A 56,756-nucleotide genomic window follows, 5' to 3' on the forward strand; every position below is an offset into this window, starting at 1 on the left:
CACCGCACAGAACCCTGGTTATGCGGTCATCGTGGCGAGGAGGGCCGGCCGCGATCAACGCCGCGAACGCACTCGTCCGGATCGCGGCCGGCCCAGTTCAGGGGAGGCCCGCGCGGGGCCCGCCGGTCAGTAGATGTTCGACGGCCGCACCATCCCTTCGGCCAGGTCGCCGAAGCCGGGCGCATCGATCGCGCCGGGATGGGTGAGCACCTCCTCCACCACTGCGGTCTCGGTGGTGATCAACAGCGCCGCGATGGATGCGGCGCTCTCCAGTGCTGCCCGCGTCACCTTGCACGGGTCGATCACACCTTCGTCGAACATGTCGCCGTACCCACCGGTCAGCGCGTTGAAGCCGTGCCCGATGGGCAGTCCGGTCACTACACGCACCACCTCGTCCCCGTCGAATCCGGCGTTCATGGCGATCCAGCGCAGCGGTTCGGCGAGTGAGCGCCGCACCACGTCGATGCCGACCGCTTCGTCGGCGACCGCTTCGGCACCCACCGGGTCGCCATCGGTGGTCAATGCCTCCAGCGCGCGATGGGCTTGGGCGAGGGCCGTGCCGCCGCCGGACACGATGCCTGCCTCCACGGCTGCTCGCGTCGCGGCCAGTGCGTCCTCGACGCGGAGCATGCGTTCCTTGAGTTCGACGCTGGTGACGCCGCCGACCCGGATGACGGCCACCCGGCCGGTCAGCCGCGCGATCCGCAGTTCGAGGGCGTCGCGGTCGGCATCGATACGGGCCCGACCGAACTGTGCCTCGAGCTGCCCGACTCGTGCGTCGACCATCGACTGGTCGCCATGCGCGCCGACGATCGTGGTCTCGTTCTCGGTGACCGTGACCCGGTCGCAGGTGCCCAGAAGCTCGAGCGAAACCTCCGAGAGCTCGAGTCCGGTGTCCTTGGCGATCACCTGCCCGCCGAGCGCTATCGCGAGGTCCTCGAGTTCGGCGACCCGCCGGTGTCCGAAACCGGGGGCTCGCACCACCACCGATTGCATCGTCTTGTGCATGTTGCCGCCGACCAGCAGTTGCAGGGCAGGACCGTCGACCTCCTCGGCCAGGACCAGCAGCGGCCGGTCGGCACGCTTGGCCGACTCGACGGCGGGCATGATCTCCTGCACCGAGGTGATCTTCTTGTTCGTCAGCAGCACGACCGGGTTGTCGAGGACGGCCTCCATGCGTTCGTGGTCGGTGACCATGTAGCCGGAGATGTAGCCGTGGTCGAACTCGATCCCGTCGACCACGTCGACGGACAGTCCGAGGGCGTCGCTCTCCTCGGTGGTGATCACACCGGTGCGGCCGACATGCTCGACAGCCGACGCGATCACTGCCCCGATGACCTCGTCGTCGCTGGCGGCCAGACTGGCGATCCGTTCGAGATCGGCCCGGCCGCCGATCTGCACGGCCTGATCGGTCAGCGCGTCGATCACGGCGGCGACCGCTCGTTCGATACCGCGGCGGACGCGCATCGGGTTGGCGCCCTGATCGACGGCACGTAGGCCTTCGCGGACCATGGCCTGCGCCAGCACCGTGGCGGTGGTGGTGCCGTCGCCGACCACCCCGTTGGTCTTCATGGCGACTTCTTTGACCAACTGGGCGCCCATGTTGGCGAAGGGATCTCGCAGTTGGATCTCCCGGGCGATGGTGACCCCGTCGTTGGTGATGGTGGGTGGGCCGGTGAGCTTCTCGAGGACCGCGTTGCGGCCCTTGGGTCCGAGGGTCACCTTGACTGCGTCTGCCAGGGCGTTGACGCCCCGTTCCAGCCGTAGCCGCGCTTCGGCGTTGTAGCGCAACTCTTTGGCCATGGTGTCACTGCCTTTCGTGATTTGTTTTGGGAATCAGGGGATGAGAATGGCGCGACCACGTACTCGGCCGGCGTCGAGGTCGTCGATCGCCTGCTGATAGTCGTCGAGGGCATATTTGGTCGTGTGTAGCGTGACCTTGCCCTGGGCGGCCAGGGTCATCAGCTCGGTCAGGTCGTTGTAGGACCCCACGAGATTGCCGATGAAGTTGATCTCCGTGGAGATGACGTCGATGGTGGGGACGTCGATGTTCTCGCCGTATCCGACGACGAAATAGTTGCCGGCGCGACGCAACATCGCGATACCTTCCGCGGTGGCGCCGCCCTCGCCGACGAAGTCCAGCACTGCTTCGGCACCGTGACCGCCGGTCATCTCGAGGATCTGCTGCACATGTGTGCCGTCGGCGACAATGCCGTGATGCGCCCCGACCTCGACCGCCAATTCCACTGCGGCCGGGTTGCGGTCGACGACGACGATGGTGACTCCCGAGATGGCGTCGAGCACCTGGATGCCGATGTGGCCCAGACCACCCGCACCGATCACCACACAGGTGTCGCCGGGCCGGGTCATGCGCGCGACCTTCGCCGCGGCGTGGTAGGCGGTGAGGCCGGCATCGGCCAGTGCCGCCACATCCGACGGCTGCAGTGAGTCGTTGATGCGGACGACACTGCGTGCGGTTGTCTTCAGATACTCGGCGTAGCCACCGTCGGTGTCGATTCCAGGGAAATCGCTGTTCTCACAATGGACGTCGTCGCCATCGCGGCAGGCCCGACACAATCCGCAGGTGATGAGCGGGTGCAGGATGACGGTGTCGCCGACGGCCACATTGGTGACGGCATCACCGACCGCATGCACCCAACCGGCGTTCTCGTGGCCGATCGTGTACGGCAACGTCACTTGGCTCTTCTCGGCCCACTGGCCTTCCAGGATGTGCAGATCGGTGCGGCACACCCCGGCCCCGCCGATCTTCACGATCACATCGAGGGGGCCGGTGATCTCCGGATCGGGGATGTCGGTGAGCTGTAGCTTGTCGTGGTATCCGACCACCTGGACGGCTTTCATGATGTTCTCCTCGGCGATCGCAGGTCGGTGATGACCGGGCCGCTGCGGCCATCGCAGTCGGTGTCGTCGGCGTATCGTGTGGCCAACAGGCCTCGGCAGAAATGCCCGTTGCCCTCGATGGAGATCCGGACCGATCGGGCGAAGCGCAGGGCCATGGCGATGTCGTCGCGTGCGACGGGATGGCCGTCGTCATCGACGAGGACAAGACTGTTGGGGCACAGGCTCAGCCCAGCGTTCACCCGACGGCGTAGCAGCGCGGCTTTCGCCGGCCCCGGCGGCAGATCCCGCACCGTGAGATGCCCTAGGTCGGCGATGGTGACCTCGCCGGACGCCAGCAGCGCGGATACGCAGCGCTCCATGGCGGCGGTGTGTGCCTTGCGGACGAAGATTTCCCGTAGCTCGTCGAGGCTGTCGTCGGCCTCCGCTCCGAAAGTCCCCACATAGCCCGCCTCCGCGGCCAGACCTGCGTTGATCTTGTCGCTGTCGTGGTGGTCGTCGAGTAGCACACGGACCAGTCCGATGTCGTCGATCTGATGCAATGCGTCCTGTGCGTCGGAGGCCATCAGATAGGCGAAATTGGGTGAGCAGAACGACGTGGGAAGCCGTAGGTGCACGGTGACGCCGTCGTCGTCGATCAGGATGGAGCGGACGAAGTTGAGGTCGGTGATCGGTTCGTCGAGCTCGGGATCGACCACCGTGCCCAGCGCGGCGAGGACGGCGTCGGTGACCGTGGTGGTCACCGGCCCGTCGGCCACCGCGGTCATGCGCTCACCGCGTCTTTGGCGCCGGCTGCGACTTCCACACCGGGGTCTGCGGCATCGGTGGGAATTCGCAACTCCTCTGGCACTTCGATGTTGGGATACAACGCGGCCGCGTTGAGGCCCAGGATCTTCTTCTTCTGTTCGACGGTGATGGGCGCGTATTCCGTCATGTCCTCAGGGATCTGGAAGTCGACGAATCGCTCGACCAGCCACTGCGGGGTCCACAGCGCGTAGTCGGAGGCGAACAGGATCTTGTCTTCGCCGATCCAGTAGAGGAGTTCGCCGATGATCTGGGCGAAGTAGCGCGGTCGGGTGTGGATGAACGGGATGGCAACGGCCAGGCCGCCGTACACGTTCGACTCCTGGGTGGCGATCCAGCAGAAGTCCTCCAACCGGGGCAGACCGACGTGTTCGATGATGAAGTTCAGGTCGAGATAGTCGGTGGCCACCTTGTCGACGTCGGCGACGTCGAAGGCATCGCGATCCAGCGGCCGGATGGTTGGCCCCTTGTGCACGTGGACGTTCTTGATGCCCAGCTCGATACATTCTTCGAGGTACCGTCGCGACCACGGGTCGTCGAGTTTGTATCCGCGTGAGTCGCCGTGCCATTCGGCGGTGTAGAGCTTGACGCCCTGCAGCTGCATGGTCTCGGCGTCGCGCCGGAGTTGGACCAGGCCCTGCTCGCCGTCCCGCGGATCGTAGGCGTGGTTGTAGGTCAGTTTGTCCGGATTGTCTTGTGCCAGCTTGAGTGAGTCGTCGACCTGGGCGAACCCGTTGACGTAGAACTCGCGCAGAATGGTGGCTTGGAAGATGGCGTGGTCGACCGGCCCGTTGACGAACAGATCGTTCCACAGCCGATCTGCGCCGTAGTAGCAATAGGTGTCGTAGTCCCAGACCTGTTCCTCGGGGCTGAGGTTCTTGTGATAGTCGTAGAAGCAGTCGATGAACTGCTTGCCGTGGATGTTGCGCTGATTGGATTCGCGGCCATCCCACAGGTGGACATGGCCGTCGACGATGAAGTACTTGTCGCCGTTCTTCTCGTACATGCTTCTCACTCGTTCTCTCTGTTGGGCTGGAACAGGTCGGGGTGGAGATCACCGCCCGGGTGTGGGGAGCCACCCCCGGGCGGTGAGGTTCACGAGGACGCGGTCAGGTCGAAACCGATGAAGTCCGCGGCGTCCTCGGGGCTGGCGAACAACATCGTGCGGTCGTCGAGGTGGACCATGCGTCCGTAATGCGTAGAGCTGATCTCCTCGAAGACCGATCCGTCGAAGTCCTGGCCGAGGGCGTCGGTCAGTTCGTCGTAGTCGAAATCGAGACGGTTGACGCCGTCGACGCGGATCATCGACGGGTATTCGGTGAGTTCCACGCCTTCCTTTGCGCCCATGACGTCGGCGACCACCCGGCCGATCGGCGTGTTCATGAGCGTCACACCGCACATGTTGGAGAACTCGGTCTCGGCTCCGAATTGCATACTGGTGCTCACTGGTTCAACTCCTCGGGGATGTCGGCGTCGATGGATTCGAGGACGCTTCGGAACTTGGCGATCGCGGCGTCGAGGCTGGCGGCGAAGGTCACCGGCTTGTCGGCAGGCTGCGACCAGATCGGTTGCAGTGCCCGGGCCGCATCCAGACAACGCGGCACCCAGACGGCCATCCACTCGTTCAGCAAGGCCTTGTTGGACTCGCCGTAGGTCTCGTCGCGGGTGAGGATGCGGAAGAGGTTGCGGGTGTAGGCGAGATCGCGGTCGTAGTCGTACTCGCCGGTGCCCACGATGGTGGGGGTGATGTAGTCGCCGTTGCCCGCGGCCACCTGCATGACGAGTTCGGAACGGAACAGCGAACCCACCAGCTGCTCGAAGACGATGTTGGTCGCGAACAGCAGCTGGCACCAATCACCGACCGCCGTCAGTCGCTCCACCGTCTCCCGTACGGGTTGCCACTCGGGTGCGTTCATCCACACATCACGATGTGCGCTGCCGTCGAAATCGTCCTCCGCCTCGGCGAGGTCGAGGTTGAACAGGGCCAGATCCTGTGCGAACCGCATCTTGTGGGCCGCGTTGACCGCGACGGCGGTGTTGATCATGTTGGTCGGGCCGGACCGCTGGATGGAGGTGAACACATGGAGCGCGAGGCCGTTCTCCGCGTGCATCCAGGCACCGAGGTTGCGTTCGATGAACTTCAGCCACGGCTTGTTCCACACGTCGTAGGCGCGGGCGCGTTTGGCGTTCTGCAGGCACAGGTCCACCTGGTGTACGACTGCCGAGTTGTTCCGGTAGATGGTCTGATCCCATTCCTCGTTGGGATCGAGAAAGGCATGCCAGTTGCTGGATTTCGTGGCCGTCCATTCCTGCGGGTAGCCGCCCGGTCCGTCGCCGAACCCGTAGATCCACCCTTGTGTCAGGTGACGTTCCGGGTCTGGCTGGACGTCGACGGTGACGTCCTCGTAGGTGGTCGCACGCTTCTTGGCCGGCTGATAGTAGTTGTACTTGCGGCTCTTACTGCTCGGGAATTCCTTGGCGCCGGCTTCGGCGTCGGTGAATTCGATGGAGGGGAAGCTGCGTTCCCGCGGTTCGGTTGGTGCGGACATACCTTTCGTTCCTGTCGTTCGGGCTTCTAGTCGAAAGCCGGGCTGGTGAACTTGTCGTAGAAGATCTGGTCCCTGGGCACTCCGGCCGTCTCGGCGAGGGCCAAGGCGGCGTCGACCATCGGGGGCGGCCCGCAGAAATACACCTCCGTTCGCGCTAGGTCGGGTTCGCATCCCTTGACGATGTCGGTGACGTTGCCTTCGACCACGTGCACGCCGTCACCGACGTCGGCCATGGATTCCGACAGGCATGCGGTGAACGAGAAGTCGGCGATCTTTGCACCGAGAGAGGCGATCTCGTCGAGATAGAAGAGGTCGGCGGCCGTCCGCGCGCCGTAGTAGAAGCGCACCGGACGGTTGATCTCGTTCTCGCTGATGTGGCGCAGAAGCGATAGCAGGGGGGCCATGCCGGCGCCGCCGCCGATGGCCACGATCGGGAGCACATGGCCGCTGCGCAGCGTGCACGACCCGTACGGACCGTTGACCATGATCTCGTCGCCGACGGAGAGTCCCTCCTCCAACATCCCGGCGAAGAGGCCTCCGGCGTACTTCTTGATGACGAACTCGAGTTTGTCCGGCGTCTGCTGAGTGGTCGCGATGGAGAACGACCGCTTCTCGTCGGTGCCCGGGATGAAGAGGTCGACGTACTGACCGGACTTGAACTCGAATGCCGCGGGCTCCACGACGTCGAGGCGCAAGGACACGATGTCGCGGGTCAGCGGTTCGATCGCGGTGACCCGGGTGCGGACATCCTGGATCGGTGCGCCGCCGAGCAACTCGTCCTCGTCGAAGTTGAGCAGTTCGATGTCGCAGTCGCTGTATGCGTATGTCCGGCAGAGGAGTACGTACCCCTCGGCCTCTTCGGCGTCGTTGCACGCGAACGTCGAGTAGTCGTCCATCTGGACGTCACCGTCGAGCATGTATGACTTGCATGCCGAGCACCGACCTTCGCGACATCCGTGCATGAGGTGGATGCCCTGTCGGAACGCGGCGTCGAGGATGGTCTCGTCCTCGGTGACCTCCATCTCGATGTCGACGGGTTCGAAGTTGATGCGGTGGGTGTCGGCCACGGGTTCTCCTGTGTGAGTGGTGGTGTGGCGTGGTCTCGATACGTTCCTCGCCTAGCGGCTCGGAACTACTCGACCACCGGTTGGGCTGGTGGACCCCCGGTTCGCTGGTCGAGTAGCCGGCGAGCCGCTAGGCGAGGCGGCGTATCGAGACCACCTGGCAACCCGCGGCCTCAGGCGGGGACTGCCCCGTTGCGGTTGGCCTTGTATGCCGCGACATGCGCGTCACGCTCGGCGTCCGACATCTCGTTCAGCAACACATTCGGACTCTGGAAGGTGTTGCCGCGGACATCGTCCAGCGTCCACATCTTCTTCGGATCGAGATCGAGGTGCGGTTGCGGGATCAGCGTCTTGCCGTCGTCGCGGACATAGCCGAGGTCCTTGATGATGTCGGCGAGGTCCTTGCCGTGGTGCAGGGTCTCCCATTCGCGGAAACCGGTGAGGCGACCCATGTTCGGTGTCTCACGGCCCTCGTACTCGCCGCGGAAGGCGGTGGTGTCGGTCCACGCACAGGTTTCCGAGCAGTAGGTGCGCCACTGGCCGTCGACCTTGTCGGTGACCATGTCCTCACGGATCACGCACGGCACCATGCAGGTCCAGCAGCGGTGCGGGTACTCGTAGTCGACATCCTCGAAGGCGATCGGCTTGTTGCGACCCGGGTAGGCGAGACGGTTGTAGTTCTCCCACCACTTGCCGAACTTGTTGTACCACCCGGGGTACTTCTCTTCGAACCACTCGAAGTCCTTGTCGGTCATGGCGTCGATGCGCCAGTAGTTGACCGGCCAGCCGGTGGCGAAGAAGCGGGCCACCTCGTGCACGTAGTGCTTGTCGACGATGCGCTTCCACGCCTCCTCCACCAGATCGTGCGGAATCGTCAGACCGTACTTCTCCAGCGGCAGAAGATAACTGCGGTAGTAGTCGTCGTAGATCCAGCGACGCCACATCTCCGCGTAGCTCTCCCGGTCCTTGCGCCGGTCCTTGGTGCCGTACTCGATGAAGGTGCCGATGGCGGCGTCGACGACGCAGTGGTTGTTCCACCACGCGTAGCGCAGGTCGCGCTCGAGCAGCGGGCGGTTGCGCTCGTCGGCCAACGCCATCAACAGGATGGAGTAGCCGTTGGAGATGTGGCGCGACTCGTCGGACTGCACCGAGTGGAAGACGGTGGGCAGCAGGTAATCACCGTTGGCGGCCGCCTCATCCGGCATCGCGACGAACAGGGTGTTGGTGAAGGCGGTCTCCGCGACAACCGTCAGGTAGATGTTGGCTGCGGTGATCGCGTCACCGGTGATGAACCCCTCGCCGAACTGGCGGCCGATGGTGCCGGCGTAGTTGTTGGCGAACGCCTTCTCGGTGATGTCGAAGCCGGCGGGATCGATGTAGTTGTTCATGTACAGCTTCTTGAGGTTCATCTGGATCGTCGAATGACGAACCTCGTCGATCATCTGTACGGCGAGACCGTTGTGGATCTCCGGGTTGGGGACCGCATCGATGGCCATTGGCATCGCACGCGCTGCGGAGATCTCCGGGAACGGGATGATCGACAGGAACAGCTTCTGCCATTCCAGCCACCGTTCCTGGACCTGCCGGAACATGTTGCCGCGGATGGCGCCGTCCATGGCGCCGTAGACGCGATTGTCCTTCTCCTCCTCCATCGGGAAGTAGGACCGCATGATCTGCTTGAGAGGGTCCTTCTTCGGAGCCTTCTCGAAGGTGTAGTCGGTGCCGAACCGGGTCGCCGGTGTCGCGAAGGTGGGCTCCCACGACAACTCGGTGATCTTCGCATGTGCTTTGGTCAAGCTCTGCCTGCTCAATGTGCGCCTCCTCGTGAGAAGGCCGACGAGGTGCCGGCCTGCTGGGCTGGAGCGCCTCCGATGTAACCCTGTGATTCAGGTCATATGCGTCTCAGTGTGAGACGGCGAGCACATTGATCTGGCGTGGTCGGGCATACCTGCAGGTCAGCGCATTCCTACCCGGGCGTGATCATCAAGGCGAGGTGCACTTCAGGGCGTCGTACACGGCGGTCTCGAATCCGAGATACGCATTCAGCGCCGTCGGATCGAAGAACGGGAACAGCTGCGTTGCCCAGAAGCCACCGATCCTGCTGCGCCGGTCGATCCAGAAGTAGAGATTGGCCAACCCGGCCCAGCTGAGGGCGCCGGCCGGCCGGCCGGTGGGCACGGGCTCTTCGTTGATCATCGCCGTCAGCCCCCACGTCTTCGGCACGCCGGGGAAGAACTCTGCGTCGTGGGACAGCGCTGGGATCGCGCCGTGCAGCCGGTCCACCCGCCGGTCGCCGAGCTGATCGCGTTCGGCCATCTCGATCGTCTCGGGCCGCAGGATCTGATCCCCGCCGTCCGACAGACCGTCGTTGAGCCACATCCGGATGAAGGCGAGGTAGTCGCGGACCGTCGAATACAGTCCATGGCCGCCCATGTGCAGTTCCGGTTCGTCGGGCAGTGCCCATTTCCGGTTGGTCTTGAGACCACCGTCGGGCGTGCGGTGATGCATCAGCGCACGCCGGCCGGACATCTCGCCGGTGAGTGTGAACGCCGTGTCGGCCATGCCGAGCGGGGAGAACACGCGCTCGCTCATCACCTCGCCGAGCCGCCGGCCGGTGATGCCCTCCACAACCTGCCCGGCCCAGTCGACGTTGCTGCCGTAGCACCACGACGTGCCCGGATCGAACAGCAGCGGTGTGGTCAGCGACTCGCGGGTGGCACTGATGGTGCCGGGCACACCGTGCTCCTGGGCCAGACGGCGATAGGACTCGTCGAAGAAGTCGTACCCGAATCCAGCCGTATGCGTGAGTAACTGGCGAGTCGTGACAGCCGATCGCGGCGCGCGCAACCGTGGATTCCCGTTGCCGTCGAAGCCCTCGAGGACGGCCACGTCGCCCAACCGCGGTGCATAGTCGGCGGCCGGTGCGTCGAGGTCGAGGCTGCCGTCCTCCACGAGCTGCAGCGCAACCGTCGCCGTGATCGTCTTGGTGGTCGAGAAGAGTGCGAAGACACTGTCTGTGGTCACTGCCTCGGTAGTCTTTGCCTCGGTGGCCACTGGGTCGGTGACGATCGGGTCGGACGTCGAGGCGAGGGCGCCGTCGACCGCGCGCACTCCGCCGGCGGTCAGTGAGAGGAGCTTCTCGGCGGAGGTGGTGCCGGCGACGACGCCCGGTAACCGGGGGGCGCCGGCGGTCGCTGCGGCGACAGCCGTCTCGGTAGCCGCGACGATGGCTGCCGTGTCGACCTCGTACGGACTGCTCACCTTGTCATCCTCCTCGAACCCGGCCCCCGACAGATCCCCTCCATACGATCGGCAGTGTATGTGTGCGGCGCACGACAGCCGACGGCCACGCCCCGGTCAGGGATGCAGCGAGCCCACGAAGTCGCCGAGCCGCCGCAGCCCCTCGGTCAGATCGTCCGTCGAGGCGGCATAGGACAGGCGGACGTGGTCGTCGGCGGTGTGATGTCCGAAGTCCTTGCCCGGTGTCAGGGAGACGTGTGCCTGCGCCAACGCCCGGTCGCAGAACTCAGCCGAGGTCAGGCCGGTGGGGGCGACGTCGATGTAGACGTAGAACGCGCCGTCGGGCGCGACCGGCACCGACAACCCGATCCGACGCAGACCATCGATCACCAGTTCGCGGCGGATGCGGAACTCGGCGCGGCGCGCCTCGGTGAGTGCGAGCGATTCGTCGGTGAAGCACTCCAGGGCGGCGTATTGGGCGGGTGTCGGCGGGCAGATGTAAAAGTTCTGCGCCAAGCGTTCGAGTACCGGCACCATCTGCTCGGGCACGATGCACCACCCGAGCCGCCACCCGGTCATGCCGAAGTACTTGGAGAAACTGTTGATCACGATCGCGTCAGGATCTGCGGCGAGGATGCTGCGTGGCGGGTGGCCGTCCGAGTCGTCGGCCAATCCGAGGTAGATCTCGTCGACGATACGCCATCCGCCGCGGGTGCCCACTTCGCCACAGAGGCCGGCCAACTCGTCGAACGGCACCGACGTGCCGGTCGGGTTCGACGGGGAGGCCACCATCACGCCCCGCGTCCGCTCTCCCCAGGCGTCGGCGACCAACTCGGTCGTGAGTTGGAAGCGGGTCGACGGTGTCGTCGGTATCAGTCGGACTCGCGCACCGTAGCTCTCGGCGAAGCGGCGATTACATGGATAGGACGGATCGGCGACCAGCACCTCGTCACCCGGATCGATCAACGCCGCACAGCTCAGCAACAGTGCGGCCGACGCCCCCGAGGTCACCACCACCCGGTCGGGGTCGACCTCGCATCCGAAGTGTCGTGAATAGAACCCGGCGATCGCCGACCGCAGCTCGGGTAGGCCGAGCGCTGCGGTGTAGGCCAGCTGACGGCCGTCGGTGAGGTCGCGTACCGCCGACAGGAACGCCGGTGGCGCACCGAAATCGGGCTCGCCGATGCTGAGTTTCACGACGTGGTGGCCCGCCGCCTCCAACTGCGCGGCACGCTTACCGAACTCCATCGCGTAAAAGGGCGCGACCGCCTCGGCCCGCTGCGAGAACCTCATGGCGCCATTGTGCTCTGGCGCCGAGGTCGAGCGGGTCCAGGGGTCGCGCCCTGCGTACGGCAGATGGTGTCCGGACCGACCTCCTGTCACGGACGGTCCGACCTCATCACGGGATGTAGTTGAACTCGTCCGGGTTCGGTCCGCGACGACGGTCCTTGTTCATCCCGTCGATGGCGGCCATGTCCTCAGGTGAGAGGTCGAAGTCGAACAACGCGAAGTTCTCCTCGACGCGTGAACGGGTCACCGACTTCGGGAACACGATGTCGCCGCGCTGGATGTGCCACCGCAAGGTGACCTGTGCCGGGGTGCGGTTCTTCTCGCCGGCGATCTTGGTGAGGACCGGGTCGTCGAGGACGTCGCCCTGCGCGATCGGCGACCACGCCTCGGTGGCGATTCCATGCTCGGAATTGAACGCGCGCAATGAATTCTGAATCAGATAGGGGTGCACCTCGATCTGATTCACCGCGGGCACCACGTCGGTCTCGGCGAACAGTCGCTCGAGGTGGGCCTGCTGGAAGTTCGACACGCCGATGGCGCGGGCCTTGCCCTCGGAATGGATCTTCTCCAGTGCGCGCCACGTCTCGACATAGTCGACATCGATGCCGGGCAACGGCCAATGGATGAGGAAAAGGTCCACGGCCTCGACACCGAGGTCGGCCAGCGTCTGTTCGGTGGCGCGCAGCGCGTCGTCGTGGGCGTGGTAGCCGTTGTTGAGCTTGCTGGTGACGAAGATCTGGTCACGAGGGATGCCGGATTCGGCGACCGCCTGACCGACCTCCTTCTCGTTGCCGTACATCTCGGCGGTATCGATGTGGCGGTAACCCACTTCGAGCGCGGCAAGGGTGGCGGCCTTGGTGTCCTCCGGCGGTATCTGGAATACGCCGAAGCCCAGCTGTGGGATCTCGACGCCGTTGTTGAGGGTGATGGTGGGTACTGACATGGGTGATGTCACCTTCCTCGTCAAATCGAAAATTGCACCGTTCTGTGTGGTCGTACCCGGTGGTCTCAGGGCACGAGGATGAATTTGCCTCGCGGATGGCCGATCTCGAGCTCGGTGAGCGCGACCGCGGCGTCGGCGAGCGGGAACGTCTTGGCCACTTCGGTGACCAGCGAACCGTCGGCGGCGCTCGCGATCAACGGTTCCACCGCTTCGGCACGATGGCGGCGACTACTCGGTGTGCTGCCGTTGACCAGGACGATGCCGTCGGACGCGCGGCCGAATGCGGCGATGCTGACGATCTTGCCGGGGTTGTCGACGAGTTCGAGCGATGTGTCGATCGCCTCGTCGGTACCGGTGGTGTCGATCACCGATGTGATCGGACCCGGAGCGGCATCGCGGACGCGGTCGAGCAACCCGTCGCCATAGGTCACCGGGATCGCCCCGAGGGACCGAAGATGATCGTGGTTGCGCGCAGACGCAGTCGCGAGCACAGTCGCACCTGATGCCCGGGCCAATTGGATCGCGATGACGCCGACCGCCCCCGATCCGCCGTGGACCAGGACGACGTCCCCACTCTCGACGTGTGCGGTGCGTACGGCGTCGGCTGCGGTGACCCCCACCAACAGGAGGCCGGCCGCATGCTCGAAATCGAGCTCGTCGGGGATGCGGTGCACGGAGGTCAGGTCGGCCGCCAGCCGGTCGGTGTAAGCGCCCTGGGCTCGATAGACGATCACCCGGTCCCCGACGGACAACATGCCGTCTGGGGTCACGGCGCCGTCGCCGACCGCCGAGATCACCCCGGCTGCCTCGAAACCGATCGGCAGCGGCAGTCGGGAATGGTCTCCGCCCATCTCACCTCGGACTGTCTTGGCGTCGGCAGGGTTCACCCCGATCGCCTTGGTCTCGACGATCGCATGGCCCGGGCCGGGCAACGGTGGCTCCGTCTGCACCAGCTCCAAGGCCTCGGCGGGGGGACCGTAACGGGTCGCGACGATTCTGTGGGCCATGCCCCGTTCAAGGTCGCGACGCCCCCGGAGTATTCCAGCAGTCTCGGACTCACTGGTGACGGGCGCGATAGGGGACAATCGGCCGAAGCCTCGAGGTGCTCGCGGCAGGCCTGGTGCAGGTGGGCTCGGTGGGCACATATTGAGTGGGCAAGTACTTGGTGGGCACGTGATGACCAGGAGGAAACAGCATGACGCTCATCCCCAGCGGACGCCGCCGACTGCGCCCGGAGGGCGACGCGGTGGAGTTCACCCGCACCTATCGCACACCGATTTCAGACGTCTGGGCGGCAGTGACGGAATCGGACAGACTGGCCCGGTGGATCGGGTTCTACACCGGTGACCCGACGCAGGGTTACGTCCAGTTCACCATGAATGCGGAGGGCGAGGACAACATGATCCCCGTGCGCTACGACATCCGTCGGTGCGAACCGCCGCGAGTCCTCCAGATCCGCGCCACCGACGACTTCGGCACCTGGGATCTGGTCGTGGAGATGGTCGAGGCCGACGGCATCACCACCGTGACTCTCGCTGAGATGGTCAACGACCCGACGGCGATCGAGAACACCGGACCGGGCTGGGAGTACTACCTGGACAGGCTGACTGCCGTGATGCTAGAAACCGACCCGGCCGCAGCCGATTTCGACGACTACTATCCGGCGCAGCGCGAGTACTACCGGCTCATCCAGCAAGCGATCGTCGACGACGCGACGTCGGCGAACTGATCAGAAGAACCCGATCAGCGACGAAACCAGGCTGCCTGATCGTCGCGCAGCGCCTTGTCGATGCGCAGCCGAGAAGTGGTGGCCAGGTCAGCGGGCAAGGCGTCCGGAGAGAACCACTCGACGGCGATGTTCTCGTCGTCGGCGGGCTGTGGCTCCCCGTCACGGTGGCGGGCGAGGAAGCAGACATCGAGATACTGCGTCTGATCCCCGTTCGGATAGGTGATCATCGGGGTGACGTCGACACTGGTCAGCCGCTGCACTTCGGCGCGTACCCCGGTCTCCTCGGAGATCTCGCGCAGGATCGCACGTGCGGGCTCCTCCCCGGGTTCCAACACCCCCGACACCACCGCCCACTGACGGGTGTCGGCGCGGTGGGTCAGCAGTATTCGTCCATCGGAGTCGAGTACGACGGCACTGACGCCGGAGAGCCACAGTGGGCGGTGGCCGACGTGATGGCGCAGATCGCGGATGAATTCGGGAATCGGCACCCGTTCATCCTGCCGGTGCCGACGGAACCCGGCAAAAGGCGAGGTCGGGCGCGCGCGACGGAATTGTCGGTGCCAAGTGATTCACTGACCGCGATTCACTCACAGGAGGTGCGCACATGGACGAGTACCAGCCCGACCACACCGACGATCATGCCGATCGACGTCGACCGGACCGGCACCCGGCACACGCCGGACATCGCGCCCGGCGGCGGGCCGTGGACTGGCCGGCGATGGAGCGGTGGCTGGTGGAGTCGATGGCCGACATGGGGCGCGCTGCGATCCTCGACATCGGTCCGGCCGTTGCGCACCCCGACGACGAACATGACGTCGACTGCGCGCAGATCCAGGTGCTGGCCTCGCAGACCTATCTGGTCCGGTTGTCGACGACGCTGATGTCCGTACCGCTGCTCGCCTCGCAGACCGTCGGTCGCGACGCCCTCGACAGGTGGTTCTACGACGACACCTTCGCCGACTGCACCCACGGATTCCTGATGAGCCGTTCACGGCGGCGGGTCGCCGAGATCGTGGTCACCTGGTTCCGGGATCGGTGCGGATTCGCGGCGCCGGATGAGTTGGGATGCTCCTATCAGGCCTCGACCATCCTGCCGAGATCAGCGCCGACCGACCCCTCGGCGCAGCGTCAGGGATACCCCTGAGCTTTCCCCGATTTCGCCTGCAGACAGGTGATTTTTCGCGCCAACCGGATCACAGTGGAGACATGACATCAACGAATCCCAACGGAACCACCAACAGCGGCATGACCTTCTGGAAGGTCCTCGGCGTCATCGCAGTGGTGCTACTCGCGCTCGCGATGGTGGGCCCACTGCTCAAGGGCCTGTTCTGGATCGCACTGCTCGGACTGGCGATCTACGGCGCATTCGCGTTGTACAAGGCGCGCTCGCGAAAGAACACCAACGGACCTGCGTCCTTCTGACCGATCGATAGCCTGGACGCATGACCACCATCGAGGTCACCATCGGCGATATCACCACCCAACGCGTCGACGCGATCGTCAACGCGGCGAACTCGTCGCTGCTCGGTGGCGGAGGTGTCGATGGAGCGATCCACCGCGCGGGCGGCCCGGCGATCCTGGCCGAATGCCGATTGCTGCGGGAGACGTCGCTGCCGTCCGGGCTCGAATCCGGCGCGGCCGTCGCGACCACCGGGGGCGACCTTCCGGCGCAATGGGTCATCCATACCGTCGGTCCGGTCTACGCCCCCGGCGAAGACCGGTCGTCTGTCCTCCGTTCCTGCTACACCCGAAGCCTTCGGTTGGCGCACGCCCTCGGCGCGGCATCGGTGGCATTTCCGCTGATCTCGGGCGGTGCCTATGGCTGGCCGGTCGACGATGCCGTCCAGCAGCAGGTTCGCGCTGTCAAAGGTGCGGATTCGACTGTCGAATCCGTTACGCTCGTGGCGTTTTCAAGCCGGATCGCCGACATCACACGCCGCATCCTCGCCTGAACCCCACATCGGGCGTCGCCCGACTATCCTCTGTGCGTGGCCGACTCAACGGGACCTGACTCAGCCGAATGCGGCGCGACCGTTCGCTGCGCGCACGGTGCATGCCTGAGGTGCGGATCGGCCGATGACCACTGACACCGGCAATGCCCCCGGTGCGGTCGGGGACGGCGCCGTGTTCGGGTCAGGTGAATGCCCCGCTCATGTCGAGTCACTTTCCGCACGTGCTCGTGATGACGCGGACACGCCGCCGGTGGAGCCGACCGTCCTGCGACCCCCTCGATTCGCCTACAGCTCGGCCGAGTGGCATCGCGCGGGTCGTCGGCAGTCGCAGTCGACCGACATCCCGATTCTGGATCGACTCGCACAGATGTCGGTGAGCGCAAGTCGCGTCACCGACGCCGACACCATTCCCGGCGAAATCCTGGTAGACGTCGACGACGACACCTGGAGCAGCGTGCTGGCGCCCGGCTATCTGCGGTTGTACCTCGGCCATGGCCACGACGGCACCATCGCGATCGTGTTGACCCGCTTCGTCATCGATCACGCCGTAGCTGTGTCCGAGCTCATGGATCACGCGTTTGTCGAGGCTCGTTCATTGCCCGAGTGGGACGAGAGCGAAGCCACGCGTACTCAGCCGGGTTTCCGCACCGAGGGATCGTCGGTCCAGTCGGGAACCTACGTCGGTGATGACGAGACCTGGTTCTGTGCCATCCGGTATGCCGCCTACCGTCGCGGAAACGTCGCATATCTGCTGCACGCCACCGGAACCGCCCCGGCGCGCGAGGGTGCTGCGTTCCGCCGATCGATTACCGCCGCCGTCAGTTCGGTCCGATTCGACGACTGATCGGGACAGCCGCCCGATTCGCCGATGGTCGGCACACCAGCAGTTCAACACCGACAGGGGAGGACATGGTCCGACGCAGCGACCGAGTGGACGATCTCGAGCAGGTCTTGGCCGCCGACGCGGTCTTCGCCGACGACCCGGACGATCAGGGCTGGCTGACCGCTCGCGCCGCCGATCAGCAGATCTATGTGCGGATGGGCGATTTCCCCGATGAGGATCTCTGGTCACTCTGGCTCGGAGATGGGCGATGGATGGACTTCACGGTCGCACCGGCGCGTTGGACGCTCCGGATACCGGGACGTCGGCGCCCGACCGGAACGCGCCCACGACTCCCGAAAAACGAGTTCCACGAATGACCCTGGGCTCGCAGCTGCCCGGTGTACCGCCGATCCGGGATACGCTGTCCACCGAAACTGCCAGCACACGGGGTGGGCCATGCCGACGGCGATCGCGACCATCAGCCTCAAGGGAGGTGTCGGCAAGACGACGCTGACTGCCGGTGTGGCCGAATTCCTGGCCGGCGAGTTCGGGCAGCGTGTTCTGCTGGTGGATCTCGACGCGCAGACGAACCTCACCACCATGATGATCGGACAGGACCGGTGGCTGCAATGCAACAAGCGGGGACACACACTGGCGACGCTGTTCGCGGACGCACTCGACGACACCAGGCGTTTCGATCTCGACACGACGCTTCAGCGCGATGTGTCACCCGTCGAGTCGGTGCGGGGTGTGGACCTGTTGCCGGCCTCCCTCGACTTCATCGAGTTGCAGGAGGAACTGAGTGCACGCCGTGTGGCCGCCGACGACCACGCCGCGCTGATCGACGTGCTGCGTCGCGCGGTTGCCGCGATCGCCGACAATTACGACTTCATCCTCATCGACTGCCCGCCGAATGTCGGTCCGTTCAGTCTCAACGGTCTCTCGCTGGCCGATGCCTATGTGATTCCGACGATCCCGGACGTGTTGTCGACGTACGCGATCGGTCATGTTCAGCGTCAGGTCGCCGACTTCGGAAGGGAAATCGGCCGTGAGATCACCGAATTGGGTGTGGTGGTGACCAAGTTCCGCGCTGCGGCGACACTTCACCAGGACACGGTCTTACGGCTCCGTCGGGACCCGTCGATACAGAACGTACTGCCCGCGTACCTCCACGAGGCCAACGTGATCGGTGCCGCAGCGGAGTACCGGCCGTACGTGAACCTGCGCGCCAAGTACGGCCATCACGGGCACTTCGAGCAGTTCCGGGGCGTGACACAGGCACTGATGATCGAAGCGGCCGCGAAGGTCTCGTCCACCGCGTAGCGTCGAGTCGGGTGTGCGACCGAACGCGGTCTGGTCCAGCTGCCGCCGCGTACCGACCAGGTGGAGGAATGATGCTCGGACTCGGAATCATCGGATGGATCATCGTGGGCGGCCTTGCCGGGTGGATCGCCAGCATGATCATGAAGACCAACGCTCAGATGGGCATTCTGCTCAACATCGTGGTGGGCATCGTCGGTGGCCTGCTCGGAGGGTTCATCCTCGCCCTGTTCGGCGTCGATGTGGAGGGCGGCGGACTGATCTTCAGTTTCGTGACCTGTCTCGCCGGGGCCTGCCTGCTGCTGTGGATTGTCGGCCTCGTGCGTGGTCGATCGAAGGTGTGACCACCCTGCGGCCAGTGACCGCCCCGCGGCCGGTGGCCGCTGGTGTACAGGCGGTGCGCGAGGCAGGCCTCCATGACCGAGATGGGTTGGGGGATCATCTCGGTGAGTTCGAATGAGTTGAGACGCTGCGGCGGCGCCTGTGCTGGTGGTGGGTGGATGCGGGCGCGTGCTTGTTCGAGGGTCGGGTTCGCTGTTGCGTCGCCACCACACGCGGCCGGCGTCGGGGCCGTCGGTGTAGACCCCGGCGGTGAACTGGCCCGGGTTTTTGCCGACCATCCGGTTGTGGGGGCCACAGGCGGGGGCGAGGTCGACGATGTCGGTGTTGCCGCCGTCGGCGAAGTCACGCACGGCGTGATGCATCTCCGCGTGGGCGGCGGGCTGATCGCAGTCGGGTGCTGAGCACACGTGCCCGTCGGGGCGGGCGAAAGACACCAACCGTTGCGCGCGGGTGGCGAGTCGGGGTCGTCGGGATTGTTGAGGCCGGGTGTGGCCCATACCGCCCACAGCGTTTCGATCAGGGCGCGGGTTTCCGGGTCGAGGTGACCGGTTAGTTTCGACATCTGCTGGGCGTCTTGCCGGTTGACCCACACGTTACGACGTCGTTTACGGTCACTGCCGTCGGACAACTCGCCGTCGGGGTCGAGGTTGTCGAGTAGCCGCTGCCCGAGTTCACCGATCTCGGCGGGCGTGTGCTCACAGGCCAACCCGGCCAGGGTGGCCTCGGCGGCCACCTTCTTGTCATGCGGCAACCGATCCACCACCGCATCCAGCTCGGCGAGCAGACCCGGCACCTCCGACAACGACCCCGCCGACACCGACCCAGAAGGTACCGAATCAGGGGGTACCGAATCATGGGGCACCGAATCAGGCGGCGCAGAGTCGGTGGGCGCAGACTTGGTGGGCGCGGCATCGGTTGCATCACACTCATGAAACTCGGCCATACTCACCCCCGACTGACCGTTCCGAACGTATGTTCGAGAATGCCGCAACCAGTCGAACCCGCAACCCTTCGTCGCGTCCGGTCGGTACGTTGGTGGGGTAGGGACCGCAACGAGAGGAGTGTTCATGACACGCGTCGCGATCATCGGGGGTCACGGCAAGATCGCTCTGCGCTTGGCGAAGATCCTGTCCGACCGGGGCGATGAAGTGACCTCGCTGATCCGCAACCCGGCCCATCGCGACGATGTGGAGGCCGCCGGTGCCACGCCGGTCGTTGCCGATGTGGAGAATCTCGATGTCGCCGGGATCGCTTCGGTACTCACCGACCAGGACGCGGTGGTCTTCTCCGCCGGCGCGGGCGGTGGCGACCCGAACCGGACCTACGCCGTCGACCGCGATGCCGCGATCCGCTCGATGGACGCCGCTGCCACCGCGGGCGCGAACCGCTATGTAATGGTGTCCTATTTCGGAGCCGGGCCCGACCATGGTGTGCCGGAGGACAATTCGTTCTATCCCTACGCGGAGGCGAAAGCTGCCGCCGACGAACATCTGACGGCATCCGATCTGCAGTGGACCGTTCTCGGACCCAGCCGGCTCACCGACCAACCCGGTACCGGCCGGATCACGGTCGGCGGGGACCGGGTGGCCGGCGACGAGGTGAGCCGTGACAACGTCGCGCAGGTCGCCGCGGCCGTACTCGCCGTCCCCGCGACGGTGGGTAAGCGCATCGAGTTCAACGACGGCGACACCCCCATCGCAGACGCGGTGTCGTGAGATCTCACCGGTCATCGCCGACAATCGGACCATGACCGATACACACGCCACGTCGTTCCTGTCCGATGTCGTGGCGATCGTCGGGGACGCGCATGTGTTGACCGACACCGATGCGATGGCCGGCCATCTGACCGATTGGACCGGACGTTGGACCGGGACGGCGGACGCGGTGATCCGCCCGCGTACCACCGATGAGGTGGCTGCGGTGGTCTCTGCGTGTGCCGCCCACGGCGTGGCCATCTGCGTGCAGGGTGGCAACACCGGGCTGGTCGGCGGGTCGGTGCCGCCTACCGAGCCCGCGTCCCGGGGCCTGCTGGTGGTGATGAGCACTGCCCGTATGACCGACATTGATGAGGTCGACACCCGCGGTCGCTGCGTCGGTGTCCAGGCGGGTGCGACGATCGATCAGATCGACTCCCGCGCCGCAGAGCACGGCCTACGCTTCCCGGTGGATCTGGCGTCGCGAGAGTCGGCCACCGCGGGTGGGGTGGTCGGGACCAACGCCGGCGGGGTGCGGATGATCCGGCACGGCAACACCCGTCGCCAGGTACTCGGCATCGAGGCCGTACGCGCCGACGGTCAGGTGTTGCGCAGGTGGACATCGCTCGTCAAGGACAACGTCGGCTACGACATCCCCGGATTGCTAGCCGGGAGCGAGGGCACCCTCGCCATCGTGACCCGGGTCCTTTTCCGGCTGGTGGCCCCGCCTGCCTCGACGATCGTGACGGTGGCCGCGGTGCGCCACGTAGAGGATTCGTTCGCCCTCATCGACACCATGACCGAGCGAGGACTGACCGTCGAGGCGGCCGAGATCATGACCGATGCGGGGATTGAACTGGTGCATCAGCACGGCGTGCGCCGGCCGGTGGCCGCGCACGCGCCCTTCTACACCCTGGTGGAAGTGTCGGGCACCGGTGATGTGGAGGCCGCGGTGATCGACGTTCTCGACGATGCTGACGTCGTCGACGCCGTGCTCGAACCCGGCCCGGCCCGCGATCTCTGGGCGGCGCGTGAGCGGCACACCGAGACGATCTCGCGGTCGTCCACCACGCCGGTGGTGAAACTCGATGTGTCCGTGCCGATTCGGGCGCTTCCGGAGGCGCTTGCCGAACTGGCCGCCGTGGCCGACCTCGTCGAGCACCCGTGCCGGTCGATCCTGTTCGGGCATGTCGGGGACGGCAACATCCACGTCAACCTGCTCGATGTGCCCGAACACAACGCCGAGGAACTGACGGGGCGAGTCTTCGGGATCGTCGCCGCCAACGGCGGCAGCATCAGCGCCGAGCACGGTATCGGCCGGGCAAAGGTGGCGTGGACGCACCTGGGGCGTAGTGACGTCGATCTCGCCACGATGCGTGCGATCAAGGGTGCCTGGGACCCCGACGGCCGGTTGAACCCGGGCGTGCTGTTCGGCTGACGCGCGCGAACGACCGAATCCTGAGACGATTCATCTCGTGACGACCGACGATGGGGCGCGCGAGGACCTGGTGGAGCTGGCCCGACGCTGTGGCGTCGCCGATCGGTATGTGGGCTGGGATCAACTCGACCATCACGTGAGTTCGGATACGATCGTGGCGGTGCTCGCCTCGCTGGGCGTGGCCGCCGATGGCTCCGAGGAGATCGCCGCGGCCCACGCGCACCTCGACGATGCGCCGTGGCGAGAGATGTTGCCGCCGGTGACGGTGGCCGTCGAAGGCGCCCGGACCCGGTTCATCGCCCATGTGCCGCACTGGGATCCGCTTCATGTCTGGATCGTCACCGAGGACGGACGCACCGAGCAGCCCGCACAGGTCGACGAGTGGGTCGAACCGCGCGAGGTCGACGGGGTACTCATCGGTCGGGCGACCTTCGAGGTCCCCGCGAATATCGAACCGGGCTATCACCGGGTGCATGCCCTCGATCCGGCCACCGAACAGACCGTGGATCGGCCGCTGATCGTGACGCCTCGGCGGCTGTCGACCGCTGATGGCCTGCTAGACGGTCGGCGTTGGGGCGTGGCCGTCCAGCTGTATTCGGTCCGCTCGTCGAGGTCGTGGGGAGTCGGCGATTTCGCCGACCTCGCGGGCATCTGCGAGGCCGCGGCCAGTAGTCATGGGGCAGATTTCGTCCAGGTCAACCCGCTGCACGCGGCGCAACCGACCGCACCCATCGAACAGTCCCCGTACCTGCCGGTGACCCGGCGGTTCGTCAATCCCCTCTACATCCGGGTCGGCGACATCCCCGAGGTCGCGAGACTGGACAAACGGGCACGTAAACACCTCAAGACGCTGGAGCGAGCCTTTTTCGACGAGAACCTCGCCACCGACAAGATCAAGCGCAACAAATCGTTCCGGGCCAAGATGAGCGCGTTGGAGATGATCCACGACCAGCCGCGATCAGACGAGCGGGACTTTGCCTACCGATCGTTTCGGCGGCGTGAGGGCAAGGGGCTGCGCCGCTTCGCCACCTGGTGTGCGCTGGCCGAGCATTTCGGCTCCGACAGCCCCAAGTGGACGACGCGCTTGCGGGACAAGGACTTCGTCAAGCGTAAGCGCCGAGAGCTGGCCGACCGCGTCGACTTCTACATGTGGCTGCAATGGATCTGCGATCAGCAACTCGCCGATGCACAGCATGCCGCTCTGTCGGCGGGCATGCGGATCGGGATCATCGCCGACCTCGCGGTCGGGGTGGCTCGGCACAGTGCCGATGTGTGGATGCTCGGCGATGTGCTCGCCCGTGGCGCGACTGTCGGGGCGCCGCCCGACGGTTTCAATCAGCAGGGACAGAACTGGGACCAGCCTCCGTGGGACCCGCGCCGCCTGGCCGAGGCCGGATACGAGCCGTATCGCGACATGCTGCGTACGGTCCTGCGGCATGCGGGCGGTCTGCGGGTCGACCACATCCTGGGGTTGTTCCGGCTCTGGTGGATTCCCGACGGCAAGAGCCCGGCAGCGGGCACCTATGTCCATTACGACCACGACGCGCTGATCGGCATACTGGCGTTGGAGGCCGAACGGGCTGGTGCCGTGGTGATCGGTGAAGACCTCGGAGTCTTCGAACCGTATGTGCAGCAGGCGCTCACCGAGCGCGGAATACTGGGTACCTCGATCTTGTGGTTCGAACACGGTGCCGATGCGCCGGTGCCGCCGGAGGAGTACCGGCAATTGTGCCTGACGTCGGTGACGACTCACGACCTGCCACCCACGGTGGGCTACCTCGCCGGTGACCACATCGAATTGCGTTCTCGGTTGGGGTTGCTGGAGACCGGTGAGGCGGCCGAACGCGCACGTGACGAACGTGACCGCGACGCCGTACTGAATCTGGCCCGATCCCGTGGACTGCTACCGCCCGACGCCGCACCGACCGGGCAGGAGACGGTTGAAGCGCTGTACCGACTCATCGCGCAGACGCCGTCTGTGCTGTTGAGTGTGGCGCTGGTCGATGCGGTGGGGGAGCGTCGGATTCAGAACCAGCCCGGCACCGATTCGTCGCAGTACCCGAACTGGTGCATCCCGCTCGCCGACGAGAACGGCCAGGTGGTTCTCGTCGAGGATCTGGCCAGCAATGCGCGCTTCGCGAGTCTGGTCGACGCACTGACGGAGCAGGGCGTCGGGTCACATTGAGTGGTCACCCCGGGAGGCGGTGTGCCGCGGCCCGGGGCCGTGATCGGAGCGCACCGCCACCAGGGTCAATACCAGAGCGATGAGGGCGAGAACACCGACCGCGATGTTGAATGCGATCCCGGAGGTGCGCAGCCCCCAGTGGGCCGCGGCGAAACCCTCACCGACGATCGGGATCGAGATCGCCACATAGGCGACCACGAAATAGGTCGAGGTGACTTCGGCGCGCCGGTCGGATGGGCTGGCCGCGACGACCGCGGCCAACCCCTTGCTGAAGGAGAGTCCCTGACCGATTCCGCTGATGATCGCGCCGAGGAACAGGATGGCCAACGATGGGACCAGCAGCCCGCTCACCAGCACGGCCATTCCGACGACCAGGACTGCGCATCCGACGATCAGGGACCGCTCCGTAAGCTGTGAACGCCCGACGATCTGGGTCAACGCCGAGGTCAAGAACAGCACCGCCACCAGGATGCCGGCGATCGCGTGCGAGTCGATGCCGAGTATCTGCGACACGAACGACGGGGTCACACCTGTAAAGGTGCCCATCACCGCGAACCCGGCAAAGGCCGCGATGGCCGCACGCACGAAGACGCCTCGGACCTCGGCGGGAACCGACAGCCGCTGCAAACCCAGGCGCGTCCCGGCGCGGACATCAACCGATTCCGTCAGGAACCAGATCCCGACGAGGACCGGTGCCAGCAGCACCAGATCGAGCGCAAATGGAAGGCGGAGCGGGGCGGGTGCGAATTGAGCGAGGAGTCCGGCGATCAGCGGCCCCAACCCCAGACCCCCGATATTGGCGGCGGTGGCGATGGCGGGTGCCCGGCCCTGCCAGCCCCGGGGTGCCAGTTCGATGATGGCCGCGGTTGCGGCGCCGGCGTAGATTCCCGCCGACAAACCGGACAGCACCCTGCCGATCATCAACTGCCACACGGGTCCTGCGGTGAGGAACACCACGGCGCTGGCTGCCGAGAGCAGTGCGCCGGCGAGTAGCAGTGGCCGTCGTCCCACCGCATCGGACCAGCGACCGAACACGATCAGTGCGGCGATCACGCCGGCGGCGTAGATCGCGAAGATCACCGTGGTGGTGACCACGCCGAAGCCGAGCTCGGCCGCGTAGATGGCATAGAGCGGGGTGGGCAGGGTGGTGCCGAGCATGACGACGGCGAAGGCGAGTGCGGCCGCGGCGAACGAACGCCCACGTGACCGTTCTCGTCGTTGCGCTGGGGCCGTCTGTGTGTGGCTGCTCCCGGTCTGCGGCATGACTGTGCCAGCGTCGGATGTCGCGGCCGTATTCCCGCGCAGCTTCGGTGTCCACTTCGGTGTCGGTGTCGGTGTCGGTGTCGGCCGCGGCGATCGTCAGGCTGCGCCCGACGCGTCGGCCTCGTCGGGGTATGCCGCGACCATCAGCGACGCCACTGCCGACAGCACCTCCGACCACGCCGCGGTCATCTCCACGGTCCAATGCGGGTCGCCGACTTCGGACATGGTGGCGATCATGCACTCGGCGACCGCGCCGTACATCGGTTCGGTCACGCCCAACTCGGCGTGACGGCGGCCCAGCGTGCCCAGTGTCGACGAGAGCCACGCGGAATCCTCGAGATGATCGACCACCGCGATGATGGCCGTGCGCAACATCGCGGCTTGCGGACGCACGCCCCGACTGAACATGGGTTGTACCTCGGGATATCGCTCGAAGAGCACCTCATAGAACCGGACGGTGAGGCCGTCGTCGGGTAGGTCCACCAGCGCCAGACTGCGCTCGAGAAGAATTTTGTCCATGCGACGATCGTGGTGAACCGCTGTTACCTGGCAATTACCGCGACGGCACAACGGGTCGCCGCACCGGTAACACCAACCTCACAGCCGCTCGGATCACCGACGTCGCCGACGGGTCTGGTCACGTCGCGTCTCGTCGATTAGTGTTTCGGGGAGTAACACTCACATCGGTCAGCACGATCGACGATTCGGCCCGGGGGCGGAAGCGATGACAGAGACGGCACGACCCGACCACGATGTGGTGATCGTCGGGGCGGGCTTCGGCGGGTTGGGTGCCGCAATCGAGTTCAAGAGCCTGGGTTTCGAGAACATCGCCATCCTCGAGCGCGAGCAGGATCTCGGTGGCACCTGGCACGTCAACCACTATCCCGGCCTGGCCGTCGACATCGCCTCGGTCACCTACTCGTACTCGTTCGAACCGAACCCGTATTGGTCGCGGCTGTTCGCGCCGGGAGTCGAACTCAAGCGTTACGCCCATCACGTCGCCGACAGCTACGACCTGAAGCGACACATGCAGTTCGACACCACGGTGACGCGGGCGGAATGGGATGAGCGCGAGCGACTCTGGCGGGTCGCCACGGCCGACGGTGCGACGCGAACGTGCCGCTATCTGGTCACTGCCACGGGGTTCCTCTCCCAACCGCACACGCCTGACTTTCCGGGTCTCGACACGTTCGGCGGAAAGATCATCCACACCACTGCCTGGGAGGATGGCCACGACTTCACCGGTGAGCGGGCGGTGATCGTGGGCACCGGCGCCACCGCGGTCCAGCTGATACCCGAGATCGCCCGCCAGGCAGAAACTCTCACCGTGTTCCAGCGGACGCCGATCTGGGTGGTGCCGAAAGTCGATTTCGGAATCCCGGCGCCTGTCCAGAAGATCTTCGCCCGGGTGCCGATTACCCAGCGCCTGGCCCGGATGGTGAACACCGCCGCACTCGAGGCCCTGATGGTGTTCGGGGTCCTGCACTTCAAGCAGGCCAGAATCGGCAACCGGGGAGCAGAGCTGTTGGCGCGCGCGCACCTGCGCGCCCAGGTGCGCGACCGGAGTACCCGAGCGGCACTGACTCCGACGTACGACTTCGGCTGCAAACGGCCGACGTTCTCCAACAGCTACCTGCGCGCCTTCAACGATCCGCATGTCTCTCTGCAGACGAGCTCCATCGACCGGGTGGAACCGGGAGCGATCATCACCACCGATGGCGACCGCACCGAGGTCGACGTTCTGGTCCTGGCCACCGGTTTCGATCTCTGGGGAACCAACTTTCCGGCGTTCGACATCGTCGGGCGGGATGGACGCGATCTCGGCACCTGGTGGCGAGAGAACCGGTTTCAGGCGTACGAGGGTATCGCCATGCCGAGTTTCCCCAACCTGCTCTCGCTGAACAGTCCGTACTCCTACAGCGGGTTGTCGTACTTCACGACGATCGAAGGGCAGATGACCCACATCCGTCGGCTGTTCGGTGAGTTGCGGCAGCGGCAGGCCACGACCTTCGAAGTGACCGAGGAGGCCAACGCGGAATTCCTGGCCCGGGTCACCGAGAAGTTGCAGTCCTCGGTGTTCTACAACGGCGACTGTTCGTCGGCCCGAAGCTATTACTTCAACCAGCACGGTGAGGCGGCGTTGTTGCGGCCGAGTTCCACTCTGTCCACGCGGCGCGAGATGGACGGGTTCCCGCTCGACGACTATCGGTACCGCTGACCCACCGTCACCGGGCTGGGTCGGGGACATGCTGCCGACGCCCCCATCACCGCAGCAATGCCGCCATATCCTGGAATCATGCGTGCCTGGGAAGTGAGCGCTCCGGCGCCGATCGAGCACCACCCGCTGCGGTTGGTGCGCAAAGATGTGCCCGTGGTGGGTGACGACGAACTGCTCGTTCGTGTCCTCGCATGCGGCGTGTGCCGCACCGATCTGCATGTGGCCGAAGGGGATCTCCCACTCCATCGAGACCGGGTGACCCCTGGGCACGAGGTAGTGGGGGAGGTGGCAGCGCTGGGTGCGCGGGTCACCGAGTTCGCCGTCGGTGACCGCGTCGGGGTGGCGTGGCTGCACCGAACCGATGGCACCTGCGACTACTGTCGGCGTGGCGACGAGAATCTCTGTCCGGCATCGTCCTACACCGGGTGGGACCATGATGGCGGCTATGCCGACTTCACCACCGTGCCTGCGCCGTTCGCGTATCGCCTGCCCGCCGACCTGGACACCGTCGCCGCGGCCCCGCTGCTCTGCGCCGGCATCATCGGCTATCGTGCGCTCAAGCGGACGAGCCGGCCCGACCTGGGTGCCGAGTTCGGCTTCGAGATCCCGCACCGATTGGGCCTCTACGGCTTCGGTGGCAGTGCACACCTCTGTGCGCAGGTCGCGATCGCCCTGGGCGCCAGGGTGCATGTGATGACCCGCGGCGAACAGTCACGCGAGTTGGCGCGACGCCTGGGGGCGACGTCGGTGGGCGCCACCGACGCTGCCCCGCCGGAGCCACTGGACGCCGCCATCACATTCGCTCCGGTGGGTGAGCTGGTGCCGGTGGCGATGCGCGCCCTCGATCGCGGTGGCGTCCTGGCCATTGCGGGCATTCACCTGAGTGATGTTCCGCCGCTGAACTATCAGCGAGAGCTTTTCTACGAAAGAGAGATCCGCTCGGTCACCGCGAACACCAGGGCCGACGGCGAGGAGTTCCTGACACTTGCCGCACGCCATGGCGTGCACGCGACCACCCACCCCTATCCGCTGTCGGGGGCTGATGAGGCGCTCGCCGACCTGAAAGCGGGACGCTTCGACGGTGCCGCGGTCCTCGTGCCCGACTGACCGCGGGCCGCTCAGACCGGTTCCAACAGTTCCGGCCCGTTGTTGGCAACCCGGTTCACCAGCGGGGCCACCTCGCGGACGTCGATCGCGTCGGCGATCGCCTCGCTCGGCGGTGCGAACAGTTCGGCGGGGGCGGTGTGGTCCGGGTCGAGCCACGGATCCCAATTCTCGAAGGGCATGATCAGCGGCATGCGGTCGTGAATATCGCGCAGGTGTCCGACGGCGTCGGTCGTGAGGATGGAACAACTCAGTAACGGTGGTGTGTCCCGTGCGGCGTCCTTCGGGCGCCACACCGACCACAGACCGGCCATGAATAGTCGGGTCCCATCGTGGGGGGACATGAAGAACGGCACCTTGGTGGGTTTGCCCTTCGCATCGGCGGGGCCCTTCTTCCACTCATACCAACCGTCCATCGGGACCAGACACCGCTTGGACTTCACCGAGGAGCGGAACGAACTCTTCTCCGCCGCGCTCTCCGCGCGAGCGTTGAACAGCAGCGGGCCTTTGCCGACCTCCCTGGCCCATGGCGGCACCAGGCCCCAGCGCATCGCGCGGATGCGCAGCGCCGGGTCGTCGTCGGCATCGTCGGGTGCGTGACGCCGCACCACGGTCATCACCGTGGTGGTGGGTGCGACGTTGTAGTTCGGGCCGGGGGACCGTCCGGACGTGCCTCGTTCGGCCGACACTGGCTCATTGTTCGCGGACCCGTCCTTCGCCGATTTGTCATCAGCCGATTCGTCGCCCGCCGGGTCGAGGGGAACGGGCACCTCGTTGATCGCATCGATCTCCGCGGCGAGCTTCGCCGGGTCGGTGGTCACCGCATATCGTCCGCACATGGTCTCCATGCTGGCACGAACCCCCGACACGGACCCATGACACGATTCCACTGACACTCACACCGCGACCCCTCACACGGCGATCACTCACACCGCGATGTCGGCGGTCACGGCATTCGTCGCCGCGAAGAGGTCGCCGGGAGCGAGTCCGATCTCCATACCCCGCCGACCGGCACTGCAGTACACCGTCGACCAGTCGAGCGCGGATCTGTCCACGACCGTGGGCAGCGCCGTGCGCTGGCCGAGCGGTGACACCCCGCCGAAGACGTAGCCGGTCGAGCGGGTGACCGCCTTCTCGGCGGCCATCGCCGCCTTGGATGTGCCCTTGGTGACATCGCCCAACGCCGCGGCGGCTGCTTTCAGCGACAGTCGGCGCGGTACCGGCACCACTGCGACCGCCAGGTGACCGCCGAGATCGATCACCAAGGTCTTGAAGACCTGATCCGGACTTATCCCGAGGGCATCGGCGAGCGCAGCGACCGCCTCGGCGCCGTACGCGTCGCTGTTCTTGTCGTGGGTGTAGCGGTGCACGCTGTAGGCGATACCTGCGCGTTCGAGTGCCGTCACCGCCGGTGTTGCGGCCATCATCTCGCTCCGTTCTGCTGGCTGTGCTGCCGATCCGTACATCGCATGGAACATTTGCCGTGCACACACTGTTGACGCATGTGTCGACGACGCGGGCAACCGGCGGTGGCCGCTCGTCAACCGAACATTCCCGACTCACACGGAAGGTCGAACAGCCATATGAGTAGCACTGGTCTGGTCGAACCCACCAGCGCGGTTCACGAGTCAGCATCCCAGGTGGGCGTCGCGCCCGGCGCGGCATCGGTAAGCTGGTCCGACAGTGGGATCTCCAACGGGATCGTGGCCCCGGACACCCGATGGGTGCTGCGGGCACCGACCTCGATCCCAGCGAACGCCGTCACCGAAGGGATCGTAGTGACCGAACCCGAGTCGCAGGACCAGGCGCCCGCCGATGCGGCCGATGCGGACTCGAAGCGCACATCCGGAGTCGGGTCGCAGGCGCCGCGCCGAGCCGATCCGGGCGAGTCGCCCGAGGCGTTGACGGAGCGTTTCGAGCGTGACGCGTTGCCGTTGCTCGACCAGATGTACGGCGCAGCACTGCGGATGACCCGTAATCCGGCCGATGCCGAAGACCTGGTTCAGGAGACCTACGTCAAGGCCTTCTCGGCCTTCTCGTCCTTCCGGGAGGGCACCAACCTCAAGGCGTGGCTTTATCGGATCCTGACCAACACCTACATCAACGGATATCGCAAGAAGCAGCGTCAACCGGCGCAGTATCCCACTGACGAGATCACCGATTGGCAGTTGGCGGCGACGGCCGAACACTCGTCGACCGGACTTCGCTCAGCGGAGATCGAGGCGCTCGAAGCCCTACCCGACGACGACATCAAGGCCGCGCTGCAGGAACTCCCGGAGGACTTCCGGATGGCGGTGTACTACGCCGACGTGGAAGGTCTGCCTTACAAGGAGATCGCGGAGATCATGGACACGCCGATCGGAACCGTCATGTCCCGGCTGCATCGTGGCCGGCGCCAGTTGCGCGATCTACTCGCCGACGTCGCCCGTGAGCGCGGCTTCAACCGCGCCGCACGCAACTCCGAGAGCGGGGTGAAGAGATGAGCGGCACACAGCGAAGTGATGATCAGGGTGGCGACATGGATCCTGAGTTCGTCGAACTCGACTGCTCCGCGGTGATCGCGGATGTCTGGTTGCTCCTCGACGACGAGTGCGATGCCGATGCACGGTCACGTCTGCAGGAGCATCTCGACACCTGCCCATCGTGTTTTGCCCATTACGGCATCGAGCAGCAGATGAAGACTCTGATCAACCGGAAGTGCGGCGGCGATCACGCACCCGAAGGGCTGCGTGAGCGGTTGCGTGTCGAGATCCGTCGGACCGTGATCGTGCGGGAGTCGGGTACCGACTGACCCGGTTGGGTGACGTCACCACGGGCTGGTGACGTCCGCACCTCACCTGCCCCGCGGCGGTCGACAGAACCCGGAAAAACGCCGAGAGCATCCACCCTTGTGCAGAGAGGCGACTCTCTGTTCCAAAGGTGGATGCTCTCGGCGTTTTTTCGGGTTCTCTCGACGCGTACCGCGTCAGACCACACCCTCAAGCTCGCTACCCGAGTCGAAACTCAGGAGTTGGGACGCTTGCCGTGGTTGGCAGCGTTCTTCTTACGAGCGCGCTTCTTGCGTCCGCGCTTGCCCATGACGGACCTCCTTCGTACTGTGTGCGGGTCTGATTGTCCCACGTGTGGCATGCGTGATCACAATCGCCTGTCGTCGCGCCGCCGTGTGCGTCGGCTAGGTTATGACCATGGCTGAAGACGTCGTGGCGGAGATCGTCGCCAGCGTGCTGGAAGTACGGGCGAGCGCCGGGCAGCAGGTCGAGGTGGGCGACACCCTGGTGCTCCTCGAGTCGATGAAGATGGAGATCCCGGTCCTGGCGGAGGAACCGGGCACCTTGGCCGATGTCAAGGTCGTGGTCGGCGATGTGATCCAGGCCGGCGACATCATCGCCGTCTACGAATGAACGGTGCGGGCAGGCGATTGCGTTCGCCGGACCGCTCGGCTGAGTAGCCCCAGCTATGTCGACGCTGGCAGATCTTCTGGCAGAACACACGCAGCTGTCCGACGCCGCGGCAGCCCACCTGCAGCGTCTGGTCGCGGAATGGCAGTTACTGGCCGATCTGTCGTTCGCGGACCTGCTGATGTCGGTGCGGACCGAGAACGGCGACATGGTGACGGTGGCACAATGTCGCCCGAACACCGCGTCGACCGTCTTTCCGAGCGATGAGGTCGGTTCGGTGGCCGACCGCGCGATGAATTCGCAACTGGACCGGGCATTCTTCGCCGACCGGGTGTTGCGTGACGAGGACCCGGAGTGGTTCGGTTCGGTGGCGATTCGTCGCGAAGCGGTTCCGGTGGGGTTTCCCGGCGCCGACGGAGCGATCGCGGTTCTCACGCGCGCGGTGGATCTGACCCATCCACGGTTGCCGTCACCTCTCGAGCTGGCCTATCAGGACTCGGCGAACGATCTGTGTCAGATGGTCGCCGATGGGACCTTTCCGCATCAAGAGGGCAATCCGCGCGGTCTGTCCACACCCCGCGCGGGTGACGGATTCGTCCGGGTCGACGAGCACGGGATGGTCGTCTATGCCAGCCCCAATGCGTTGTCTGCGTTCCACCGGATGGGGTGGAGTGCGGAACTGACGCACACCCGGCTGTCGGAGGTGACGTCGGCGTTGTTGACCGATCGGTTCGAATCCGAGGACGTGGCCACCATGATCGATGCGGCAGCGGGGGTCACCGCGCCGCCGGTGACGCCGTACCGCGACGTCGGGATGCGGATGGAGGCCGATGCCAGTCGGGCGACCGTGCTCATCCGTGCGGTACCGCTGCATCCGCGGGCCGTCGATACCGGCGCGGTGGTGTTGATCCGCGACGTCACCGAGGTCAAACGACGTGACCTCGCGTTGATCAGCAAGGATGCGACGATCCGCGAGATCCACCATCGGGTCAAGAACAATTTGCAATCGGTGTCGGCGCTGTTGCGTCTGCAGGCACGGCGCACCTCCAACCCGGAGGCGCGCGGCGCGCTGACCGAGGCGGTACGCAGGGTGGCGTCTATCGCCCTCGTGCACGAATTGCTCTCCGGCAGTGTCGACGAGGAGGTTGATCTCGACGAGGTCGTCGATCGGTTGGTGCCGATCCTGGTCGATGTCGCCTCCAGGGATGCCAGAGTGCAAGTGCGGCATCGTGATCGACTCGGTGTGCTCTCGGCGGAGCTCGCGATGCCGCTGGTGATGGTGCTCACAGAACTGATCCAGAACGCGATCGAGCACGGCTTCGATGATGGCGCCGCCGACAGCGAGATCGAGATCGTGGCCCACCGAGATGTCCGAACACTCCGTATCGCCATACGTGACAATGGTTTCGGGCTACCCGCTCATTTCGACATGAGCACCTCGGATCGACTCGGCCTGCAGATCGTGCAGACCATGGTGTCGATCGAACTCGGTGGCACCCTGGCCATGGGAGCGAATCCCGCGGGCCGGGGCGCCGAGGTGAGTGTGACGATCCCGTTGCGCTGAAAGCGAACCTGCTGATGGCCGAGATCGTATGTCCCACAGACGAAGAGACCCGGCCGGGGCCGGGTCTCTTCGATGTCGCCGTGGCGACTGGAGGCTGTGGCCCCTGTCAGACGCTGCTCCGCGTCCGCGTCCGCGCGGTGCGCCGTTTAAGCGCGCGCCGCTCGTCCTCGCTCATTCCTCCCCAGACGCCTGCGTCCTGCCCGGACTCCAGGGCCCACGAGAGGCATTCGGCCGTGACGGGGCACCGGGCGCAGACGAGCTTCGCATCAGCGATCTGTGCGATGGCCGGTCCGCTGGTCCCCACCGGGAAGAACAGCTCCGGATCTTCGTCGCGACAGATTGCTTTGTGACGCCAGTCCATTCCTTCTCCTTCAGGTGCTTGACGCACCACTCGACAACTACCAATGTCTGGTTTGTTGTGGCTGTAACCGCTAGTTCACGCGGACCCACCAAATGTTTCCGCACTGTTGCTTGTGAATACTTTCACGAATCCAGGCGAAGTCAATGGTGTTCCGTTAACACGTGTGCAATATCACTGTTCGGTGACCCTCCCCGAGGGGGGTGGCTGCACTTGGTTGCGCACCGATGTACTACTCTACTCGGGTTTGTGGCTGCTTTGGTGTGATTTTCGCTGGTCGCCGAAAGAAATCCCTGGTGGTCTTCGAGCCATAGTCGGTAGTCTGTGAGGCATGCCACGACGACGACGTTGATCCTCATCACACCGACCGCGCTCCCGGCGACGGGCTGAGGGCGCCGACCGGCTGAGCGTGGCCGCCTCGGTCGCGGCACTGGCCGAGGACGCGATCCCGCTCTACCCACTGTATGCGGTCATGTTCGCCGACCCCGACGTCGTCGGGGCCGGACTCTCACCCGCGTCGATCTCCGTGCTGTTCATCATCTGGTCGGCGTGCTCCTTTCTCTTCGAGATCCCGACCGGGCTACTTGCCGACCGTGTCTCGCGTCGCCCGCTGCTCGTCGTGGGTCCGCTGGTGACCGGGGCAGGCTTTGCGCTGTGGACCTGGTGGCCGTCGTTCGGGGCGTTCGCTGCGGGCTTCGTGTTGTGGTCGGCGGGCTCGGCGCTGCGCTCCGGCACGACGCAAGCGCTGCTCTACGACACCCTGGCCGCCCGAGGGCACGCCGTGCGCTATGCGGCGCTGGCCGGCCGACTGCGCGCATTCGGTGCCTGCGGTGTGCTGGTGGGCACGGTGTCGGCGGTGCCGTTGGCGGCGTGGGGCGGATACCAGGCGGCCGGCGCGGCGAGCGTCGCGGCGTGCGTGGTCTGCGCGGTCGCGTCGTGGGCACTGCCCGAAGAGCGGGCACCCGTCGGTGACGTGGACGATCTCGCGCGAGGCGACGGCGACGGAGCCGACCGGGAAACGGATGCCGAACACGGCGTCACGTGGACCGTCTCGGTGACGGCCATCCGCATGCTGCGCACCGACCGGGCGCTGGGCGGGCTGTTTCTGCTGGTGATCGCGCTCACCTGGGTATCAGCACTCGACGAGTATCTGCCGCTGCTCGCCGACGAGATGTGGCATGGGGGCCGGTGGGGATGGCCCCCTTCCATCGGGGTCCCCGTTGCGATGATCGTGGTTGCCGTCGGGGACATCGTCGGTGGCTGGGCGGCACAGCGGACCCGAATCGAGCGGCTCACCGCGCGGGGCACGGCGCCGTGGCTGCTCTTGGGCGCAGCGGCACTGGCAGTCGGCTCGTGGTGGACCTATCCGGCCGGAATCGTGTTGGTTGCGGGTGCCTTCGCGATCTTCGGCTGGGCGTTCGTGATGGCCGAGGCGATGATGCAGCGGCGGGTTCGGTCCGAAGTAAGGGCCACCACCTCGTCGGTGGTCGGCGTGGGGGAGGAGGTGATCGCCGTGGTGGCGTTCGGTGCCTGGGCGCTGGGATCGGGCTGGTGGCCCCCATCGGTGTTGTTCGCCGTCGCGGCGGTGCCCTATGCCGTGCTGGGTGTGCTGCTGGGCATCGGAGTGGGGGCCACCACGGCGAGAGCGTCGGCGCGATACCCGAAATCGACCGCATGATGGGCGCCGATGTAGTCGCCGTCCATCTGGACGTCGATGGGTTCCTCGGCGCGGAACCGCACCCAGGCGACGTCGTCGTCGCGATGCAGATGGCGCGCTTTCGGCGTGCGATGGCTGAGCAGCCGGGCGGCCAGCGGGATATTGCGGGCGACGCCTGTCGACGTGGCCGCGAACACCCCGAGTCGCGTGTCGAAGCCGGTCGTCGGATTGGTGCGGATCTCGAAGTCGCCCAGGTAGGTCCACGGACTCGTGTTCGACACGAACGCGAACCGGACGCCGTCGATCGGGTCGAGGCCGGGCAATTCGACGGTGAACGACGAACGGTCCATCGCATTGCGCAGGAAGGACGCGACAGTCGTCCACAGGTAGCGCATCGGCGTGGCCGCCTTGCCGGCATGCCGCTTGTCCTCCATCGCATGCACGACGACGGCATCCATTCCCATACCGGTGTTGAACAGGAACCACCGATCGCGGGTGTGTCCCAGGCCGATGCGCCGGCACCCGCCGGCCTCTAGCAGTCCACTGAGCTGAGCGGTCGCCGCGAGTGGATCGGGTTCGATACCCAGGGTGCGCGCGAAGACGTTGGCACTGCCGCCCGGGATGACGCCGAGCGCCGGCAGCCGGCGGTCGGGATCTGGCATGGTGCTCGGCGGCCCCAGGATGCCGTTGACCGCTTCGTTGACCGAGCCATCGCCACCGTGGACGAGCACCACGTCGAATCCTTCGTCGACCGCACGGGCGGCCAGCTCGTGGGCGTGACCACGATGGGTGGTGTGTTCGACGTCGAGGGCGAACCGTGAACTCAGCGTGTGCGCCAGAGCGTCGCGGCCGGCCGGGGTGGTCGCGGTGGCGAAGGGATTGACGATGAGCATCATGCGCACGAGATCCCACGATATGGGGTCCGGGCGTGTGCCGTGCACCCGCCCATCTCCGTCGTCGCTCGCCACCCATAGTCTGGAGTGGTGAGCAGCAAGCAGGGCGCCGGTCGCGCAACAGGTGGTGACGGGCAGTCGGGGGCCGATTCCGCGGTGGCGCAGCGACCGCCGACCACCGTGCGGGCGGCCGGTGCGGTGACCGCGCTGGAGGGCGCCGTCGCCGTCGTCGTCGCGATTGTTCTCGCCATCCGCGAGGCGGCGGGCCATCGGGAGGCGTTCATCAGCGGCTACGGCACCGCGGCATGGTTCGGCATCATCGGCGGCGGAGTGTTGATCGGCGGCATCGCCCTGCTGACAGGTCGCCGATGGGGACGGGCGATTTCGGTGGTCGCCCAGATCCTGCTACTGCCGGTTGCCTATGCGCTGCTGACCGACAGCGGGCAGCCGTGGTTCGGTATCCCGCTGGCCATCGCGGCGCTGGCCGTGCTGGTGCTGATCTTCAGTCCGGCATCCACGCGATGGCTGGTCGGCGAGTACACCACCGACGACACCCCCGAGTCGGGAGCCGACTCGCGACGACGACGCTGACCCGGGCGGTACCGATCACGGCCGGTTCGACTCGGGCCGGTCGGTAACGCGGGTTACCCCAGACGGGTGGAAAGATCGGCCGTACAGTTGAGGCCATGACCCGCATGCTGGCCATCGCGAATCAGAAGGGTGGGGTCGCCAAGACCACCACTGTCGCGTCATTGGGCGCGGCGCTGGCCGACCTTGACGTGTCGGTACTCGTCGTGGATCTCGATCCCCAAGGCTGTCTTACCTTCTCACTCGGGCACGACCCCGACCAGCTGGAATCGTCGGTGCACGACGTGTTGTTGGGCGAGGAGGAGATCGCCGACGTGTTGCTCGACACCGACGACAACGTGACGCTGTTGCCGGCGACCATCGACCTGGCCGGCGCCGAGGCGTTGTTGTTGATGCGGCCGGGGCGGGAGTACGCCCTCAAACGCGCACTCGCCGAGGTCGCCGAGGACTACGACGTCATCCTGATCGACTGTCCACCGTCACTGGGTGTGCTCACCCTCAACGGGCTCACCGCCGCCGACGAGGTGGTGGTTCCGCTGCAGTGCGAGACGCTGGCCCACCGCGGCGTCGGGCAACTGTTGCGCACAGTCAACGAGGTGCAACAGATCACCAACCCGGCGTTGACGACCCTGGGCGCGGTGGCCACCCTCTATGACGCGCGCACCACCCACAGCCGTGACGTGCTCGGTGATGTCGCCGACCGCTACGACCTGCCGGTTCTGGACCCACCGATACCGCGTACGGTGCGGTTCGCCGAGGCGTCGGCGTCGGGCACGTCGGTGATGCGCGGCCGGAAGAACAAGGGCGCCAACGCTTATCGTGGACTGGCGGAGAATCTCTGGAAGCATTGGGAGGCCGGGACACCGGTTCAGACTTTCGACACCGCCTGACGTCTGAATCTGTATCTATGAGCGGCGCAGCACTCCTGCGTGACCAGCCGGGTGCGCAGCGCCGACGATGCTCCCGAGCGGGGTGTGTGACGACCCGGCATCGTACGGCCGGGATCAGGCAGGGGAGTAGGACGTGACGGTTGGCCCCCACTGTTCGATGACGTCGGCGCCCAGCACCCGCAGAGCCACCGGCTCGTCGCGGCGGCCGTCTCGCGGCAGGGTCATCGCGCGCAGTTCGCGGCCGGTGGCCCCGTCGCGGACGCTGACGCCGTCGGCGGTCGGCAGGAGCAGCTGGCCGGCCATGACCTCGCCCGTCCCGATGGTGCCGGGGATCTGGTAGATGGGCCGAAGATCGGAAGCGTCCAGCACCACGGTGGCCGTGCCGGTGTAGAAGGTGGTCAGGCCGCCGCCGGTGACGACGACTCCATCACCGGGGGGTGCTTGCACCCCGTTAACGGTGTTCGTGGCGGTGGGTGCTCCGTCCGAGGAGAACTGCCGGATCGTCGGCGTTCGATTGCCGTCAGGCGTCGGGGTGTCCGCGGCGGGAAGCGGCGGGTCGCCGCCGCCGTCGTAGACCGCGATGGTCGAACTGGTCATCGCGATCAGGATCGGCGGTGGGCCCGCTGAACCATCGGTGATTATCGATGAACCGTACTGCTGCACATCTTCATCGTCGTCGAGGACGGCACCGAGCACGGTCAACCGGTAGCCAGGGTCATCGGCGCAGCGCTCGATGACCGCGACGCGGCTACCACCGACCGCGGACGACAGCAACTGGCAGTCAGAGCGGCCCGGCTGCACATCCGGGTTCACCGGTGCATCCACCCGGCCGTACTCGATTCCGCGCACCAGATTCGACCCCCACGTCTCCAGACGTGTAGGGCCCTGGGAGACAACGTAACCGGAGTCCGACAGGAGTCGGACTCGATCGTCGGCGTCACTGCTGCGGCCGCCCGCACGCTGTCCCGAGGAAGCATCGAGTGCGGTGATCTCGCCACAACCGCGCGAGTTGCGGTAGGCGGCGAGCACCTTGTTGTTGCTCGCCGGCCACGCCGCGATCGCCGCGCACAAGTCCAGGTTCCGGGTGTAGCGCCACAGTTCGCGTCCGGTCCGCGGGTCGCGGCCCGCCACGGTGCCGCCGTCGGCGGTCACCACGGTCGAGTTCGCGACGGCCGGGATCCGGGTGGCCGGCGACTGCGCCCGCCACGAAGGTGTGAGGGCCGTGGGCACCTGCGCCGACGGCTCGACCTCGGGTACCGGCGCGACGGCTTGAACGCTCTCGGTCTGCCGGACCGGACTGTTCGCCCAGACGAGCACTCCGACGACGACGGTGACCACGATGATCGCCGCGGTGACCGCCAGGTCGACCGGGGTGCGACGCTCAGGTCGAATACGGGCCACGTGCCCTCCGGTCGCCACTCACACGTCGACCAGCGCCGAAACGGGTCACTCGGCTGCGGCGACGGTCGTGGTCTTCTCCGGCTGTGAGTCGCCCGACGCAGCACCGCGCTTGGCGCTGCCGCGACGACGACGACGTCGACGCGGGCGCTCACCGCCGGCGGAATCGCTACCGTCGGCCGTACCGGCCCCCGCGTCTGTGGTGTTCTTGCCCGACGTCTGATTGTCGGCGGCGTCGTCCGAGGACTGCGCCGCTCCGTCGGAGGACTTGCCGCCGCGGGTACGTCGACGCACCCGGTTCGACTTCGGACGCTGCGACCTGCTCGTGCGCTCCTCGCGCTCACCGGATGGCTTCGGCGTGGCGATTCGTCCGGTGGCCGATTCCGGGATCGAGAGCTCTTCGCGCAGATGCTCCGAGGTCGAGTAGGTCTCCACCGGCGCCGGCACATCGAGACCCAGCGCCGAGTTGATCAGCTCCCAGCGATGCAGCTCATCCCAGTCGACCAGGGTGATCGCGATGCCGGTCCGGCCGGCACGTCCGGTGCGGCCGATGCGGTGCACGTAGGTCTTGTCGTCCTCCGGGCACTGATAGTTGATGACGTGGGTGACATCCTCCACGTCGATGCCGCGGGCTGCGACGTCGGTGGCCACGAGCACGTTGATGTCACCGTTGCGGAAACGCTTGAGTGCTTTCTCGCGCGCGACCTGTCCGAGGTCACCATGTACCGCGCCGACGGAGAAACCGCGTTCGGCGAGGTCGTCGGCGACCTTCTGTGCCGTGCGCTTGGTGCGGGTGAAGATCATCGTGGCGCCCCGGCCCTCGGCCTGCAGAATGCGTGCGACCAGTTCGGCCTTGTCGAGTGCGTGGGCGCGGTAGATGAACTGCGTGGTCCGCTCGTGGACGGCCGAGTCATTGGCGTGTTCGGCGCGGATGTGGGTCGGGCGGTGCAGGAACGTGCGGGCCAAGGTGACGATCGGACCCGGCATGGTGGCCGAGAAGAGCATGGTCTGCCGGGGTGTGGGCAGGGCTGCCATGATGCGTTCGATATCGGGCAGGAACCCGAGGTCGAGCATCTCGTCGGCCTCGTCGAGCACCAGCACGCCGACCTTGCCGAGGATGAGGTGGCCCTGCTGGGCGAGATCGAGCAGGCGGCCGGGAGTGCCGACGACCAAGTCGACGCCCGACTTGAGGTCGGCGATCTGCGACTCGTAGGGGCGCCCGCCGTAGATCGAGGTGATCTTGAGCGGACGGGTGGTGCCGTCGGCGAGGGTGACGTCGAGCTTCTTGGCCGCGACCTCGAGGTCGCCGGTCACCTGCAGACACAGCTCGCGGGTCGGCACGATGACCAGGGCGCGCGGAGTGTTGTCGAGTGGACGGAGACCCGATGCCTCGGCAGTCGCGAGACGATGCATCATCGGTACGCCGAATCCGTAGGTCTTACCCATGCCGGTACGGGCCTGACCGATCAGGTCGTCCCCGGACAGGGCCAGGGGAAGCGTCAGCTCCTGGATCGCGAAGGTATGTGTCTTGCCGTCGTCGGCGAGTGCCTCGACGATGCTGTCGTGCACGCCGAGTTCGGCGAAGGTGGGGGAGGTGTGGGTTTCGTCGACGATCGTCGTCTGGACGTCGTCACGGGAGTTGGTCCCGGTGGTATCGCTCATGTGAGGTTGTATGCCTTTCTGCATTTCCCGCACGCACGAAAGGCACCACAGTGGGGTCGAGCGGCCTGCGCCGGAAGGGCCCTGGTCGGGCCGCGTCGGTGGGTCCGGGAGGGACCGCGCAAACCGCGTTCGGTGACTGTGTGGTGGCTCCGCTCGGGCAGTGTCACCCGGCGACCAGTGCGCGCACATTGTCCGGTGACCGCGCGATGAAAGGGCCGCTCCGCCCGGCCGTGATGAGTCGTTGCCGGTCGGTTCGCCACCGAATCGTCATGATCGCGTCAGTGCACCGTCGTCCAGTGTACTTGGTGAACGTCGAGAGCCCGCATACCATCACCAGCATGTCGACTGCGCCGCACCCATCCGGAGTTTCCCCCGATCCCGCAGATGCCGCTGCGACCAGCGACGATGGCGGTGCCATCGGCAAGTTGTTCGCCGTCTTGCTGGCCGGTGAATACGCGGCTTTCTATCGCCTCATCGACGAGTCCCGGATGGCACCCGACGTCGCGAGCAAGGTGGCCATCGCCCGGATGGCGGCGTCGGAGATCAATCACTACGACACGTTGGCCGAGCAGGTCTGCGCGCGCGGCATCGACCCGATCGCGGCGGTCGAGCGTTACCGATCGATCTTTGACGACTACCACCGTGTTACCACCCCGAAGACCTGGTATGAGGCGCTGGTGAAGGCGTATGTGGGCGACGGACTCGCGGCCGACTTCTACACCGAGGTCTCGGGAGTTCTGCCCGCCGATGCGCAGACCGTCATCCGCGAGGTGATGGCCGAGACGGCCAACTCCCGGTTCGCGCGCGACCAGGTCGCGGCCGCCGTCGCCGCCGACCCGTCCTTGAGATCGCCGCTGATCCTGTGGGGCCGGAGATTGCTCGGCGAGGCCGTCACGCACGCCCAGTGGGTGCTCGCCGCCGAGGAGGAGGTCACCGACCTGCTGTTCGCCGGTTCGGCATCGCTTCAGGGTATTGCCGGATTCTTCGATGCGATCACCGCCGACCACGCCACCCGGATGGCCGAACTCGGTCTCGGTGGATAGGTCGGGTGGGGTCGAGGCTTCGCGTGTTGCGCTGTGAGCGGAGCCGATGTCGTCGGCGATCGGGTCTGATCTAGCCTGGATCAGCAGACAGTTGAGTGCCGTGTGCGCGGTTGGCCGCGACGCGGCGGATGACCTTCGGAAGGGTGGCCATGGCCGTTGAAGTGAAGATCGGAATCACCGACAGTCCTCGTGAGCTGTCCATCCAGACCACACTCACCAGTGACAAGGCGTACTCGGAGGTCGAGGCGGCGCTGTCGGGTTCCGGACAACTGCTCGCGCTCACCGACGACAAGGGCGCGCGCTTCCTGGTGCCGGTGACGAAAATCGCCTACGTCGAGGTGGGCAGTACCGAGAACCGGCGGGTGGGCTTCGTCGCCTCCTGACCCATCGGCTCCGATGTACGGCCGCTGTCGATGAGTGTCGACGGCGGCCGAAGTCGTTTCCGCAGCCGGCTCCGGGGAGAGCGTGGCGGTGTCGAGCGCTTCTCGGAGCTTCTCAGGCCAGGTCGTCGGAGTCGTCGTCGCCCGTCCCGATGCCCTGCAACGGCACGTGGGACAGCCCGCCCCACAACAGGGCGACCGTGGTGTCCACCGCGGCCCGCTTGTCGACCGGGCGTTTTGCCTCGAGCCAGTAGCGGGCGTTGACCTGGCTTGCGCCGACCAGCCCCGCAGCGAGCATCCGCGAGCGGTACGGGTCGAGGCCGGAGTCGTGCATGACCAGCCCGTAGACCGCGTCGACGCATGCCTCGGTGGCTCCCTCCACCCGCCGGATCACAGCGGGATCCTTGGCGTCGGAGGAGAAGATGAGCCGGTAGCCGGAGTTGTCCTGGTCGATGAAGTCAAAGAATGCCTCCACCGCGGCACGCACGCGCTGCTTGTTGTCGGTCGTGGTCAGCAGCGCGCGGTTGACGTCGCTGACGAGCTTCTCGGCGTGGGAGTCGACGACGGCGATGTAGAGGTCCAGTTTCGACGGGAAGTGCTGATACAGCACCGGCTTGCTGACTCCGGCATGCACGGCGATCTCGTCCATGCCCGCAGAGTGGTAGCCGCGCTCCACAAAGATCTCGCTCGCTGCATCGAGCAGCTGCATACGCCGGGCACTGCGCGGCAGTCGGGTGTTGCGCGCGGCACCGTTCGACGGGTTTGTGGTGGTCGACATGGGTAGAGCGTACTCGGCGACGATGCCGGGTCCCGTGGCCGCACGGCCCCATCGCGACACACCGTTCCACGCCTGCGCGTTTACCTGTGAGAAGGTTGAGCTGTGAGTCACCCAGGAGGCGGGCCGAACTCGCCGTACCCCGGGGCCGGAGGGCCCGGCGCGACCGGTGGGGGGATCGGGGCCGGGCGGACAACCGGCACGACCACGGGCATGCGCACCGGTGCCGGGTCGTCGGCGGAGCCCCCGCGGGCCAGACCGAAGCCGGACCAACCACTGCGTGCCCGGTGGGATCCCACCGACGACAGCGGACGGATCCGGGTCGATCGCGATGCACAGCCCGAGCGCAAGAAACAGAGCGCATTGGGTCGGTTCGTCGCCACCTATGGGTGGCGCGCCTATGCCATCCCGGTCTTGATCGTGCTGACCGTCGTGCTCATCGTGGTCACCGTGCGGTCCGCCGACGACACCGCCTTCGTGCCCGCCGCGGACGTCAACCCCGATGCGGCCTCACGCAACACCGACGTGAGCAAGGAGACCGGGCCGATCGGTGCCCCGACCGGAACCATCCAACCCGAGGCATTGCCCGCCGGGACACTGCCCGCCGGCGGGCCGTACACCGAAAAGGGGCGTGAGGTCTACCACGTGGTGCCCGGGGCCGGCAAGCAGGTCGGCACCGGCGGCGAGGTCTACACCTACACCGTCGAGGTCGAGAACGGCATCAACGCGCAGGACTTCGGCGGCGATCGGTCGTTCGCGAAGATGGTCGACGCGACCCTGGCGAATCCGCGCAGTTGGATCGGGGACGGGAAGGTCAGCTTCCGACGCATTGACTCCGGTGAGCCGGACCTGCGCATCACGCTGGCATCGCCGGCCACGACACGTGAGTTGTGCGGCTACCAGATCCAGCTGGAGACGTCGTGCTTCTATCCGCCGGAGGAGCGGGTGACGCTCAACGAGGCGCGCTGGGTACGTGGTGCCATCTCATATCAGGGTGACGACCTTCTTTACCGGCAGTACCTGATCAACCACGAGACAGGGCACGGCATCGGGTACGAGGCGCATGAACCGTGTAAAGAGAACGGCGCGCTGGCGCCGGTGATGATGCAGCAGTCGTTCGGGGTGGCCAACAGCGAGATCATGGCGCTCGACCCCGATATGCAGGCGAATCGCAGCTATGTGTGCAAGCCGAATCCGTGGCCGTTCCCCGACCTGTGATGCGGCCGTACGTGGCTGCGGAATGACCGTGCCGCCGCGGCTGTTGTGATCAGCAGACCGCTCTCGAACAACGACGTAGGAGGAGGCGCCCGTGTCGTCCTTGCCCCCGCTGGTGGAACCTGCAGCGGAACTGTCCAACGAAGAGGTGGCCCGATACAGCCGCCACCTGATCATCCCGGATGTGGGGATGGACGGCCAGAAGCGGTTGAAGAATGCCAAGGTGCTGGTGATCGGCGCGGGTGGTTTGGGATCACCCACGCTGCTGTACCTGGCTGCCGCGGGTGTCGGCACCATCGGCATCGTCGAGTTCGACGTGGTCGACGAGTCCAATCTGCAGCGTCAGGTCATCCACGGACAGTCCGACATCGGCCGGCCCAAAGCAGAGAGCGCCCGCGACTCCATCCTCGAGATCAACCCGTTCGTCACGGTCAACCTGCACGACGAGCGCCTGGAACCCGAAGGCGCCATCGAACTGTTCTCCCAGTACGACCTGATCCTCGACGGCACCGACAACTTCGCGACGCGTTACCTCGTCAACGATGCCGCCGTGCTCGCGCACAAGCCGTACGTGTGGGGGTCGATCTACCGGTTCGAGGGTCAGGCGTCGGTGTTCTGGGAGGACGCGCCGGACGGGCGCGGCCTCAACTACCGAGATCTGTATCCGCAGGCGCCGCCGCCCGGCATGGTGCCCTCGTGCGCCGAGGGCGGTGTGCTCGGCATTCTGTGCGCCTCGATCGGATCGATCATGGGTACCGAGGCGATCAAGTTGATCTGTGGCATCGGTGAACCGCTGCTGGGTCGCCTGATGGTCTACGACGCCCTGGACATGAGCTACCGCACCATCAAGATCCGCAAGGACCCCGAGGGTGAGCGGGTCACCGAGCTCATCGACTACGACGACTTCTGCGGGGTGGTCTCCGATGAGGCCGCCGATGCCGTGGACGGTTCGACGCTGACCGCCGCCGAGCTCAAGGAGAAGATCGACGCCGGCGATCGTGTCGCTCTCATCGATGTCCGGGAGCCGGTGGAGTGGGACATCGTCCACATCGACGGTGCCACGCTCATCCCCAAGGACGAGATCCTGTCCGGTGCCGGACTCGCCAAGTTGCCGCAGGATCGCCCAACGGTGCTCTACTGCAAGACCGGTGTTCGCTCGGCAGAAGCGCTCGCCGCGCTCAAGCGCGCAGGGTTCGCCGACGCCACGCACCTGCAGGGCGGGGTCACCGCGTGGGCCAACCAGGTGGACAAGACGCTGCCGGTTTACTGATCGGGCGCATTCTTGTGGTCCGGGGCGTGATTGGGGCCCAGATGCCCGCGTCGTTGCGGCGTTCTTCCTGCATCGCTCGGTAATCTCTGCAGATGTGAACACCGTCGAGCCACCCGAACACGTGTTGAACACGTTCGGGCTGACCGCACATCCGCCGATCCAGATGGGCGATTCCTGGGTCGGCGGTTGGCGGGTCGGTGAAGTCGTCTTGTCCTTGGTGCCCGACCACGCGCGGGCCGCATGGTCGGCGTCGGTCCGTGAATCGCTCTACGTCGAGGGGTTGCGGATCGCGCGACCGTTCCGCGCCACCGACGGCCGATATGTTGTGTCCGGGTGGCGAGCGGATACCTATATCGCCGGTGCGCCAGAGCCGCGGCACGACGAGGTCGTCCTGGTGGCCGATCGCCTGCATGCGGCCACCGCAACGCTGGACCGGCCACGGTTCCTGTTGCAATCGCCGGCGCCGCCGCATACCGACGTCGACGTGTTCACCGCCGCCGATCGTGCGGCGTGGGAGGACGTCCCGTTGCGCACGGCCCGGGCGGCCGGCATGGGGGAGCCGACGTCGCCGGATGGTGCGCAGAGCGTCGAGATGCTGAAAACCCTTGCCACCCTTCGTAAGAACGTGTCGCTGCAGTCGCAAGTGGTGCACGGTGACCTTTTCGGCACCGTCCTGTTCGCCGGTGCCGCCGCGCCGGGCATCACCGACATCGTGCCGTACTGGCGGCCCGCGTCCTGGGCGTCAGCGGTGGTTGTGGTGGATTCGCTCGCCTGGGGTGGCGCTGACGACGACCTCGTGCGACGCTGGGCGGATCAGTCGGAATGGCCGCAGATGATGCTGCGGGCAACCATGTTCCGTCTGGCGGTCCACGCGTTACATCCGCGTGCCACCGCCGGCGCACTGCCCGGGCTGCAGCGGGTCGTCGATCTCGTGCGCTTGATGCTGTAGGCGCAGGTCAGAGTCTTCTGGTCCTTCTCACACGCGCGTCCTCGCGATGTGAGCACAACGTGACTCTTCGGTCACGCGAGGGAAAATCCCGGCAACACACGCTGCCTAACTTTGAGTCCAATCGTCCGACAGAGTCGTCGGTCACTGCGTCCACAACAACGATTGGATGACTCATGCCCGTACTTCCCGCATCCGTGCGGACCGCGCTCGCGCGTGACCACCGGATCACCGACTGGGATCCCGAGGACCGCACAGCCTGGGACAACGGTAACGCCGCCATCGCCAGGCGAAACCTGGTGTGGTCGGTGATCTGCGAGCACGTCGGCTTCTCGGTGTGGTCGCTGTTCTCGGTGATGGCCCTGTTCATGGGCCCGGAGTATGGCATCAGCCTCGATCAGAAGTTCATCATCGCGGCGACCGCCACTTTCGTCGGCTCCTGCCTGCGCATTCCCTACACCCAGGCGACCGCGCGGTTCGGTGGCCGCAACTGGGCGATCTTCAGCGCCATCGTGCTGCTGATCCCGACGGCGCTGACCATGATGCTGATGATGAACCCGGGCGAGTTCGGATTCGGCTGGTTCCTCGGCGTCGCCGCACTGACCGGTTTCGGCGGCGGCAACTTCGCCTCGTCGATGACCAACATCAACGCCTTCTATCCGCAGCGGCTCAAGGGCTGGGCGCTGGGTCTCAACGCCGGCGGCGGCAACATCGGTGTGCCGGTGGTGCAGCTCATCGGCCTCGCGGTCATCTGGCTCGCCTCCGATCAGCCTGAGATCGTCTGTGCCATCTATCTGGTGGCTCTCGCCGTGGCCGGTGTCGGCGCGGCGATCTACATGGACAACCTCGATCACCAGACTTCCAGCGGCCGCGCGATGATCGACTGCCTCCGGCACAAGGACACCTGGCTGATCTGCCTGCTCTACATCGGCACCTTCGGATCGTTCATCGGTTTCGGATTCGCTTTCGCGCAGGTCCTCAACATCAGCTTCACCGAGGCCGGCGCCGAGAAGCCCGCGCTGGCCGCCGCCACGATCGCCTGGATCGGGCCGCTGCTCGGCTCTGTGTCGCGCCCCTACGGCGGCAAACTCGCCGACCGCGTCGGCGGCGGCAAGGTGACGCTGTACTGCTTTGCCGCGATGACGCTGTCCGCCGCGATCCTGGTCATCGCCGGCACCGTCGCCGACAGCAATGGTCAGATCAGCGGGGGTGTGCTCAGCGCATTCGTCGTCGGCTTCATCCTGCTGTTCCTGCTCTCGGGAATCTCAAACGGTTCGGTCTACAAGATCATCCCGACCATCTGGGAGAACAAGTCCAAGGAGCTCACCGGCCTGAACGCGTTGGGCAAGACCAAGTGGTCGCGCAGCATGTCCGGTGCCCTCATCGGCATCGCCGGTGCGGCAGGCGGTCTCGGTGGCGTCGGCATCAACCTGGTGCTTCGGGCGAGTTATCAGTCGAATCAGTCGGCGACCGTTGCCTTTTGGATCTTCATGGGCTTCTACGTGCTCGCTGGAGTCATCACCTACGTGTTCTACGTCCGACGTCCGATGGTGATCAGCGAGACCACCGATCTGCAGGTCGCCGCCGACACGGTCGGTGCCGGCGAGACGACAGACGGCTCCGGGCCCGCCGACAAGGCGATGGCCTGAGCCAGACCAGCTCAGAATCAACAAGGAGTAACCAGTGACCAGCGAATCCAAGACCGTAGTCGTGGTCGGCCACGGCATGGTGGGTCACCGCTTCGTGCAGACCCTCCGTACCCGCGACATCAACGACACCTGGCGGATCGAAGTTGTTTCCGAAGAGGCCGATCCCGCCTACGACCGCGTCGGACTGTCCTCGTATGTCGGTGCCTGGCAGCGGAATTCGCTGGCACTGGATGGCAACACCTACGCGGGTGACGATCACGTCGTGACCCACCTGGGTGAAGTCGTGACCGACGTCGACCGCGCCGGCCGGCGGGTGGTGACGTCGGCGGGACGGGAAATCGACTATGACGCTCTCGTGCTCGCCACCGGGTCATATGCCTTCGTCCCGCCGGTTCCCGGACACGACAACGACAAATGTTTCGTCTATCGCACGCTCGATGATCTGGACGCCATCCGGACGGCCGCCGAGGCAGCCGGACCGGGTGCGCCCGGCATCGTCGTGGGCGGCGGTCTGCTGGGACTGGAGGCGGCCAATGCGCTGAAGCTGATGGGGATGACCCCCCATGTGGTGGAGTTCGCGCCACGGTTGATGCCCATGCAGGTCGACGACGGGGGCGGGTCGGTCCTGGAGAACCTGGTGACCGACCTGGGGTTGACTGTGCACACCGGCGTCGGAACGGCCGACATCGCCGATTCCGACTCCGGCGGGCTCACCGTGACGCTCAGCGACGACAGCGAGATCGATGCCGCCCTGGTCGTGTTCTCGGCGGGCGTGCGGCCGCGCGACCAGGTGGCCCGCGACGCCGGTCTTGCGGTCGGCGAACGTGGCGGCGTGCTGGTCGACACCTCATGCCGAACCGATGATCCCGACGTGTTCGCGATCGGGGAGGTCGCCGCAGTCGAGGGTCGTTGCTACGGGCTGGTCGCGCCCGGATACAGCACCGCCGAGGTGGTGGCCGACCAACTCCTCGGGCAGCAGTCCACTTTCCCCGGTGCGGACATGTCGACCAAGCTCAAATTGCTCGGTGTCGACGTGGCCAGCTTCGGTGACGCCATGGCGACCACCGAGAACGCGCTGGAGATCGTCTACCACGACCCCGTTGCCGGGCGGTACGCGAAAGTGGTGGTCTCCGATGACGCCAAGACACTGCTCGGCGGCATCCTCGTGGGTGATGCGTCGGCATACGCGCTGCTCAAACCGATGGTGGGCAGCGAGATCCCGGGTGACCCGGCTGCGCTGATCGCGCCGGCCTCGGGTCCCGCGGTCGGCGTGGACGCGCTGCCCGACGAGGCCGAGATCTGTTCGTGTAACGGCGTTTCCAAGGGAACCATCTGCTCGGCGATCGCCGACGGCGCCTGCGAGATCGCCGACATCAAGAAGACCACCTGCGCCGGAACCACCTGCGGTGGCTGTCTGCCCAGCGTCAAGTCGCTACTGGCGGCCTCTGGTGTGGAACTGTCCAAGGCCCTGTGCGAGCACTTCGAGCAGTCGCGCGCCGAACTGTACGAGATCATCTCGGTCACCGGTATCCGCACGTTCTCCGAGATCATCGACCGCTACGGCAGCGGTCAAGGCTGCGACATCTGCAAGCCGACGGTGGCGTCCATCCTGGCCTCCACGTCGAGCGACCACATCCTCGACGGCGAGCAGGCGTCCCTGCAGGACACCAACGACCACTTCCTCGCCAACATGCAGAAGAACGGCTCCTACTCGGTCGTCCCGCGCATGCCGGGCGGGGAGGTGACCCCCGAACAGCTCATCGTGATCGGTGAGATTGCCCGTGACTTCGGTCTGTACACCAAGATCACCGGTGGTCAGCGCATCGACCTCTTCGGCGCCCGCGTTGACCAGCTCCCGGAGATCTGGCGTCGCCTCGTCGACGCCGGCATGGAATCCGGGCACGCCTACGGCAAGAGCCTGCGCACGGTGAAGAGCTGCGTCGGGTCCACCTGGTGCCGCTACGGTGTGCAGGATTCCGTCGGCATGGCCGTCCTTCTGGAGAAGCGCTACCGGGGCCTGCGGTCGCCGCACAAACTGAAGTTCGGTGTGTCGGGCTGTGCCCGCGAATGCGCCGAGGCGCGGGGCAAGGATGTCGGTGTCATTGCCACCGAGAACGGGTGGAACCTCTACGTGGCCGGTAACGGCGGACAGAGCCCGAAACACGCCCAACTGCTGGCCAGCGGAGTGGATGACCAGACGCTGGTCGCCTACATTGATCGGTACCTGATGTTCTATATCCGCACCGCCGATCGCCTGCAGCGTACCGCGCCGTGGCTGGAGGCGATGGAGGGCGGACTCGATCATCTGAAGGCGGTGGTCTGCGACGACAGCCTGGGTCTCGCGGCCGATCTCGAAGCGGCCATGGAACGCCACGTCGAGGGCTACCGCGACGAGTGGGCAGCGGTACTCGAGGACGAGGATAAGCTCAAGCGCTTCGTCTCGTTCGTCAACGCACCGGAGGTGGTCGATCCGACGATCCAGTTCACCGACACCGACGTCGAGCGCAAGATCCCGGTGCTGCTCGACATGCCGTCGATGCCCGGCCGCGTCGACACCGAGTCCGCCACCAACGACGCAACAGAACGTGAAGGAGTGCCGACATGACAGTCGCTGCGCGATCGACGGCGAACCAACCCGCTGACCCGACCACGCATGCCGAGGCCGTACCCGGACAGTGGATCCGTGCGTGCGCCCTGGCCGATCTCGCCATCGGACGAGGGGCTGGTGTGTTGGGTCCGGACTTCGAGCAGGCCGCGCTCTTCCGCATCCCGGCGGTGGAGACCGACCGAGAAGCGGTGGTGGGACGGACCCGGCTGTACGCCATCGGCAACATCGACCCGTTCGCACGCGCAGCGGTGCTGTCCCGCGGCGTCACCGGCGACCGCGGTGGCGAGCCGACCGTTGCCAGCCCGCTGGGCAAGCAGGTGTTCTCGCTGCGCTCCGGCATCTGCCTCGACGACGAAGCGATGTCGGTGCCCAGCTACGCCGTACGGGTGGTCGACGACATTGTCGAGGTGTACTTCCAGCGCCGATGAGCAACAGCAAAGACACGGCCCTCGCCGACGACGCCGAGGCCCTACCACTGGCCGGATTCACCATCGGGATCACCGCGGCGCGGCGCGCCGAGGAATTCGCTGCGCTGCTCGAACGCCGGGGTGCCGAGGTGATGGCCGCTCCGACGATCCGGATCCTGCCGCTCGTCGACGACACCGAACTCGAGCAGGTGACCGAGACGATCATTGCCGATCCACCGGAACTGATGGTCGCCACCACGGGTATCGGCTTTCGTGGCTGGGTGGAGGCCGCCGACGGCTGGGGCGGGGCCGAGCCGCTGATCAGCGCGTTGGGAAAGAGTCGGCTCATCGCCCGGGGACCGAAGGCCAAGGGCGCGATTCGGGCGGCCGGGTTGCGCGAAGAGTGGTCTCCGGGAAGCGAGTCGTCGTCGGAGGTGCTCGACCGGTTGCTAGCCGAGGGGGTCGAGGGCGTGCGGATCGCGGTCCAGTTACACGGGGCGACCACCGAATGGGAGCCCTTGCCGGACTTCTGCGCAGTGCTGCGTGCCGCTGGCGCCCAGGTGCTACCGATCCCGGTGTATCGCTGGAACATGCATCCTGACGTCGATCGGATCGATCGCATGATCGGCGCAGTGGTACGCGGCGATCTCGACGCGATCACCTTCACCAGCGCGCCGGCCGCGGCTTCGATCCTCACGCGCGCCAAAGAACTCGGCAAGCTGCCGCAGTTCGTGCACGCGATGCGGACGGCGGTGCCGGTGATGTGCGTGGGTTCGGTCACCGCCGGTCCGTTGGAGGCGTTGCAGATCCCGACCAGTTATCCGAAACGGTATCGACTCGGCGCCTTGGTGCGGTTGATCACCGACGAGTTGCCCCGGAGAAGTCACAACTTGCGAGTTCACGGTCACGACACCGCCATCCGCGGTCAGGCGGTGATCGTCGACGGCGCGCTGCGTGATATGTCGGCGACCAGTTTGATCATGCTCAAGGCACTGGCTGCCTCGCCCGGTCGGGTGGTCTCGCGCCACGAGCTGCTGGCCGGACTGCCCGGCGACAGCTCCGACACCCACGCCGTGGAAGTGGCAGTGGCCCGGCTGCGCAATGCACTCGGTGATCCGAAGATGATCCAGACCGTGGTCAAGCGGGGATATCGACTCGCTGTCGACCTGGAATACGAGGGGGAAGAGGACGGGGAATGAGGCATCGACACACTCGTCAGTACCTGCCGTTCGGTGACCGGCTGCGTGACGTCAGCCCGGTGCTGGTCGCTCACGGCACCCGTAACCCGCACGGCGTCAGCGTGATCGCCGAGATCGCCGAGGCCGTCGGAAAGCAGGTGGGTACCACCCGCACCGCCTTCGTCGACGTGCTCGGCCCCACCCCGGCCGAGGTCATCGCCGATGTCGACCGCCCGGCGGTGTTGGTACCGGCGTTCCTGGCGTCGGGGTATCACGTCCGCAAGGATCTGCCGCAGCATGTCGAGGCAGCGGGGCGTTGCGACACGATCGTCACCCGGGCGCTCGGGCCGGATCCGGCCATCGCCGATGTGGCCCGCCTGCGGCTCGTCGAGGCCGGTTGGGAGCCGGGTGACTCGGTGGTGCTGGCCGCGGCCGGCTCGTCTGACGAGAGCGCTTGCGGCCAAGTGCATCTCGCCGCCCGGCAGCTCGAGTCGATCATCGGCGGACGTGTCGAAGTGGGCTTCATCACCACCGCGACGCCGTCGGTTCCCGAAGCTGTCGAACGGGCATCGCGGAACGGACGCCGCGTGGCCATCGCGAGTTATCTGCTGGCGCCTGGGTTATTTCATCAGCGACTGCACACCTACGGTGCCGATGTCGTCGCCGAACCGCTCGGAGCCGATCAGCGCATCGTGGACCTCATCGTCACGCGCATGCGCGCCGCGATCAGCCCATACCGTCGTCAGGCGCCGGTCAGCGGCTGACCCCGATGGCGACTTCCGGTGGTCGAGTAGCCGCGAACGGAGTGAGTGGCGTATCGAGATCACATCACCGCTCCCGCCAGAGCGCCGATCACCCCGCTCAGTCATCGATGCCAGGTCTCCAGCGGCACTCGCGGAGGACGACCCGCCCGTCTCGGATGGGAACGCCCTCGGCGTGCAGCCTCGCCAACTGTCGCTCGGCCAGGTGTGGGGTCGGGCGGCCCGAGGCCGGGACCACGCGATGCCAAGGGAGGTCACCGGAGTCGGTCCGCATGATCGTGCCGACGATGCGCGGGCTGGACAAGCCGGCCGCATGGCCGAGGTCACCGTAGGTGGTCACCATGCCTTCCGGGATCGCCGCGACCAGTCCCCGCACCCGCTCCACGTCGTCATCAGTGATGGCGGCCATCTCAGACCTGCTCGAGAGTCTCGCGGATCAACGTCGCGGTGAGTTCCGGCTCCAGGTACGGCACCATGTGCCCGCAGTCGGCATGTACCACCCGAATCGACTCCGCGTCCGCGCAGGATGCGAGGAAGTCGGGGCCCACGAACGGTGGCCGGACGCGATCGGCCACCACGACCACCGTCGACAGTCCGGTCGGTGGGAGCAACGCCTCGCGGGCCATCTCACTCCACGCCGTGGCCGCCGCCGGCGCACTCACCCGCCATCCCACCCGGCCGTTGGCCAGGGCAATGAGGTGTTCATCGATCTCCTTGTCCAACAGTGCCTCCGGGATGTCCGCCCACCCCTCGCCGCGTTTCGCCGACCGGGCGTGATCGGCGTCGGCGTAGTCCCAGTGGGCCAGGCTGTCGGTGGCGACCTCCAGCGCCCACGAGGGGTCGAGACCCTGCGCCGGGTCGAGCAACACCAACCCCGCGACCGCATCGCCGAGACGATGGGCCAGCCGGACGGCGAGCGCTCCGCCGAACGAGTGACCGACGATCACGAACGGACGCGCAGAGGCAGGGATGTGCTCGTCGACAACTGCGACCAACGCGTCGACGTGGTCTTCGTAGGACCACGGCGGTGTCCACGGCGAGTGGCCGTGGCCGAGGAGATCAGGTGCGATCAGGCGCAGGTCGGGTAGCTGGTCGCCGGCCAGTGCCGCCCACCGGCGGCCGTGGCCGGTGAGGCCATGGATGGCCAGGACAGCTGCGGCGTCGCCGGTATCGGGTCCGAATGTGTGGGTGGTCAACGGCATGACGCCATCCTGCCGTAGCAGCGTGGCGACTGCGTTGGCACGCCATCTTCACGGTGCTGCTCGCCGAGGCTGTCGGTGGCGCGTGCTTCCATGGGGACATGGCCCGACGCAGCGATTCCCACCCCACCGCGGGGACGGCGCTGCGTACCCGACTGACCGCGGCACCGGGCGCCGACGACCGTACGCGGCAATGGCCCGCGGAGGTCACCGAGGTGATCGAATCGGCGGTGACGCGGGATTCGTCGCGGTCGTGGTCGCCTGTCCGGGTACACGGTGGCCCGGGTACGGGAAAGACGTCGGTCATCGTCGACGCCGCGGTCGCGCGGCTGTTGCGTGACGATGTGGATGCCGAGTCCGTTCTGGTGCTCGCGGCGTCCCGACGTGCCGCGGCCTCGTTGCGAGAAGAGATCACCCGACGGGTGTTGTCGGCGACCTCGGGGGGTGCGGACGGTGGCGTCGAGAACCGCGCGCTGCGTGAACCATTGGTGCGCACCGTGCACTCCTACGCCTTCGCGGTGTTGCGGCTGCAGGCCTCCGCGCACGGCAATCCGCCGCCCCGCCTGATCACCGGGTCCGAGCAGGACATGGTGCTGCGCGAACTGCTGGCCGGCGACATCGAGGACGGCGCCCGGTACTGGCCGGAACGGCTGCGGCCGGCGCTGGGCACCGATGGATTCGCACAGGCACTGCGCGACCTGATGATGCGGGCTGCCGAGCGTGGCGTGGGACCCGAGGAACTGACCGCGCTGGGACGCGAACACCGCCGGCCGGAATGGGTGGCGGCCGGTCGTGCCTACGCACAGTACGAGCAGAACATGTTGTTGCGCGGCGCAGTCGGTGCCGACGCCCCCGGCGCATCGGCGCCCGCGGTGGATGCGGCCGAACTCATCGGTTCGGCGCTGTCGGCGTTTGCGACCGATCCGGATCTGCTCGCCGGGCAGCGCCGACGAATTCGGCATCTGCTGGTCGACGACGCTCAGCACCTCGACCCGCAGGCGGCGGCGTTGGTGACGTTGATCGGGACGGGCGCGGATTCGACGATCATCGCAGCGGACACCGATCAATCGGTGTTCGGTTTTCGCGGGGCCAGTCCGCGATTCGCCGACGAGCTGACCGACCTCGGCACTCCGCGAGATGTTCTGCTGGAAAAGACTTTCCGCAACCATCCCGAAATCGCGGCGGTCGGTGCCGCGCTCACAGCTCGGCTGCCCGGCGCCCGGTCGCACCCGTATCCGAGGCCGACCGACGAGGCCGACGGCGATGACACGGATCCATTGCCCGGGGGTGCGGAGGTGAAGGTCTTCAGCTCGGCGGCCAAGGAGGCGACCGCCGTCGCCGACCTGTTGCGTCGCGCGCATCTGTTCGGTGGTGTGCCGTGGTCGCGGATGGCGGTGGTGGTGCGGTCGGTGTCGCTGGCCTTGCCTGCGTTGCGGCGCGCCTTCCGCTCGGCCGGGGTGCCGGTGACGACGCCCACCAGCGATCTGCCGTTGCATCGCCAACGGGCCGTCGGCGCCCTGATGGGTGTCCTACGCGTGGTGGCCGCGCGGGATCTGGCGCAGCGGGAGTCGGCCGAACGGGAGCTGGCCGGACAACCGGCTGATCGCGACAGGGCGGATGGCGGACCGGCAGCGCCGGACGCTGTGGACAAATCGGCGGTGGACGACGGATCGGCCGCGGACCATGAGTTCACGATCGACGATGCGGTGGCCCTACTGGGTGGTCCGGTCGGTGGCGCCGATCCCGGCGCGATGCGCCGACTACGTCGCGGTGTGCGGCGTCTCGACGAGCGCAGCGGGGGAGGCGCGGCCACCGATTCGCTGATCGCGATTCGGCGGGCGTTGCTCGACCCTGTCGTCGCCGCCCGCTACATCGCGGCGCTGACCGAGGCCGAGGCCCGCCCGCTGGTGCGCACTCTCGACGTCATAGCGGCCGCCGATCGTGCCCATCGCGCTCGACGTGGGGTCGAGGAGACACTCTGGGCGGCATGGCAGGCCACCGGCCTGGAACGACGGTGGGCGGCGAGCGCGATCCGTGGCGGACCGGCGGGTGAGCAGGCCGACCGCGATCTCGACGCCGTGATGGCCATGTTCGAGGCCG

The 56,756-nt window shown here is 66.4% G+C and carries 57 protein-coding genes and 1 pseudogene (1 of these 58 only partly in view); 31 read left to right on the forward strand and 27 right to left on the reverse strand.

Annotated features, from left to right (window positions below; translation table 11 throughout):
• Positions 1-126: 126 nt before the first annotated feature.
• The 12 genes from groL to OSB52_RS14160 all read right to left on the reverse strand — a co-directional run bounded on the left by groL (position 127) and on the right by OSB52_RS14160 (position 13,756).
• Positions 127-1,803: a chaperonin GroEL gene (gene groL / locus OSB52_RS14105; protein WP_266062308.1), complete on the reverse strand. Its 1,677-nt coding sequence runs from the start codon at positions 1,801-1,803 to the stop codon at positions 127-129.
• A gap of 33 nt (positions 1,804-1,836) precedes the next feature.
• Entirely contained in the window at positions 1,837-2,862 is a 1,026-nt protein-coding gene (locus tag OSB52_RS14110; protein WP_266062310.1) for an NAD(P)-dependent alcohol dehydrogenase, read from the reverse strand.
• Positions 2,859-3,626, reverse strand: coding sequence for an iron-sulfur cluster assembly protein (locus OSB52_RS14115; protein ID WP_235725068.1), 768 nt, complete (start codon positions 3,624-3,626; stop codon positions 2,859-2,861). The genes OSB52_RS14110 and OSB52_RS14115 overlap by 4 nt, the downstream gene beginning before the upstream one ends.
• Positions 3,623-4,669 (reverse strand): amidohydrolase family protein, encoded by a 1,047-nt coding sequence (locus tag OSB52_RS14120; RefSeq protein ID WP_235725067.1) that lies wholly within the window; start codon positions 4,667-4,669, stop codon positions 3,623-3,625. The genes OSB52_RS14115 and OSB52_RS14120 overlap by 4 nt, the downstream gene beginning before the upstream one ends.
• 89 nt (positions 4,670-4,758) lie before the next feature.
• Positions 4,759-5,097, reverse strand: coding sequence for a propane 2-monooxygenase effector subunit MimD (gene mimD / locus OSB52_RS14125; protein WP_266062396.1), 339 nt, complete (start codon positions 5,095-5,097; stop codon positions 4,759-4,761).
• A gap of 8 nt (positions 5,098-5,105) precedes the next feature.
• Positions 5,106-6,212 (reverse strand): aromatic/alkene monooxygenase hydroxylase subunit beta, encoded by a 1,107-nt coding sequence (locus OSB52_RS14130; protein ID WP_266062312.1) that lies wholly within the window; start codon positions 6,210-6,212, stop codon positions 5,106-5,108.
• 26 nt (positions 6,213-6,238) lie between these two features.
• Positions 6,239-7,279 carry a 2Fe-2S iron-sulfur cluster-binding protein gene (locus OSB52_RS14135; protein WP_235725065.1) on the reverse strand — a complete coding sequence of 347 codons (1,041 nt, stop codon included), beginning with the start codon at positions 7,277-7,279 and terminating at the stop codon, positions 6,239-6,241.
• A gap of 170 nt (positions 7,280-7,449) precedes the next feature.
• Positions 7,450-9,087 carry an aromatic/alkene/methane monooxygenase hydroxylase/oxygenase subunit alpha gene (locus OSB52_RS14140; RefSeq protein ID WP_266062313.1) on the reverse strand — a complete coding sequence of 546 codons (1,638 nt, stop codon included), beginning with the start codon at positions 9,085-9,087 and terminating at the stop codon, positions 7,450-7,452.
• A 172-nt stretch (positions 9,088-9,259) separates the two neighbouring features.
• Complete coding sequence (acmB, locus tag OSB52_RS14145) at positions 9,260-10,537, reverse strand: methyl acetate hydrolase AcmB (protein WP_266062315.1); 1,278 nt, start codon at positions 10,535-10,537, stop codon at positions 9,260-9,262.
• Positions 10,538-10,633: 96 nt separating this feature from the next.
• Positions 10,634-11,809: a pyridoxal phosphate-dependent aminotransferase gene (locus OSB52_RS14150; protein WP_235725063.1), complete on the reverse strand. Its 1,176-nt coding sequence runs from the start codon at positions 11,807-11,809 to the stop codon at positions 10,634-10,636.
• 106 nt (positions 11,810-11,915) lie between these two features.
• Positions 11,916-12,749, reverse strand: coding sequence for an aldo/keto reductase (locus tag OSB52_RS14155; RefSeq protein ID WP_266062318.1), 834 nt, complete (start codon positions 12,747-12,749; stop codon positions 11,916-11,918).
• 65 nt (positions 12,750-12,814) lie between these two features.
• Positions 12,815-13,756, reverse strand: coding sequence for an NADP-dependent oxidoreductase (locus OSB52_RS14160; protein ID WP_266062321.1), 942 nt, complete (start codon positions 13,754-13,756; stop codon positions 12,815-12,817).
• A 188-nt stretch (positions 13,757-13,944) separates the two neighbouring features.
• Here OSB52_RS14160 and OSB52_RS14165 point away from each other — a divergent pair, with 188 nt between their 5' ends.
• Complete coding sequence (locus tag OSB52_RS14165; protein ID WP_266062323.1) at positions 13,945-14,478, forward strand: SRPBCC family protein; 534 nt, start codon at positions 13,945-13,947, stop codon at positions 14,476-14,478.
• A gap of 14 nt (positions 14,479-14,492) precedes the next feature.
• Here OSB52_RS14165 and OSB52_RS14170 read toward each other — a convergent pair whose 3' ends face one another.
• Positions 14,493-14,966 (reverse strand): NUDIX hydrolase, encoded by a 474-nt coding sequence (locus tag OSB52_RS14170; protein WP_266062325.1) that lies wholly within the window; start codon positions 14,964-14,966, stop codon positions 14,493-14,495.
• A gap of 116 nt (positions 14,967-15,082) precedes the next feature.
• Between OSB52_RS14170 and OSB52_RS14175 the strand changes: the two genes are divergently transcribed.
• The 7 genes from OSB52_RS14175 (at position 15,083) to OSB52_RS14205 (ending at position 18,917) form a co-directional block, all read left to right on the forward strand.
• Entirely contained in the window at positions 15,083-15,622 is a 540-nt protein-coding gene (locus OSB52_RS14175; protein ID WP_235725058.1) for a hypothetical protein, read from the forward strand.
• A gap of 62 nt (positions 15,623-15,684) precedes the next feature.
• Positions 15,685-15,900, forward strand: a complete 216-nt coding sequence (locus tag OSB52_RS14180; protein WP_235725057.1) for a hypothetical protein — start codon at positions 15,685-15,687, stop codon at positions 15,898-15,900.
• A gap of 20 nt (positions 15,901-15,920) precedes the next feature.
• Entirely contained in the window at positions 15,921-16,430 is a 510-nt protein-coding gene (locus OSB52_RS14185) for an O-acetyl-ADP-ribose deacetylase (RefSeq protein WP_235725056.1), read from the forward strand.
• Between the two features lie 124 nt (positions 16,431-16,554).
• Positions 16,555-17,274, forward strand: coding sequence for an LpqN/LpqT family lipoprotein (locus tag OSB52_RS14190; RefSeq protein WP_266062328.1), 720 nt, complete (start codon positions 16,555-16,557; stop codon positions 17,272-17,274).
• Between the two features lie 65 nt (positions 17,275-17,339).
• Positions 17,340-17,630: a hypothetical protein gene (locus OSB52_RS14195; RefSeq protein WP_235725054.1), complete on the forward strand. Its 291-nt coding sequence runs from the start codon at positions 17,340-17,342 to the stop codon at positions 17,628-17,630.
• Between the two features lie 79 nt (positions 17,631-17,709).
• On the forward strand, positions 17,710-18,576 hold the full coding sequence (locus OSB52_RS14200) for a ParA family protein (RefSeq protein WP_266062330.1): 867 nt from the start codon (positions 17,710-17,712) through the stop codon (positions 18,574-18,576).
• Between the two features lie 71 nt (positions 18,577-18,647).
• Positions 18,648-18,917, forward strand: coding sequence for a GlsB/YeaQ/YmgE family stress response membrane protein (locus tag OSB52_RS14205; RefSeq protein ID WP_235725124.1), 270 nt, complete (start codon positions 18,648-18,650; stop codon positions 18,915-18,917).
• 518 nt (positions 18,918-19,435) lie between these two features.
• On the opposite strand, the pseudogene OSB52_RS25150 reads toward OSB52_RS14205, so the two are convergent.
• Positions 19,436-20,002, reverse strand: a pseudogene (locus OSB52_RS25150) (DUF222 domain-containing protein); the annotation flags it as partial.
• Between OSB52_RS25150 and OSB52_RS14215 the strand changes: the two are divergent.
• Genes OSB52_RS14215 through malQ form a run of 3 tightly spaced genes read left to right on the forward strand, consistent with a single transcriptional unit; the run spans position 19,983 to position 24,232 of the window.
• Positions 19,983-20,630 (forward strand): SDR family oxidoreductase, encoded by a 648-nt coding sequence (locus OSB52_RS14215; RefSeq protein ID WP_235724618.1) that lies wholly within the window; start codon positions 19,983-19,985, stop codon positions 20,628-20,630. The pseudogene OSB52_RS25150 and the gene OSB52_RS14215 overlap by 20 nt on opposite strands.
• Before the next feature lie 31 nt (positions 20,631-20,661).
• Entirely contained in the window at positions 20,662-22,047 is a 1,386-nt protein-coding gene (locus OSB52_RS14220) for an FAD-binding oxidoreductase (protein ID WP_266062331.1), read from the forward strand.
• Between the two features lie 37 nt (positions 22,048-22,084).
• Positions 22,085-24,232 (forward strand): 4-alpha-glucanotransferase, encoded by a 2,148-nt coding sequence (gene malQ / locus OSB52_RS14225; protein ID WP_266062333.1) that lies wholly within the window; start codon positions 22,085-22,087, stop codon positions 24,230-24,232.
• Here the strand turns inward: malQ and OSB52_RS14230 are convergent.
• The gene (locus tag OSB52_RS14230; protein WP_266062336.1) at positions 24,224-25,495 is read right to left on the reverse strand and encodes an MFS transporter; all 1,272 of its coding nucleotides are present in this window, start codon (positions 25,493-25,495) and stop codon (positions 24,224-24,226) included. The genes malQ and OSB52_RS14230 overlap by 9 nt on opposite strands.
• Positions 25,496-25,591: 96 nt before the next feature.
• Positions 25,592-26,014 carry a globin domain-containing protein gene (locus tag OSB52_RS14235; protein WP_266062337.1) on the reverse strand — a complete coding sequence of 141 codons (423 nt, stop codon included), beginning with the start codon at positions 26,012-26,014 and terminating at the stop codon, positions 25,592-25,594.
• Between the two features lie 205 nt (positions 26,015-26,219).
• On the opposite strand from OSB52_RS14235, the gene OSB52_RS14240 reads away from it, so the two are divergent.
• Positions 26,220-27,713, forward strand: a complete 1,494-nt coding sequence (locus OSB52_RS14240) for a flavin-containing monooxygenase (RefSeq protein WP_266062338.1) — start codon at positions 26,220-26,222, stop codon at positions 27,711-27,713.
• Positions 27,714-27,791: 78 nt separating this feature from the next.
• On the forward strand, positions 27,792-28,820 hold the full coding sequence (locus tag OSB52_RS14245; RefSeq protein ID WP_266062339.1) for a zinc-binding alcohol dehydrogenase family protein: 1,029 nt from the start codon (positions 27,792-27,794) through the stop codon (positions 28,818-28,820).
• Between the two features lie 11 nt (positions 28,821-28,831).
• Here OSB52_RS14245 and OSB52_RS14250 read toward each other — a convergent pair whose 3' ends face one another.
• From OSB52_RS14250 to OSB52_RS14260, 3 genes are all read right to left on the reverse strand, one after another.
• A complete protein-coding gene (locus OSB52_RS14250; RefSeq protein WP_235724630.1) occupies positions 28,832-29,656 on the reverse strand; it encodes an SOS response-associated peptidase in 825 nt (274 codons plus the stop codon).
• A gap of 87 nt (positions 29,657-29,743) precedes the next feature.
• On the reverse strand, positions 29,744-30,241 hold the full coding sequence (locus OSB52_RS14255) for an aminoacyl-tRNA deacylase (RefSeq protein WP_266062341.1): 498 nt from the start codon (positions 30,239-30,241) through the stop codon (positions 29,744-29,746).
• A gap of 197 nt (positions 30,242-30,438) precedes the next feature.
• Positions 30,439-30,582 carry a hypothetical protein gene (locus tag OSB52_RS14260; protein WP_235724610.1) on the reverse strand — a complete coding sequence of 48 codons (144 nt, stop codon included), beginning with the start codon at positions 30,580-30,582 and terminating at the stop codon, positions 30,439-30,441.
• Positions 30,583-30,595: 13 nt separating this feature from the next.
• On the opposite strand from OSB52_RS14260, the gene OSB52_RS14265 reads away from it, so the two are divergent.
• Entirely contained in the window at positions 30,596-31,300 is a 705-nt protein-coding gene (locus tag OSB52_RS14265; protein WP_372512432.1) for a sigma-70 family RNA polymerase sigma factor, read from the forward strand.
• Positions 31,297-31,608, forward strand: coding sequence for a mycothiol system anti-sigma-R factor (gene rsrA / locus OSB52_RS14270; protein WP_266062344.1), 312 nt, complete (start codon positions 31,297-31,299; stop codon positions 31,606-31,608). Before OSB52_RS14265 ends, rsrA begins: the two co-directional genes overlap by 4 nt.
• Positions 31,609-31,820: 212 nt before the next feature.
• Here the strand turns inward: rsrA and OSB52_RS25155 are convergent, their stop codons facing one another.
• Entirely contained in the window at positions 31,821-31,895 is a 75-nt protein-coding gene (locus tag OSB52_RS25155) for a 50S ribosomal protein bL37 (protein WP_370452957.1), read from the reverse strand.
• A 107-nt stretch (positions 31,896-32,002) separates the two neighbouring features.
• Here OSB52_RS25155 and OSB52_RS14275 point away from each other — a divergent pair, with 107 nt between their 5' ends.
• Together OSB52_RS14275 and OSB52_RS14280 are read left to right on the forward strand one after the other, a co-directional pair.
• Entirely contained in the window at positions 32,003-32,218 is a 216-nt protein-coding gene (locus OSB52_RS14275) for a biotin/lipoyl-binding carrier protein (RefSeq protein ID WP_235724608.1), read from the forward strand.
• A gap of 55 nt (positions 32,219-32,273) precedes the next feature.
• The gene (locus OSB52_RS14280; protein ID WP_235724607.1) at positions 32,274-33,779 is read left to right on the forward strand and encodes a sensor histidine kinase; all 1,506 of its coding nucleotides are present in this window, start codon (positions 32,274-32,276) and stop codon (positions 33,777-33,779) included.
• A 106-nt stretch (positions 33,780-33,885) separates the two neighbouring features.
• Here OSB52_RS14280 and OSB52_RS14285 read toward each other — a convergent pair whose 3' ends face one another.
• A complete protein-coding gene (locus OSB52_RS14285) occupies positions 33,886-34,140 on the reverse strand; it encodes a WhiB family transcriptional regulator (RefSeq protein WP_005170735.1) in 255 nt (84 codons plus the stop codon).
• Positions 34,141-34,546: 406 nt separating this feature from the next.
• On the opposite strand from OSB52_RS14285, the gene OSB52_RS14290 reads away from it, so the two are divergent.
• Positions 34,547-35,815: an MFS transporter gene (locus OSB52_RS14290; protein ID WP_266062349.1), complete on the forward strand. Its 1,269-nt coding sequence runs from the start codon at positions 34,547-34,549 to the stop codon at positions 35,813-35,815.
• On the opposite strand, the gene OSB52_RS14295 is transcribed toward OSB52_RS14290, so the two are convergent.
• Positions 35,728-36,687, reverse strand: coding sequence for a diacylglycerol/lipid kinase family protein (locus OSB52_RS14295; RefSeq protein ID WP_266062398.1), 960 nt, complete (start codon positions 36,685-36,687; stop codon positions 35,728-35,730). The genes OSB52_RS14290 and OSB52_RS14295 overlap by 88 nt on opposite strands.
• Positions 36,688-36,843: 156 nt before the next feature.
• Here OSB52_RS14295 and OSB52_RS14300 point away from each other — a divergent pair, with 156 nt between their 5' ends.
• Positions 36,844-37,278, forward strand: coding sequence for a hypothetical protein (locus tag OSB52_RS14300; RefSeq protein ID WP_266062400.1), 435 nt, complete (start codon positions 36,844-36,846; stop codon positions 37,276-37,278).
• 95 nt (positions 37,279-37,373) lie between these two features.
• Positions 37,374-38,165: a ParA family protein gene (locus OSB52_RS14305; RefSeq protein WP_235724604.1), complete on the forward strand. Its 792-nt coding sequence runs from the start codon at positions 37,374-37,376 to the stop codon at positions 38,163-38,165.
• 114 nt (positions 38,166-38,279) lie between these two features.
• On the opposite strand, the gene OSB52_RS14310 is transcribed toward OSB52_RS14305, so the two are convergent.
• Together OSB52_RS14310 and OSB52_RS14315 are read right to left on the reverse strand one after the other, a co-directional pair.
• Complete coding sequence (locus OSB52_RS14310) at positions 38,280-39,566, reverse strand: Rv3212 family protein (RefSeq protein WP_266062351.1); 1,287 nt, start codon at positions 39,564-39,566, stop codon at positions 38,280-38,282.
• Between the two features lie 45 nt (positions 39,567-39,611).
• Positions 39,612-41,225 (reverse strand): DEAD/DEAH box helicase, encoded by a 1,614-nt coding sequence (locus tag OSB52_RS14315; protein WP_266062353.1) that lies wholly within the window; start codon positions 41,223-41,225, stop codon positions 39,612-39,614.
• A gap of 338 nt (positions 41,226-41,563) precedes the next feature.
• On the opposite strand from OSB52_RS14315, the gene OSB52_RS14320 reads away from it, so the two are divergent.
• Both OSB52_RS14320 and OSB52_RS14325 read left to right on the forward strand, forming a co-directional pair.
• Positions 41,564-42,268, forward strand: coding sequence for a ferritin-like fold-containing protein (locus tag OSB52_RS14320; protein WP_266062354.1), 705 nt, complete (start codon positions 41,564-41,566; stop codon positions 42,266-42,268).
• 149 nt (positions 42,269-42,417) lie between these two features.
• Complete coding sequence (locus tag OSB52_RS14325) at positions 42,418-42,651, forward strand: DUF3107 domain-containing protein (RefSeq protein WP_235724600.1); 234 nt, start codon at positions 42,418-42,420, stop codon at positions 42,649-42,651.
• 112 nt (positions 42,652-42,763) lie between these two features.
• Here OSB52_RS14325 and fasR read toward each other — a convergent pair whose 3' ends face one another.
• Entirely contained in the window at positions 42,764-43,426 is a 663-nt protein-coding gene (fasR, locus tag OSB52_RS14330; RefSeq protein WP_235724599.1) for an HTH-type transcriptional activator FasR, read from the reverse strand.
• A 210-nt stretch (positions 43,427-43,636) separates the two neighbouring features.
• On the opposite strand from fasR, the gene OSB52_RS14335 reads away from it, so the two are divergent.
• From OSB52_RS14335 to OSB52_RS14370, 8 genes are all read left to right on the forward strand, one after another.
• A complete protein-coding gene (locus tag OSB52_RS14335) occupies positions 43,637-44,641 on the forward strand; it encodes a DUF3152 domain-containing protein (protein WP_235724627.1) in 1,005 nt (334 codons plus the stop codon).
• Between the two features lie 91 nt (positions 44,642-44,732).
• A complete protein-coding gene (moeZ, locus tag OSB52_RS14340; RefSeq protein ID WP_266062357.1) occupies positions 44,733-45,908 on the forward strand; it encodes an adenylyltransferase/sulfurtransferase MoeZ in 1,176 nt (391 codons plus the stop codon).
• Positions 45,909-46,002: 94 nt separating this feature from the next.
• On the forward strand, positions 46,003-46,857 hold the full coding sequence (locus OSB52_RS14345; protein ID WP_266062359.1) for a TIGR02569 family protein: 855 nt from the start codon (positions 46,003-46,005) through the stop codon (positions 46,855-46,857).
• 173 nt (positions 46,858-47,030) lie between these two features.
• Entirely contained in the window at positions 47,031-48,503 is a 1,473-nt protein-coding gene (locus OSB52_RS14350; protein ID WP_266062361.1) for a nitrate/nitrite transporter, read from the forward strand.
• Between the two features lie 34 nt (positions 48,504-48,537).
• On the forward strand, positions 48,538-51,108 hold the full coding sequence (gene nirB / locus OSB52_RS14355) for a nitrite reductase large subunit NirB (protein ID WP_266062362.1): 2,571 nt from the start codon (positions 48,538-48,540) through the stop codon (positions 51,106-51,108).
• Positions 51,105-51,539 carry a nitrite reductase small subunit NirD gene (gene nirD, locus OSB52_RS14360; protein ID WP_235724594.1) on the forward strand — a complete coding sequence of 145 codons (435 nt, stop codon included), beginning with the start codon at positions 51,105-51,107 and terminating at the stop codon, positions 51,537-51,539. The genes nirB and nirD overlap by 4 nt, the downstream gene beginning before the upstream one ends.
• Positions 51,536-52,717, forward strand: coding sequence for a uroporphyrinogen-III synthase (locus OSB52_RS14365; RefSeq protein ID WP_266062364.1), 1,182 nt, complete (start codon positions 51,536-51,538; stop codon positions 52,715-52,717). The genes nirD and OSB52_RS14365 overlap by 4 nt, the downstream gene beginning before the upstream one ends.
• Entirely contained in the window at positions 52,714-53,460 is a 747-nt protein-coding gene (locus OSB52_RS14370) for a sirohydrochlorin chelatase (RefSeq protein WP_266062365.1), read from the forward strand. Before OSB52_RS14365 ends, OSB52_RS14370 begins: the two co-directional genes overlap by 4 nt.
• A gap of 97 nt (positions 53,461-53,557) precedes the next feature.
• Here OSB52_RS14370 and OSB52_RS14375 read toward each other — a convergent pair whose 3' ends face one another.
• Positions 53,558-53,866 carry an MGMT family protein gene (locus tag OSB52_RS14375; RefSeq protein WP_266062367.1) on the reverse strand — a complete coding sequence of 103 codons (309 nt, stop codon included), beginning with the start codon at positions 53,864-53,866 and terminating at the stop codon, positions 53,558-53,560.
• A gap of 1 nt (position 53,867) precedes the next feature.
• The gene (locus tag OSB52_RS14380) at positions 53,868-54,659 is read right to left on the reverse strand and encodes an alpha/beta fold hydrolase (RefSeq protein WP_266062369.1); all 792 of its coding nucleotides are present in this window, start codon (positions 54,657-54,659) and stop codon (positions 53,868-53,870) included.
• 98 nt (positions 54,660-54,757) lie between these two features.
• Here OSB52_RS14380 and OSB52_RS14385 point away from each other — a divergent pair, with 98 nt between their 5' ends.
• Positions 54,758-56,756 carry the 5' portion of an ATP-dependent helicase gene (locus OSB52_RS14385; protein ID WP_266062371.1) on the forward strand. Its footprint extends 1,541 nt past the window's final position, so the window shows 1,999 of its 3,540 coding nt (coding positions 1-1,999); its start codon is at positions 54,758-54,760; its stop codon lies beyond the right edge, outside the window.

This window comes from Gordonia aquimaris (assembly GCF_026262595.1).
GTDB classification, from domain to species: domain Bacteria; phylum Actinomycetota; class Actinomycetes; order Mycobacteriales; family Mycobacteriaceae; genus Gordonia; species Gordonia tangerina.

Coding starts and splice junctions, on each gene's coding strand:
- rsrA (WP_266062344.1), top strand. CDS start 31,297: ATGAGCGGCACACAGCGAAGTGATGATCAGGGTGGCGACATGGATCCT.
- OSB52_RS14255 (WP_266062341.1), bottom strand. CDS start 30,241: ATGGCCGCAACACCGGCGGTGACGGCACTCGAACGCGCAGGTATCGCC.
- OSB52_RS14245 (WP_266062339.1), top strand. CDS start 27,792: ATGCGTGCCTGGGAAGTGAGCGCTCCGGCGCCGATCGAGCACCACCCG.
- OSB52_RS14195 (WP_235725054.1), top strand. CDS start 17,340: ATGGTCCGACGCAGCGACCGAGTGGACGATCTCGAGCAGGTCTTGGCC.
- OSB52_RS14150 (WP_235725063.1), bottom strand. CDS start 11,809: ATGAGGTTCTCGCAGCGGGCCGAGGCGGTCGCGCCCTTTTACGCGATG.
- fasR (WP_235724599.1), bottom strand. CDS start 43,426: ATGTCGACCACCACAAACCCGTCGAACGGTGCCGCGCGCAACACCCGA.
- OSB52_RS14280 (WP_235724607.1), top strand. CDS start 32,274: ATGTCGACGCTGGCAGATCTTCTGGCAGAACACACGCAGCTGTCCGAC.
- OSB52_RS14380 (WP_266062369.1), bottom strand. CDS start 54,659: ATGCCGTTGACCACCCACACATTCGGACCCGATACCGGCGACGCCGCA.
- OSB52_RS14130 (WP_266062312.1), bottom strand. CDS start 6,212: ATGTCCGCACCAACCGAACCGCGGGAACGCAGCTTCCCCTCCATCGAA.
- OSB52_RS14370 (WP_266062365.1), top strand. CDS start 52,714: ATGAGGCATCGACACACTCGTCAGTACCTGCCGTTCGGTGACCGGCTG.
- OSB52_RS14375 (WP_266062367.1), bottom strand. CDS start 53,866: ATGGCCGCCATCACTGATGACGACGTGGAGCGGGTGCGGGGACTGGTC.
- OSB52_RS14160 (WP_266062321.1), bottom strand. CDS start 13,756: ATGGCCCACAGAATCGTCGCGACCCGTTACGGTCCCCCCGCCGAGGCC.
- OSB52_RS14190 (WP_266062328.1), top strand. CDS start 16,555: ATGACCACTGACACCGGCAATGCCCCCGGTGCGGTCGGGGACGGCGCC.
- OSB52_RS14230 (WP_266062336.1), bottom strand. CDS start 25,495: ATGCCGCAGACCGGGAGCAGCCACACACAGACGGCCCCAGCGCAACGA.
- OSB52_RS14155 (WP_266062318.1), bottom strand. CDS start 12,749: ATGTCAGTACCCACCATCACCCTCAACAACGGCGTCGAGATCCCACAG.
- OSB52_RS14350 (WP_266062361.1), top strand. CDS start 47,031: ATGCCCGTACTTCCCGCATCCGTGCGGACCGCGCTCGCGCGTGACCAC.
- OSB52_RS14325 (WP_235724600.1), top strand. CDS start 42,418: ATGGCCGTTGAAGTGAAGATCGGAATCACCGACAGTCCTCGTGAGCTG.
- OSB52_RS14315 (WP_266062353.1), bottom strand. CDS start 41,225: ATGAGCGATACCACCGGGACCAACTCCCGTGACGACGTCCAGACGACG.
- OSB52_RS14335 (WP_235724627.1), top strand. CDS start 43,637: ATGCGCACCGGTGCCGGGTCGTCGGCGGAGCCCCCGCGGGCCAGACCG.
- OSB52_RS14185 (WP_235725056.1), top strand. CDS start 15,921: ATGACCACCATCGAGGTCACCATCGGCGATATCACCACCCAACGCGTC.
- OSB52_RS14115 (WP_235725068.1), bottom strand. CDS start 3,626: ATGACCGCGGTGGCCGACGGGCCGGTGACCACCACGGTCACCGACGCC.
- OSB52_RS14240 (WP_266062338.1), top strand. CDS start 26,220: ATGACAGAGACGGCACGACCCGACCACGATGTGGTGATCGTCGGGGCG.
- OSB52_RS14220 (WP_266062331.1), top strand. CDS start 20,662: ATGACCGATACACACGCCACGTCGTTCCTGTCCGATGTCGTGGCGATC.
- OSB52_RS14250 (WP_235724630.1), bottom strand. CDS start 29,656: ATGTGCGGACGATATGCGGTGACCACCGACCCGGCGAAGCTCGCCGCG.
- OSB52_RS14180 (WP_235725057.1), top strand. CDS start 15,685: ATGACATCAACGAATCCCAACGGAACCACCAACAGCGGCATGACCTTC.
- OSB52_RS14235 (WP_266062337.1), bottom strand. CDS start 26,014: ATGGACAAAATTCTTCTCGAGCGCAGTCTGGCGCTGGTGGACCTACCC.
- OSB52_RS14320 (WP_266062354.1), top strand. CDS start 41,564: ATGTCGACTGCGCCGCACCCATCCGGAGTTTCCCCCGATCCCGCAGAT.
- OSB52_RS14305 (WP_235724604.1), top strand. CDS start 37,374: ATGACCCGCATGCTGGCCATCGCGAATCAGAAGGGTGGGGTCGCCAAG.
- mimD (WP_266062396.1), bottom strand. CDS start 5,097: ATGCAATTCGGAGCCGAGACCGAGTTCTCCAACATGTGCGGTGTGACG.
- OSB52_RS14365 (WP_266062364.1), top strand. CDS start 51,536: ATGAGCAACAGCAAAGACACGGCCCTCGCCGACGACGCCGAGGCCCTA.
- nirD (WP_235724594.1), top strand. CDS start 51,105: ATGACAGTCGCTGCGCGATCGACGGCGAACCAACCCGCTGACCCGACC.
- OSB52_RS14285 (WP_005170735.1), bottom strand. CDS start 34,140: ATGGACTGGCGTCACAAAGCAATCTGTCGCGACGAAGATCCGGAGCTG.
- groL (WP_266062308.1), bottom strand. CDS start 1,803: ATGGCCAAAGAGTTGCGCTACAACGCCGAAGCGCGGCTACGGCTGGAA.
- OSB52_RS14110 (WP_266062310.1), bottom strand. CDS start 2,862: ATGAAAGCCGTCCAGGTGGTCGGATACCACGACAAGCTACAGCTCACC.
- OSB52_RS14165 (WP_266062323.1), top strand. CDS start 13,945: ATGACGCTCATCCCCAGCGGACGCCGCCGACTGCGCCCGGAGGGCGAC.
- OSB52_RS14215 (WP_235724618.1), top strand. CDS start 19,983: ATGACACGCGTCGCGATCATCGGGGGTCACGGCAAGATCGCTCTGCGC.
- OSB52_RS14205 (WP_235725124.1), top strand. CDS start 18,648: ATGCTCGGACTCGGAATCATCGGATGGATCATCGTGGGCGGCCTTGCC.
- OSB52_RS14275 (WP_235724608.1), top strand. CDS start 32,003: ATGGCTGAAGACGTCGTGGCGGAGATCGTCGCCAGCGTGCTGGAAGTA.
- OSB52_RS14200 (WP_266062330.1), top strand. CDS start 17,710: ATGCCGACGGCGATCGCGACCATCAGCCTCAAGGGAGGTGTCGGCAAG.
- OSB52_RS14175 (WP_235725058.1), top strand. CDS start 15,083: ATGGACGAGTACCAGCCCGACCACACCGACGATCATGCCGATCGACGT.
- OSB52_RS14295 (WP_266062398.1), bottom strand. CDS start 36,687: ATGCTCATCGTCAATCCCTTCGCCACCGCGACCACCCCGGCCGGCCGC.
- OSB52_RS14120 (WP_235725067.1), bottom strand. CDS start 4,669: ATGTACGAGAAGAACGGCGACAAGTACTTCATCGTCGACGGCCATGTC.